Here is a 53,633-nt window from a genome sequence, read left to right on the forward strand (position 1 = left end):
GCGCAGGCGCTCTCGGATCTCGGCGGGGTCGATAATCCGTTGATCACGGTGATCGGCGGCTTCGGTATCCGGCTCGGCGCCTACCTGCAGACCCGCATCTTCGAGCTGGCCGTGCACAGCCTCGACATCGCCCGAGCCACCGGTATCGCGGCCGTGCTGCCCCGAGAGGTTCTGGAGGCGGCGACGTCGTTGGCCGCGGCCATTGCGGTGGAGCAAGGTGACGGCGAGACGGTGCTGCTTGCTTTGACCGGGCGTTCTGAACTGCCGGTTCCGTTCACCGTCACCTAAAGCGTGTCGAACAACTCTGGTGAGTGTTCGACACGCTTTAGTTGTCGGACCCTTGGTGTTGCATGGGTAATGGCGATGAGATCCGCCCGCCTAGCGGGTCTGCATTGTCGTCCGCTCACTAGCACGAGGAGAGAATCATGGCGATTGAAGTAACCCCCGCAGTGACCCCGCATCTGGTTGTTGACGACGCCGCAGCCGCGATCGACTTCTACGTCAAGGCGTTCGGTGCCACCGAGTTGGGCCGCGTGCCCGGCCCGGACGGCAAGCTCGTCCATGCCGCGGTCAACATCAACGGCTCCACGGTGATGCTGAACGACGACTTCCCCGAGTTCAGCGGCGGTAAGTCGATGACACCGAAGTCCCTCGGTGGCACCCCGGTGACCATCCACCTGACCGTCACCGACGTCGACACCAAGTTCGCCAAGGCGGTCGAGGCCGGTGCCGAGGTGGTCGCCGAATTGGACGACCAGTTCTGGGGCGACCGCTACGGCGTGGTGCGCGATCCGTTCGGGCACCAGTGGTCGTTGGGTCAGCCGGTCCGCGAGGTCAGTCCGGAGGAGATCGAGAAGGCGATGAAGTCAGCGCAGTAGTTGTGAACCAGTCGCGAGGATCCGGTCCGGCGGCCAGCCGGACCACCTCGCGTCGGTTGCGCGCCTGAAGTTTCGCCAACACGGCGGGTGCCGCAGATCGAAAACCTCATCTCACATTTCGCGAACGGTCAACGTCTACAAGGTATGACACCACTCAGAGCGACCGCAGACGTGCTGAACGGCATGTACGCCGCGGAGCGCGAATATCTCGCCGCCGGCGGACCAGGGGCCGCGAACTTCGAGATTCTCGCACCGTACTTCGCCGCCGACGTCGTCCTGCACCAGGCAGATGCGCTGCCCTACGGAGGAACGTGGCGAGGCCACGATGGCATGGAGCGGTTCTTCGCAGCCATGAGTCAGGTGTGGGCGCAATTCGAGATGGTCGAGCAGGAGTTCCTCTCGACGTCCGCGACCGCGGTAGTACTCACTCGGGTCCATGCCCGCGCCCGGGCAACCGGCCGTGAACTCGACTTCCCGATCCTGCAGACCATCCGCGTGGTCGACGCACGTATCGCCGAGGTGTGGCCGTTCTACTGGGACACCGCAGCGATCGTCGCGGCAACCAGCTAACGACGCAGTCCGGCCAGCAGGCGCTGGTGCATCGGCTGTGCCGGTGCGGTCGCGGCGGCCGCCAGCATGGCGTCCACGGTGGTGAACTTGTCCCGCGGCCGGTCGTCGCCACCGCGGGCGATCTCTGCGGCGTCGATTGCCTGCCAGCCCGCGGCGTCAACGACCGCGGGCTGGCGGCCTCGGACCAGCTTTTCCAGAGCGGCCGGCTTGTGCACCGGATCGGCGAGGTTGCCCGCGTTGTAGTCGTCGACCAGCCGGTGCACGGTCTCGGCCGCGCACGACTTGTTGGTCCCGATGAACCCGGTGGGCCCGCGCTTGATCCAGCCCGCCACATAACTGCCCGACGCGCCGCGCACCCGGCCACCGTCGTTGGGTACGACGCCGGCATCCTCGTCGAAGGGAAGATCGGCAATCGCCTTGCCGCGGTATCCAATTGACGTCAGCACCAGGCCCGCGTCGAGCGTCCGCACCTGATCGGTGCCAGTCACGCCGAACTCCACCCCGCTCACGCGGGTATCGCCCAACACGCGCTGCGGCGTGAGCTGGTAGGCCAACCGGATACGCGGCCGGGTGATCGGGGCGGACGCGTCACCGAGCTTGGACAGGATCTCAAGTTTGTTGCGGGTGAGCGGATCAGTGTTGGTGGCGAGGTCGCGCTGCACCAGGTCGTGGTCAGCCGCGTCGAGCACGACGTCGCACGAAGAGGTCAGCCCGATCAGTTCGGGCAGCGTGAACGCCGAGGCGGCGGGCCCGCGCCGGGCTGCGATCACCACTTCCTGCACCTGCGACGCCCGCAGAGCCGCGAGGGCGTGGTCGGAGATATCGGTGCGCGCCAAGGCATCCGGGGCGGTGGTAAGCACTCGGGCGACGTCCAGCGCGACATTGCCGTTGCCGATGATGACCACCCGTTCGTGGCTCAGATCCACTGGCAGCGAGGTGAATTCAGGGTGCCCGTTGATCCAGGCCACCATCTCGGTTGCGGTGCCGGTACCGGGCAGGCCCATCCCGTCGATGTCGAGGCGCCGGTCGTTGGGCGCGCCGACGGCATAGATCACCGCATGGTGGTGCTCCGCGAGATCGGCATGCGTCAGGTGTTTGCCGATCTCGACGTTGAGGAAAAACTTGAATCCCCGCTGCTTGCCGATCGTGTCGAACAGCTTGGTCACCTGCTTGGTGCTCTGGTGATCCGGCGCGACACCGGCGCGCACCAGCCCGTACGGCGTCGGCAGCTTCTCGAACACATTCACGTGCACGCCACGTTGGGTGAGCAATTCGTCCGCGGCATACATCGCGGCGGGTCCCGAGCCGACGATCGCAACGGTCAGCGGACCTCCCCGCGTGACCTTGGGTGCCTCCAACACCGGCGCCAGCTTGGACGTCGGCGGCAACTTGCCCTCCCGCTTCGGGTAGAACGAGGCGTTCAGCTCGATGAACGGCAGCTGATTGGGCTCCAGCTTGGTATCCGCGGCAATCGCGCCGACCGGGCATGCGCTGACGCAGGCACCGCAGTCAACACACGCGTCGGGATCGATGTAGAGCATCTCGGCCGTGGCGAAGCCCGGCTCATCGGGTGACGGGTGAATGCAGTTCACCGGGCACGCGTAGACACAGGACCCGTCGCTACAACACGACTGGGTGATTACATGAGGCACAGTGGGGCTTCCGGGTTATGCGACCGAGACGAGGTGCTCGCGCTGCGGCTCGCTGCGGTAGCGGCTCGGCGGCCCGTCGATCTTGCACATCTTCCAGATCAGCTTGGCCAGCGGGTTCATCAGACCCGTGTCGTAACACAGCATCCGAACATCGCCGAACATGTCCCGAAGCATCTTGCGGGACTCGGGCGAGCGGAAGAACAGTTCCTTGCGCACCGAGCGCGGGATGTCGAATTCCTTCCAGAACGTGCGCGGCGGCACGATGATCGCCGAGCACAGGATGCGCATGGTCAGCGGCACGAAGAGCGACAGGATCCAACGCTGGCGGCGACGCAGATTCGGCACCCGCTTGTGCAGGTACTGGTGCGCGAACGAGATGTGCCGGGCCTCTTCGGCGACGTGGATCGCCATGACGCGCTCCATGATGGGATGCAGGGCCTTGCCCTCACGCAGCACGTTCTTCTGCGTGTGGTCGATCGGCTCCTCGCCGGCGAGCACGCCGAAGAAGAACGGGATCGGCAGCGGACCGGCGGCCAGCGGGATCAGCGGCTGCACCCACTTGAGCAACCGCGGCATGCCCGGTACGTCCTTGCCGATGCGGTTCACCATCTCCTGGAACATCAGGGTGTGGTTGCACTCCTCGACCGACTCGTGCAGGCAGTACCGGTATTCCGGGGAACCGTTGGGAACCCAGAACGAGTACTCCATCAGGCCGCGGATCAGGATGTTCTCGAAGTGCAGGCCGACCTTGGCCACGTTGGCCTGCCGCCACATGCCGATCTCGATCTGCTTGTCCTGTGGCAGCGCCTGATACCAGGGATGACCGCCCATCGGGTCTGTCGCCGGCAGGATCCAGCGGGGATCGTTGGGAGTTACGGCGAACTCCGGCGAATCCCACTCGATGTCCTTGTACGGATTGAAGTTGCGCCGCACCGACCCCTCGGACAGTGTGGTGAGCATGTCAACGTACTGGGCGTCGTCGCTGACATCCATATTGCGACGCCAACGCCGGACCATCTTGGTTCGAGCCATGTTGCAGACCTCTCCCTCTCGTCTGAGGTTTACATCTACCCGCTTCTTGTACAACGGTACCGCAGGTATCGAGTAAAAGTCCATGCCAGATTTAAAGAGTTTGCTGAGAATGGGCCTGACGTGGTCGAACTGAAGACGGAAGCTGAGATCGACGCCATGGCTGCGGCAGGCGCCGTGGTCGCCGAAGCATTGCAGGCCGTGGTCGCCCACGCCGCGCCGGGTCGAACCACCGCCGATCTCGACCGCGTCGCCGCCGAAGTTCTTTCCGCCCACGATGCCACGTCCCCCTTCCTGAACTATCACCCACGGTGGGCATCGAGCCCGTTCCCAGCGGTGCTGTGCGTCAGCGTCAACGACGCCGTCGTGCACGGCATCCCCAACGGACAGGTGTTAGCCGACGGCGACCTGGTGTCCGTGGACTTCGGAGCCATCCTGCGCGGTTGGTGCGGTGACTCCGCCCGCAGCTTCGTCGTCGGGACACCCCGACCCGCCGACACCGCGCTGATCGAGGCGGCCGACGCCGCCCTGGCCGCCGGTATCGCCGAGGTACGCCCGGGCAACACACTCGGCGACATCGGACATGCGATCGCATCGGTGGCCCGCGCGGCCGGATTCGGCCAGCTCGCCGATCACGGCGGCCACGGCATCGGCCGCACCATGCACGAGGCACCGCACGTGCCCAATGAGGGCCGGCGCGGCAAAGGTATGAGGCTAAAGCCCGGGCTGGTGATCGCCATCGAGCCCATGCTCATCGCCGACGGCACCGAGGACTACGTCCACGACCCCGACGGCTGGACACTGCGCACCGCCACCGGCGCCCGTGCCGCGCACAGCGAGCACACGGTGGCGGTCACCGCCGACGGGCCGAGAATCCTGACGCTTTAGGCTTGTGGGCATGGCTGAACTCACCATTCCTGCCGACCTCAAGCCCCATGACGGCCGCTTCGGGTGCGGCCCGTCCAAGGTGCGCCCGGAACAGCTGGCCGCGCTCGCCGCCGCCGGTGACCTGTTCGGCACCTCGCACCGGCAGGCTCCGGTGAAGAACCTGGTCGGCCGGGTCCGCGATGGGCTGCGCCAGTTGTTCGACCTGCCCGACGGCTATGAGGTCATCCTCGGCAACGGCGGGTCGACCGCGTTTTGGGATGCCGCGGCCTTCGGCCTGATCGACAAGCGCTCACTGCACCTGACCTACGGCGAGTTCAGCTCGAAGTTCGCCTCCGCCGTCGCCAAGAACCCGTTCATCGGCGACCCGATCGTGGTCAAGTCCGACCCGGGCACCGCCCCGGCACCGCAGGCCGACCCCTCGGTCGACGCGATCGCCTGGGCCCAGAACGAAACGTCGACCGGCGTCTCGGTGCCGGTCCAACGGCCCGACGGCGCCGGTGACGCGCTGGTCCTCATCGACGCCACGTCGGCGGCCGGCGGCCTGCCGGTCGACATCACCGATGTCGACGCGTATTACTTTGCGCCGCAAAAGAATTTCGCCGGAGACGGCGGGCTGTGGCTGGCCGTCATGAGCCCCGCGGCACTGGCCCGCATCGAGGCGATCGCGGCGTCGGACCGGTGGGTGCCCGACTTCCTGTCGCTGCCGATCGCCGTCGAGAACAGCCTCAAGAACCAGACGTACAACACGCCGGCGATCGCCACCCTGGTGCTGCTCGCCGAGCAGGTCGACTGGCTGCTGGGTAATGGCGGCCTGGACTGGGCGGTCAAGCGCACGGCCGACTCGTCGCAGCGGCTGTACTCGTGGGCCGAGGCGGCGTCTTTCGCCACCCCGTTCGTCACCGATCCGGCGTTGCGCTCGCAGGTGGTGGGCACCGTCGACTTCAGCGACGCGGTCGACGCCGCGGCCGTGGCCAAGGTGTTGCGGGCCAACGGCATCGTCGACACCGAGCCCTACCGCAAGCTTGGCCGCAACCAATTGCGGGTCGGCATGTTCCCGGCGGTGGAACCCGACGACGTGAGCGCCCTGACCGCGTGCGTCGACTGGGTCTTGGAGCATCTCTGAGTGAACCTCTAGGCAGCGCCCGCGTGTCAGCACGGTAACGAGCTGATCACGCAGTAGGGTTCGCGCAGGAGGTCGGTATGCGAGAACTCAGGGTCGTTGGACTGGACGTCGACGGCAAACGCATCATCTGTGAAGCCGACGACTCCCCGACGGAGATGTTCAGTTTGCGTGTCGACGACCGCTTGCGCGCCGCCGTGCGCGGCGACAAAGTCGCCTCGAATCAGACCCAGATCGATGTAGAGGTTCCAAGCGTGCTGCGTCCCAAGGAAATTCAAGCAAAGATCCGTGCCGGCGCATCGGTCGAGCAGTTGGCCGCATCAGCAGGCGTTCCGGTCGAACGGGTGGAGCGGTTCGCTCACCCGGTCCTGCTGGAACGGTCGCGTGCGGCCGAGCTGGCAACCGCCGCCCATCCGGTGCTCGCCGACGGGCCTGCCGTGCTGACGCTGCTGGAGATGGTGATGACGGCCCTGGTGGCCCGCGGCCTGGATCCGGACACCGTCGCCTGGGACGCCTGGCGCAACGAGGACAGCCGCTGGACGGTCCAGCTGACCTGGAAGGCGGGCAGATCGGACATTCAGGCGCATTTCCGGTACACCCCCGGAGCGCACGGCGGTACCGTCACCGCCTCCGATGACGCCGCGCAGCAGCTGATCAACCCGGACTTCGGCCGTCCACTGCGCCCGGTCGCAGCCGTGCCGCAGCTGGAGTTCGAAAGTCCCGAGCTGCCGCCGATGGCGACGCCTGAGCCGGCGATGGCGGACCCGGACACCGCCCCGGCGCCCAAGCGCAGCCGCAAGGCCAAGCCCGCGGTCCCGGCCTGGGAGGACGTCCTGCTGGGCGTGCGCTCCTCGGGAACTCAGCGGTAAACGCTTGACCTGAAGCACTATTGAGGTCATAGCGTCGGCACGCATGATCTCCCTTGGCCCGATCGGGCTCGCGAGCAGCAATCCCTACACCGACGATGCGGCCGTGGTAGCCGATGAAGCCCGCCAGGCCGAGGATCTCGGCTACGCCACGCTGTGGCGTTCGGGCAACCTGCCGATGCTTGCCGCCGCCTTGCGCGCCACCACCTCGATACCCGTGGCCACCGGCATCATCCCGGTGGCGCGGGTGCCCGCTGCCGACGTGATTGCGACCCACGCCGAGCTGCAACGCGAGCATCCCGGCCGGTTCATCGCCGGCCTCGGCGGCGCCCACGGACCCACGCCGCTGGCCACCCTCAACAGCTATCTCGACGAACTCGACGCCGCCGGCATCGACTCGCGGATACTGGCCGCGCTCGGCCCGAACATGCTGGCACTCGCGCGGAACCGGGCCGGCGGCGCCTATCCGTATCTGGTCACGCCGTCGTATGTGGCCGCGGCCCGCGCGACGCTGGGCCCAGACCGAGTGCTGGCCGTGCTCCTGATGGTCATCCCGGTCACCGATCGGGAGGCGGCGCGAACCGCGGCGGCGGGGCCGCTGGAGTTTCTGGCCTCTCAAGGCGGCTATCGCCGCAACCTGGTGCGGCAGGGCTTCACCGAGACCGATATCGACACAGTCAGCGACGAATTGCTGGACGGGATCGCAGCGTGGGGCGCGCCGGAACGCATCGTCGAGCGCGTCGCCGCATACCGCTCGGCGGGCGCCGATCAGGTGGTGCTGCGGATCTTGGGCGTGGACGACATCGCCGTCTGGCGGGCCCGGCTGGCACGCACGCTGCTGGGTTAGTTGAAAGCTACTGACCGAGCGCCACAACCAACAGCACCACCCAGCCGCAAGCCACCCCGACCCCGGCACCCAGAACGAACCAGCGCCAGACCGGCCGGTTCCGCCACCCCCATACCGTCGGCGCCAACCCGCCGACGGCCACCAGGTTCAACCCGACCGCCAACAGCGGGTGCACGCGGAGCAGGCCCACGCCGAGCACGACGATCGCGGCGGCCAGCACCACTGCCACGAATCCGGCGACCGTCAGGCCTGTCCCCCACGGCGTCGATTCGTCGGTCACCGTGTCAATTTAACGTGAACTCAGTGCGCCAGCCTGGATCGCTCGTAGAACGCGAGGGCGGCGGCAGTGGCGACGTTGAGTGAATCGGTGCCACGCGACATCGGGATCCGCACGCGCACATCGCTGGCCCGCATCGTGTGTTCGGTCAGCCCCGGGCCCTCTGCCCCCACGAGGATCGCCAGCGGATGTTCCCCGAGCTGCGCCATCGCGTCGGACAGCGTGGCCGCGGTCGGATCCGGCGTCATGGCTAGTAGCCGAAATCCCTTGTCACGCAACATCGCAAGGTCTTGCGGCCAGGCCCCCGCCCGGGCGAACGGGACCAGCAGCGCGTGGCCCATGGAGACCCGAACGGCCCGACGGTACAGCGGATCGGCGCACCCCGCCCCGAACACCACGGCGTCCACCCCGAGTCCGGCGGCATTGCGGAAGATCGAACCCAGGTTCTCGTGGTCGTTCACGCCCTCGAGCACCGCCACGGTGCGTGCACCCGTCACCACCTCGTCCACCGTCAACTCCGGCGGGCGGGACGCCGACGCGAGCACGCCACGGTTGAGATGGAAGCCGACCGCGGCGGCCATCACGTCCGCGCTCGCCCGGTAGAACGGCACGTCGACACCGTCGAGGTCAGCGGCCAGTTCGCCGAGCCGTCGATCGGTTCCCAGGAGCGCGCGGGGGACGAACCGGGAGGCCAGCATGCGCTGGGCGACGAGTACGCCCTCGGCTATCACCAGACCCTTGCCGGTCGGCAGATCAGGTCGACGGTCGACGCTGTTGAGGTCCCGGAAATCGTCGATCCGCGAATCCGCGGGATTTTCGATGTCGATGACGTGCAGAGGGCTCACGCGCCTTCGTCGACCATGGCTGACATGAGATCGGCTGCCGCCATCAAGGTTTGGCGCTGGTCGGGTTCCAGCCGGGCCAACTCTTTGAGGAGCCATTCCTGGCTGGCGCGACGCTCGGCCTCCACCAGGCTGATGCCCGCCGCCGAAGCGGACACGACGATCTGACGTCCGTCCACCGGATGCGCCTCACGGGCCACCAGGCCCTGCTCGGCGAGCGACGACAGCACCCGCGTCATCGACGGCGGGCGGACCCGCTCACGTACAGCCAACGCGCCCGGCGTCATCGCGCCTTCTTTCGCCAGCGTCGACAGCGCCGAAAGCTGGGTAAGGGACACCGCGGATTCCGAATGCCGGACCCGCAATTGACGGGCGAACCGGACAACGGCCAGTGCCAGGTCGCTCGCCAGCCGAGCCTCCGGATCTTTCACAACGCAAATAGTACTGAGCCTCGACTGTTAAATGGACTTAAGCAGGACCATTGTACGTTCTGCCTGTCGGCTAGGTTGGTGGGCGATGACCGGTGACGCGAACGGCTCCGCGGACTCGGCGGCCCCCGAGCCACCGCCACTGCCTGCCGCACTGCTGGAGCCGTGGCCGGTGATCCTGGTGATCGCGGCCGGCTGGCTGATTGCGACCGTGCTGACTTTCACCGTGGATGGCCTGCACAGCTGGCGGCCCTATGCGGTGGCCGGCCTGGCCGTTGGAGTGCTTGGCACATCGATCTTCCTGTGGCAACGTCGTGCGGTGCGTCGCGGATCTCGCGGTGCGCAAAGCGGATTGACCTGAGGAGACGTTATGGCCGCGCCATTGCTGCAGGCACAGATCGACATCGACGCACCCGTCGACAAGGTGTGGGCACTGGTCTCGGATCTGCGCAGGATGCCGGAGTGGAGCCCGCAGTGCCGGCTGATGAAGACGCTGGGCCCGCTGCGCCCCGGCGCGCGCACGATCAACCTGAACCGCCGCAATTTCATGTTCTGGCCCACCACGTCCAGGATCACCGAGGTCATCCCGCAGCAGAAGCTGGCCTTCCGGGTGGATGCCAACAACACCATCTGGAGCTATGAGCTGGAGCCGACCGAGACCGGCACCCGGGTTACCGAGAGCCGCCACGCGGAGAACGGCACCACCGCGGTTTCCAACGCGCTCGTCAACGCCTTCATGGGCGGAGTGCCCAGCTTCGAGGATGAGCTGGTCGAAGGGATGAACGCGTCACTCGCCCGCATCAAGGCCGCCGCCGAGCGATAGGCCCGACCCGCCGCTAGTCGGCGAGGTCGAGGACGCCGTCGTCGTACGGCTCGAACTGCGGTGAGCCCGTTCCGGGCGGTTGCGGGGTGTCGGAGTGAGCACCGCAGCCGTAGTCGGCTTCGACCACGTGACCGTCGGCGGACAGCTCGTTGGCGCACACCCCGAACATCGAGCCGAGTGCACCACCGAGCGGAAGATAGAAACCACAGTCGCGGCACGCGCGCTTGGTGGAGCGGGCCATCGCCGAGGCGGGACCGAACTCGCTGTCGTGCCACCGCTGCGCGGCACCGGCGCGGCCCCACTCGCTGAGGACCTGGCGGCGACCGAAGCCGAGCTCCAACGCGGTGTCGTCGATAAGCGGGTCGCCGGTGGCCACGTAACCCGGCACCAGCCGCGGATCCTCCGGCGGCGGAGCGAGCAGGTCACCTGGACCGAGGTCGCCCGGCTGGACCCGGTCCTGCCACGGCACCCACTTGGGTGCGAGCAGCGCCGTCGGGCCGGGAATCAGGACTAGTTCGCTGATGGTGGCCTGATCGGCGCCGGGATAGGCGGCCACCACGACTGCCCACTGCCAGCCGCGATATCCGGGCAGGTTCGCGAGGAAGCGGTGTGTCGCCGAACTCGGGTCCTCCGACGTCGCACCGAGGTACTCGCCCACGGTGTCCTCACCGCTGAACTCCGTCAGCGCCGCGCGCGCCTGTTCCACGGCACCCATCAGCACCGACTCCAGGGGCCGCGGGTCATCCGCCAAACCGGTTGCCGGACCGGTCGGAGGGGCCTGCTCAGCAGATTCGGTCACGCTTTCCATCGCCTACATAGTGCCTGATCGGGGCAACCGGGGGCCACACCGGTCGCCTGTGCGCCGTGCCGGCGGCGGATAAGAGAGAATCGAGACGTGACCTACTACCCGCCGCGGCCGCCAGCCGATCGTGGTGCGGAACATCCCGGAATGGCCAACTACCCCAGCGATGAAACACACCGCCCGCCGCGCAGGGAACGCGGGCCGTCCGGCACCAGCTCCAACCGCTGGCTGCCGCCGCTGGATGACAAGCCGACTGCCGAACACCGCACGGAGCCACCGCGCGCCGCCGACACCGCGGCCGGCGAGAAGGTCACCGTTACGCGCGCCGCAGCGGCCCGCAGCCGCGAAATGGGTTACCGCATGTACGGTTTGGTTCACCGAGCGGCCACCGCCGACGGCGCCGACAAATCCGGACTGACCGCGCTGACCTGGCCGGTGGTGGCGAACTTCGCCGTCGACGCCGCGATGGCCGTAGCCCTCGCCAACACCCTGTTCTTCGCTGCCGCCAGCGGGGAATCCAAGAGCAAAGTCGCGCTGTACCTGTTGATCACCATCGCACCGTTCGCCGTCATCGCGCCGCTGATCGGGCCCGCGTTGGACCGGTTACAGCACGGTCGCCGGGTGGCGCTGGCCGCTTCGTTCGCGTTGCGCACCGTGCTGATCGTGGTGCTGATCGCCAACTACGACGGCGTCACAGGCAGCTATCCATCCTGGGTGCTCTACCCGTGCGCGCTCGGCATGATGGTGCTGTCCAAATCGTTCTCGGTGCTGCGCAGCGCGGTCACCCCGCGCGTGCTGCCCCCGTCGATCGACCTGGTGCGGGTCAACTCCCGGCTCACCACATTCGGCCTGCTCGGCGGCACCATCGTCGGCGGCGGCATCGCAGCAGGCGCCGAATACCTTTTCAACCTCGCCCACCTGCCCGGAGCGCTGTACGTGGTGGTCGCCGTCAGCGTCGCCGGTGCGGTGTTGGCGATGCGAATACCGAAGTGGGTCGAGGTCACCGAGGGTGAAGTGCCCACGACGCTGAGCTACCACGGTGGCTCGGGCGAACTGCGCCGTCACCCCGGCAAACCCAAGGCCGAACGTCAACCGCTGGGCCGCAACACCATCACCGCGCTGTGGGGCAACTGCACGATCAAGGTGATGGTCGGCTTCCTGTTCCTCTACCCCGCGTTCGTCGCCAAAGCTCACGATGCCAGCGGCTGGGAGCAGCTGCTGATCCTCGGGTTGATCGGGGCGGCCGCCGGCGTCGGCAACTTCGCCGGAAACATCGCCGCCGCCCGGCTCAAACTCGGCCATCCCGCCCAGCTGGTGGTGCGTGCCGCCGTCGCGGTCACCGCCGTCGCGCTGGCCACCGCACTGACCGGCAACCTGCTGGTGGCCGCCGGTGCCACCCTGGTGACCTCGGCCGCCAGCGCCATCGCCAAGGCCTCGCTGGACGCGTCCCTGCAGGACGACCTGCCCGAGGCGTCGCGCGCCTCGGCGTTCGGCCGCTCGGAGTCGGTGTTGCAGCTGGCTTGGGTGGCCGGCGGCGCGACCGGCGTGCTGATCTACACCGACCTCTCAGTCGGATTCACTACGATCACCGCCGTGCTGATACTCGGCCTGGCCCAGACCATCGTGAGCTACCGCGGCGAATCGCTGATCCCCGGCTTGGGCGGTAACCGCCCGGTGCTGGCGGCCCCGCAGTGAGGCGGACACTGGCGATCCTGGCGGTCGTCGTCGTGCTGGCCATCGCCGGAACCGCGGTCGGGCTGTGGCGGCTGAGCAGCGGGCACGGCGAGCAGCTGCCCCAGATCAGCGCGTACTCGCACGGGCATCTGACCCGCGTCGGGCCGTTCCGGTACTGCCCGGTGCTCGACCTGAACAACTGCCAGGAGCCGCGGGAGTCGGGCGAGCTGCCGGTCACCGAGGACAATCCCGTTCAGGTCTCGGTGCCGTCAGCGATCGCCCGCGCGCCGTGGCGGCTGCTGCGGGTGTACGAAAATCCGGTCGACACAACGGTTTCGGTGTACCGGCCCGAGACCACCCTGGCGGTGACGGTCCCGACCGTCGATCCGCAGCGTGGCCGGTTGACGGGTTTGGCTGTCCAGTTGCTGACGCTGGTCGTCGACCAGGACGGCGAGGAGTTCGCGCTGCCGCACGCCGAATGGTCGATCAGCACCGTGTGGCCGTGAGCAGCCGGCCCTAGGCGGAATGCCCGGCGGGCACCCGTTCGCCCTGCGGCGTCGGCCCCGGCGGTGTACCGTCGCCGAACGGCCTGCCGCCCAAGGATTCCCGGCCGTGCGGAGTCAGCCAGTCGGCCAGCTCCGGCCCCTTGGGCACGATCTGCGTCGGGTTGATGTCCTTGTGCACGATGTAGTAGTGCTGCTTGATCTGCACGAAGTCGATGGTGTCTCCGAAACCGGGGGTCTGGAACAGATCCCGGGCGTAGGCCCACAGCACGTCCATCTCGGCGAGCTTGGACCGGTTGCACTTGAAATGGCCGTGGTAGACGGGGTCGAACCGGGCCAGCGTCGTGAACAGCCGCACATCGGCCTCGGTGATGGTGTCGCCCACGAGGTAGCGCTGGGTGGCCAGCCGCTCTTCGAGCCAATCGAGTGCGGTGAACAACCGGTCATACGCGGTGTCGTAGGCCTCTTGTGAGCCCGCGAAACCGCACCGGTACACGCCGTTGTTGACCTCGGTGTAAATGCGCTTGGCGACGGCGTCGATCTCCTCGCGCAGCGGCTCCGGATACAGCGCAGGGGCGCCCTCGCGGTGGTAGGCGGTCCACTCGGTGGAGAAATCCAGCGTCATCTGGGCGAAGTCGTTGGTCACCACCTCACCGGAGGCCACCTCGACGATCGCGGGGACCGTGATGCCCTTCGGATAGTCCGGGAACCGCTTGAAGTAGGCGTCCTGCAACCGCGGGATCTTCAGCACGGGGTCCAGGCCGTCGGGATCGAGATCGAACGTCCAGCTGCGCTCGTCGTGCGTCGGGCCGCAAAACCCAATGGACAGCACACTTTCCAGGCCGAGCAGCCGGCGCACGATGATCGTTCGGTTGGCCCACGGACAGGCCCGCGCCACGATCAGCCGGTACCTCCCCGGCTCGACCGGATAGTCACCGTCACCCCCGTGAGCAGTGATGCGGGTGCTGATGTAGTTGGTGTCGCGGTTGAATTCGCCTGCGCCGGCGACGTAGGAGCCCTGGGCCATACCTACATCTTGCTCCAGCGGGACGCGTCAGGCGTCGAGCTCCTGCGCGACGGCCTTGACCACCTCGGACACCCGGCGGGCGACCTTGCGGTCGGGGTAACGACCCTTACGCAGCTCCGGCTGCACCGCGCTCTCCAGCAGCGTGATCATGTCCTCGACCATGCCGTGCAGTTCGTCGGGCGTGTGCTTGTGCTCGGGACGCTCGGCTTCACGCCGGGTGCGGCTCAGGCTCGGCGGCGGGTCAATGAGCTTGACGCTCAACGCCTGCGGACCGCGGCGGCCTGCGGCAACGCCGAACTCGACCCGTTGGCCGGCCTTGAGCCCTTCGACACCCGACGGCAGGGCCGAGGACCGGACGTAGACGTCCTCGCCCTCTTCCTGCGACAAAAAGCCGAAGCCCTTTTCGGCGTCGTACCACTTAACCTTGCCGGTCGGCACTGGTCCTCACCCGCTCGTCATGATTCGCTCGAACATGGACACACAAAGCACGCGCCCCGGTTGCGCCGGGACGCGATGTGGTGATCCTACTCGTGCTGTATTGCTCCTCGCGTCCGCGCGCCCACCCCAAGGCCTTCACCTTGATTACTCGGTAGGCTTGAGCCACCGCTGAAGGAGAGATGCGCGCGATATGCGAGTGATACTGAATATCATCTGGTTGATTTTCGGCGGCCTGTGGTTGGCCCTCGGATACCTGCTGGCCGCGCTGATCTGCTTCGTCCTGATCATCACCATCCCGTTCGGGTTCGCGTCGCTGCGTATCGCGGCCTACGCCCTGTGGCCGTTCGGGCGCACAGTCGTCGACAAGCCCGGGCCCCGGCCCGGTGCGCTCGTCGGCAACATCATCTGGGTGATCCTGTTCGGTATCTGGCTGGCGATCGGCCATGTGGTCAGCGCGGTGGCCATGGCGATCACGATCATCGGGATCCCACTGGCGCTGGCCGATCTCAAGATGATCCCGATTTCCCTGATGCCGCTCGGCAAGGACATCGTCCCGGTGGACAGGGCGCGCGCGGTGGCCACCTCACAGGCGCCCGTATGACAGTGACCCCACTCGGGTTGCCCACGGTGGCCACTCCCCGCGACGACGCTTCCCCGGCTCCGGTGGACGGCCCGCTGATCGACACCTACGGCCGGGTCGCGAAAGACCTGCGGGTGTCGCTGACCGACAAGTGCAATCTGCGCTGCACCTACTGCATGCCCGCCGAGGGGCTCGACTGGCTGCCCGGCGACGCGCTGCTGAGCACAGCAGAATTGGCCCGGCTGTTGCGCATCGCCGTCACCCGGTTGGGTGTGACGAGCGTCCGGTTCACCGGCGGCGAGCCGTTGGTCACCCGCCATCTCGAAGAAGTCGTGGCTGCGGCCGCCGCACTGTCGCCCCGACCCGAGATCACGTTGACCACCAACGGCATCGGGCTGGCGCGCCGCGCTGCCGGCCTCAAAGAAGCTGGGCTCGACCGCATCAACGTGTCCCTGGACAGCGTCGACGCGGCACACTTCGCGCGCATCACGCGCCGCGACCGCCTGGCCGACGTGCTGGCCGGGCTGGCCGGCGCCAAGGCCGCCGGGTTGGACCCGGTGAAGGTCAACGCGGTGCTGGATCCGGTGTCCGGGCTCGATGACGCGGTCGAACTGTTGCGGTACTGCCTGGATCACGGATATCAGCTCCGCATCATCGAGCAGATGCCGTTGGACGCGGGCCACAACTGGCGGCGCAGCGATGTGATCGACGCCGACCGGATACTGCAAACCCTGCGCCGCCACTTCGACCTGCAGCCAGATCCGAGGCCGCGGGGCTCTGCGCCGGCCGAGGTGTGGCAGGTGGACAACGGGCGGGGCACCGTGGGAGTCATCGCGTCGGTGTCGCATGCGTTCTGTTCGGCCTGCGACCGCACCCGCCTGACCGCTGACGGCCAGATCCGCAGCTGCCTCTTCTCCAGCGAGGAGACCGATCTGCGCCGCCTGTTGCGCAGCGGAGCTGACGATGCCGGGATCGAGGCGGCGTGGCGCGCGGCGATGTGGGCAAAGCCCGCCGGCCACGGCATCAACGATCCGAGTTTCGTCCAGCCCGTGCGGCCGATGAGTGCGATCGGCGGGTAGATGGAGACAGCGACGACAGTGCGGGTCGACATCCGGTATTTCGCTGCCGCAGCCGCGGCAGCCGGAGTTGAGACCGAAACGTTAGACATCGCGACGGGAACGACGATCGCAGCGCTCATCGAGCAGCTCGGCCGCCGCAATCCGGAGCTCGCGCGAGTATTAAAGCGCTGCTCGTACCTGTGCGACGGGGTGGCGGTCCGCGATACCGCCAAGAGTGTTTTAACGTCGTTGACGCTCGATGTGTTACCCCCGTTCGCCGGAGGATAACGTGATATGCGTCACATAACGAAATGGTCACGAGCTGGCTACAGCGCGGTGGAGCGGCCGCACGACCTGCAAGAACGCGCGAGCAACCTGCACCTTTAAAGGTCTTTTATTTTTTGCCACAGGCGAAAACGCCCGAAGTCGCAAAAGATGACGGGATAGCGGGGACCGGTTACCGTTCATTTCCAAGCCAATCGACCCTAATCGGCTGGCCCACCTCCTCCGATCGCGCCGAGCTCCATCCATCGGGCGGGGGTTACGACGAACCACAAGGATGGAGGCGGGGGACCCACCGGTCCACCGATTTATCAGGACCAGGAGCCGCTTGCGGCCCCTTGGGGTGAAGCCGGCATCGTTTCGACGCCGCCGGCCGGGTGACCTCTCCTACCCGAACCCGACAGCTGACCTCGTGGGCGCATACGAGAGGACCTTCACGCTTATGAGTGGACGGCACCGCAAGCCTGCCTCATCATCATCAGCAAAAAACGTCGCCAAGATCGCCTTCACCGGAGCTGTGCTCGGTGGTGGCAGCCTCGCCATGGCCGGTCAGGCAATGGCAGCGACCGACGGCGAATGGGATCAGGTAGCCCGCTGCGAGTCCGGTGGCAACTGGGCCATCAACACCGGCAACGGTTACCACGGCGGATTGCAGTTCTCCCCCAGCACGTGGTCCGGTCACGGCGGCGGCGAGTACGCACCCGCGGCCTACATGGCCACCAAGGAAGAGCAGATCGCAGTCGCCGAGCGCGTCCTGGCCAGCCAGGGCAAGGGCGCATGGCCCACCTGCGGCCGTGGTCTCTCCGGGTCCACTCCACGCAACGTCATCAATGAGCCTGCGCCGCAACCCCTGGACGCACCCGCCGTCAATGGCCAGCTGCCGCCACCGCCCGCCCCGTTCGCCCCACCGCCTCCGCCGGTGAATCCCCCGGTCGACATGCTGGCCGCCCCGGCCCCGATGCCCGCGGCTCCGCCGCCGCCCCCGCTGCCTGCACCCCTGCCGCCCGCCCCGGCGCCTGAGGCACTCCCGCCGGCCCCGGCTCCCGCACCTGAGGCGCTGCCCCCGGCTCCGTTGCCCGCACCCCTGCCGCCCGCCCCCGCCCCTGAGGCACTCCCGCCGGCCCCGGCTCCTGTGGCACCCGCTCCGATGGACGCGCCTCCGCCTCCGCCGCCGGCTCCCGAGGCCCAGATCATCGACGCCGCGCTGCAGGTTCCGCCCGCTCCGCTGGATGCCCCACTTCCTGCGGCACCCATCCCGGCGCCGCCGGCTGATGCACCCCCGCCGCCTCCTCCGCCTCCGGTCGAGCCCGCACCGCCGGCTCCGCCGGTCGACCCGGCCGCCATTGCGGCGCCCGCACCCGCGGACTGGGACCAGGTTGAGCCGCCTGCCGACCAGCCGCAGACCTGGGCCCTGCACGCCGGCGCCCCGCTGCCGCTGGATCCGGTGTTGCCGCCGGCTCCGGCACCAGCCCCGCCCGCGCCTGCCGCCGGCCCGGCCCCCGTCGCCGCACCGGCGTCGGATCCGCTGGCCCCGCTCAACGGCGTGCCCGCGGTTCCGGCCAACGGCGTGCCCGCGGCCCCGCTCAACGGCGTGCCCGCGGTTCCGGCCGAGGGCGTCCCGCACCTGGCCAGCCCGGAGAACCTGCCGCCGGGCACCACCGACAGCCCCGCTCAGGTTCCAGGTCAAGGCCCGAACGTGACCTACCTGCGGGAGATCTGGCACGCCATTCAGACTCAGGACATCAGCGGCAAAGATGCTCTGCTGGCGCTGACCCAGCGTCCGCTGACCTCGGCCCCTCCCGGTGGCCAGGCCCCGAACCTTCCGGTCGGCGCGCCGGTGGATCCCGCCGCTCCGGCTGCGCCCGTCGCCGCCCCGCTGGATCCGGCCGCGCCGGTTCCGGCTCCGGCGCCAGTGGGAGCACCCGCCCCGGTCGCGCCGCCGGCCTGAGTGCGCTCAGGCGGAGCCGACCCATTCGTCGGTGCCGTCGGCGAAGTGCTGGTGTTTCCACACCGGTAGTCGCTCTTTGACGGTGTCGACGAGACGGGCACAGGTTTCGAACGCCGCCCTGCGATGGTCCGCTGCCACAGCGGCCACCAGGGCGGCGTCTCCTATTTGCAGGGCACCGATGCGGTGGCTGACCGCGATGGCCCGGACACCGGTACTGGTCGCTGCGACCTCGGCCGCTACGTCTTCCAGAGTCCGCTGCGCGGTCGGATGCCCGGAGTACTCAAGCCTGGTGACCGAACGGCCGCCATCGTGATCGCGGACCACACCGGCGAACCCCACGACAGCTCCAGCGCCTTCATGCGCCACGAGCGCCTCGTATTCGGTCAACGAGATCGGCTGATCGGTCAGCTCGACGCGGACGACAACAGCGCTCATCGGTACTGTCTCCTCTTCGCGCAAGCGCTCATCGGCTGTGATCCCGGCCGGCGAGCTGATCCAACGCATGCTCCAGCACATCGGCGAGCACGCGCAGCCCGTCCTTCACGCCACCGGGTGAGCCAGGCAGGTTGACGATGAGGGTGCGCCCGGAAACCCCGCACACGCCACGGGAGAGCACCGAGGTGGGCACCTTGGGCAATCCGGATCGGCGGATCGCATCGGCCAGCCCGGGAATCTGATAGTCCAGCACGGACAGGGTCGCTTCCGGCGTGACGTCGGTCGGCGAGATTCCGGTGCCGCCGGAGGTGACGATGAGGTCGACGTGCTCGGCAAGCGCCGAGCGCAGCGCGTCACCAACGGCGCTGCCGTCCGGAACCACCATCTGCTCGGTGACGTCATACCCACGGTTGGCCAGCCAGCCGACGATGAGCGGGCCGGTCCGATCGTCGTAAACCCCGGCCGCCGCCCGGGTGGAGGCGATAACGACCCGGGCTGAACGCGTCACTGCGTTGGTCTTTCCCACAAACCCGTTTTACCGCCTTCTTTACGCACGACGCGGATGTCGTCGATACGTGCGGCGGGGTCGACGGCCTTGATCATGTCGTAGAGCGTCAATGCGGCCACGCTGACGGCGGTCAGCGCTTCCATCTCCACGCCGGTCCGATCGGTGCTGCGCACGGTGGCGGTGATCGCGACCGCGGCGTCGCGCACATCGAAGTCCACGTCGACACCGGTGAGTGCCAACTGGTGGCACAGCGGTATCAGGTCAGGCGTGCGCTTGGCGGCCAGGATGCCCGCCACCCGCGCCGTCGCCAACGCGTCGCCCTTGGGCAGGCCGCCGGAGGCGATGAGAGCCACCACGTCAGGACGGGTCAGCAGCGTGCCTGCAGCCACCGCGGTGCGTTTGGTGACGTCCTTCGCCGTGACGTCGACCATGTGGGCGGCGCCGGACTCGTCGAGGTGCGATAGTCCCACCGTTACCTGTTGACGACGGTGATCGGCTGGATGAACGGCAGCTCATCGGCTGGCAACGGAAAGGTGAGGTCACCGAACGGGGACAGCGCGCCGGTGCGGTCGGTCGCGAGCTCGCTCACGGCGTGGTCGTCACCGTCGGAGAGAACCGGCCAGCCATTGTCGACGTACTGTTTCTTCTTCTTGTCAGCCACGCTCAACATTGTGGCAGGCTCCTTCCCCGGTCGCGAGGGCGGCGGGCAGGAGCGAAGCGACCGCGGGATGTAGATAGCCGGGCTGCTTTACGCTGGTCAGGATATGACCGCCGCACAGACACCAGGGATTCCTTTGGGCGCCTGGTTGGCCGACCTCTCCGACGAGGGACTCATCCGGCTGTTCCAACTGCGGCCCGACCTGAGCCAGCCGCCGCCCGGCACCATCGCGGCGCTGGCCGCCCGTGCCACATCGCGCCAGTCGGTCAAGGCCGCCACCGACGCGTTGGACTTCCTGCGGCTGGCGGTTCTCGACGCGCTGTTGGTGTTGCACGCCGATACCGGTGCCGTTGCGGCAACCGAGGTCACCGCACTCCTGGGCGACCGCGTCGACGACACCGCCGTACTCGCGGCACTCGATGATCTGCGTGATCGTGCGCTGGTCTGGGGCGAATCGGTGGTTCGGGTCGCCCCCGAGGTCGCATCGGGGCTGCCGTGGGTTCCCGGCCAGGCGGCGGTGGAGGTGTCGGGGCGGAGCGCCGACGAGATCGCCGCGTTGCTCGAAGGACTCGACGAGGCGCAGGGCGACCTGCTCGGACGGTTGTTGGAAGGCTCGCCGGTGGGCCGCACCCGCGACGCCGCACCGGACACCCCACGCGATCGGCCGGTGCAGCGGCTCCTGGAGGCCGGGCTGCTCCGCCAGATCGACAACGAGACCGTGATCCTGCCGCGGCTGGTCGGACAAGCGCTGCGCGGTGAGGTGCCGGGCCCGGTGGAGCTGACCGCACCCGAATTGAAGGTGACCACCACAACGGTCACCGACGTCGACGCAGTGGCGGCCGGCGCAGCGATCGACCTGTTGCGCGAAGTCGAGCTGGTGCTCGAAACCCTGGGCGGCTCACCGGTTGCCGAGCTGCGCAACGGCGGGCTCGGGGTGCGTGAAGTCAAGCGGCTGGCCAAGACCACGGGCATTGACGAACCCCGGCTCGGACTGCTGTTGGAACTCGCCGCGGCGGCCGGGCTGATCGCCGCGGGGATGCCGGAACCGGATCCGGGCGAGGGCACAGGACCGTACTGGGCACCGACGGTGGCTGCCGACCGCTTCGTCGAATCGCCGACCGCGGTGCGCTGGCAGCTGCTGGCGTCGACCTGGCTGGACCTGCCCGCCCGGCCCGCGCTCATCGGCATCCGCGGACCGGATGGGAAACCGTTTGCGGCGCTTTCGGATTCGCTGTACTCCACGGCGGCCCCGCTGGATCGCAGACTCTTGCTGACGGTGCTGGCCGAACTTGCACCCGGTTCCGGTGTGGACGCCGCCGAGGCGTCCCGGGCGATGATCTGGCACCGACCGCGTTGGGCGGCGCGCTTACAGCCCGGCACGGTCGGTGACCTGCTGACCGAGGCACATGCCCTGGGGATGGCGGGCCGCGGCGCGATCAGTACGCCCGCCCGCGGTCTGCTGGCCGACGACCCGGCCGAGGATGTGCTGGCGGCGATGTCGAAAGCCCTGCCCAAACCGCTGGATCATTTCCTGCTGCAAGCCGACCTCACAGTCGTCGTGCCCGGGCCGCTGGAGCGGGATCTCGCCGAGGAGTTGGCTGCGGTGGCCACCGTGGAATCGGCAGGCGCGGCGATGGTGTACCGGATCAGCGAAACCTCGGTACGTCGGGCGCTCGATTCCGGACTCACCGCCAGCGAGTTGCACGGCTTCTTCGAGAAACATTCGAAAACCCCTGTACCGCAAGGTCTTACCTATCTGATCGATGATGTCGCGCGCCGGCACGGCCAGTTGCGGGTCGGCATGGCGGCGTCGTTCGTGCGGTGTGAGGATCCGGCGCTGCTCGCCCAGGCCGTCGCCTCCCCCGGCGCAGCCAGGTTGGAGTTGCGGCTGTTGGCGCCGACCGTCGCGGTATCGCAAGCCGGGATCGCCGACGTGCTCGCCGTGCTGCGCGACGCCGGGTTCGCTCCCGCTGCCGAGGACTCGACCGGCACCGTCGTCGACATCAGTGCGCGCGGCGCCCGCGTCGTCGCGCCGACACGGCGCCGGGTGTACCGGCCGGGTACGCCACCGACCGCGCAGACGCTGGGCGCGATCGTCGCGGTGTTGCGGAAGGTGGCGGGCGGGCCGTTCGCCAATGTCCGCCTCGACCCTGCGGTGGCCATCACCCAGTTGCAGGAGGCGGCGATCGGGCAGACCTCGGTGGTGATCGGCTACGTCGACCCCGCCGGCGTCGCGACCCAGCGGGTGGTCTCGCCGATCAACGTTCGCGGCGGCCAGCTGACCGCCTACGATCCGGCGGCCGGCCGGGTTCGGGAGTTCGCCATCCACCGCGTCACCTCAGTGGTGTCTGCTGATTCCTAGCTTCGGCGAGCGTGCGTGTCTGCCGGGGGCCACGCCGCCAAAGACCAGCAGTTTGCGCACCCTCGCACCCACCGATCGGGTGGCCTTGTCGGTCGAACCGGAATAATGGACAGAATGACTGACGGCCCCCTGATTGTGCAGTCCGATAAGACGGTGCTGCTCGAAGTCGACCACGAGCTGTCGGGTGCCGCACGTGCGGCGATCGCGCCGTTCGCCGAGCTGGAACGTGCGCCCGAGCATGTGCACACCTACCGCATCACGCCGCTGGCGTTGTGGAATGCCCGCGCGGCGGGCCACGACGCCGAACAGGTCGTGGACGCGCTGGTGTCGTTCTCCCGCTACCCGGTGCCCCAACCGCTGCTGGTCGACATCGTCGACACCATGGGCCGCTACGGCCGCCTGCAGCTGGTCAAGCACCCTGCGCACGGGTTGACGCTGATCAGCCTGGACCGCGCGGTGCTCGCCGAGGTGCTGCGGAACAAGAAGATCGCCCCGATGCTGGGTGCGCGCATCGACGACGACACCGTGATCGTGCACGCCAGCGAGCGCGGCCGGGTCAAGCAGATGCTGCTCAAGATCGGCTGGCCTGCCGAGGACCTGGCAGGCTACGTCGACGGCGAAGCGCATCCGATCTCGCTGGCCGAGGACGGCTGGGTACTGCGGGACTACCAGCAGATGGCGACCGATTCGTTCTGGGCCGGCGGCTCCGGTGTGGTGGTGCTCCCCTGCGGCGCCGGCAAGACGCTGGTCGGGGCGGCGGCCATGGCCAAGGCCGGCGCGACGACGCTGATCCTTGTCACCAACACCGTGGCCGGCAGGCAGTGGAAACGCGAGCTGATCGCCCGCACTTCGCTCACCGAGGAGGAGATCGGCGAGTACTCGGGCGAGAAGAAGGAGATCCGGCCCGTCACCATCGCGACGTACCAGGTGATCACCCGCCGCACCAAGGGCGAGTACAAGAACCTGGAGATCTTCGACAGCCGCGACTGGGGTCTGATCATCTACGACGAGGTGCACCTGCTGCCGGCGCCGGTGTTCCGGATGACCGCCGACCTCCAGTCCCGGCGACGGCTGGGCCTGACCGCGACGCTGATCCGCGAGGACGGCCGCGAGGGCGACGTGTTCTCGTTGATCGGACCCAAGCGCTACGACGCGCCGTGGAAGGACATCGAAGCCCAGGGCTGGATCGCCCCCGCCGAATGCATCGAGGTGCGGGTGACGATGACCGACAACGAGCGCATGCTCTACGCCACCGCCGAACCCGAGGACCGCTACAAGCTGTGCTCGACGGTGCACACCAAGATCGCGGTGGTGCGCTCGATCCTGGAGCGTCATCCGGGTGAACAGACCCTGGTGATCGGCGCCTATCTCGACCAGCTCGAGGAACTCGGGGAGGAACTGAACGCCCCGGTGATCCAGGGGTCGACGAAGAATGCCGAACGCGAGGCACTGTTCGACGCCTTCCGACGCGGTGAGATCACCACACTGGTGGTGTCGAAGGTGGCCAACTTCTCCATCGACCTCCCGGAAGCCTCTGTGGCCGTGCAGGTTTCGGGCACCTTCGGGTCACGCCAGGAAGAGGCCCAGCGGCTCGGACGGCTGCTGCGGCCCAAGGCAAGTGGTGGCGGTGCGGTGTTCTACTCGGTGGTCTCCCGGGACTCGCTCGACGCGGAGTACGCCGCACACCGGCAACGGTTCCTTGCTGAGCAGGGCTACGGCTACATCATCAAAGACGCCGACGACCTGCTGGGGCCTGCGATCTGAGCGTGCGCAGCCACCGCCCCTACGCGTGCGTTGAGATTGCGCTGAGGGGGCGGATTCTGCGGATCAGCGACCCTCACGACAATCTCAACCGCCAAGTCCGTCCCTCACGTATGCGGCCCCATGGTTTTGACGACCGTCAGCAACACCACCGAGTCTTCGAGCGCCTTGAGTGTGTGGCGTTCGCGCGGAACCACGATGTGGTCGCCGGGCGATCCCTCCCAGCCGTTGGTCGAGTTGGCCAACCGCACCCTGCCCTCGATCACCTGCAGCGTGGCCTCGCCCGGGCTCTCGTGCTCGTCCAGACCGTTCCCTTTGGCCAGCGCTATCAGGGTCTGACGCAGGGCGTGCTCATGGCCTCCGTACACGGTGTGCGCGCTGCGTCCGCTGTTGGCCGTGCGGGCTGAGGCCAACTGCTGACGCGCAAGCGCGGTAAGCGAGATCTTCTCCATAACTTGGATCGTGCCACTTCGGGCCGTCGATTTTCCGGCAGCTCAGCGCATTGTTATGAACGACGTCAGCGCCCGTCACCGCGCTCGTAACGCAGTGGCGGTTGGAGGCGAGTGTTTCCACCGTGGCGTTACGAGAGCGGATCGGCAGGAGGGTCCCGCGCTAGCTGCAGCTCACCTTGATGGTGAACGGTTTGGTGATCATCCCGGCCATCGGGTTTTTCAAGTCGGCACCTTGCGCCTCACCGGAAATGGTGAAGGTATCCCCGTCCACCGTCACCTCGGCCGAGCCCGTCTTGACGCCCATCATGTCGCTGACGCCCAGGGCATTCCCGTCGACCACCAGGGCCACCGACTCGACCCTCGGCGTGGCCTCATCGGACATCACGACCGCGACTGTCTGCTGCGGGCCGGCCGCACCGCTGCCGATGCTGATCTTGCCGCCCTGCCTGACGCAGGAGACCGAGGCCGGGTCCAGACCCGCCAGGTCGCCGCCGTCGACGGTGACCTGGGCGCCTCCACCGGTGCTGACGTTGGCATCCTCGGCGGCCGCAGCGGGGGTTGCCGGCGCCTCCGGGGCGGTGCTGCTGCCTTTGTCGTCGGAGCAACCGACCAGCACGCCAGCGCCGGCCGTCAGTCCGACCAAAGCCACGACAATTCGATTCATCGATCTTCCCTTTCATTTGAGCGTCGCCGCCATAGCAGCGCGGTGGAGCAGTCAATGCGGACCCAAATCGCAACCGGTCCCGAGTTATTCGGCTCAGGATGAAAGTGAACGTAAAGCGCTGGCCATCGGGTGACTGAGGTAACGCGCTACCCCAGTTTTGCCAGCGCTGTTACCCCAGCACACAGTGTCGGGATCGGATTCGGATTGGGGTAGCCGATTACCCCACTTCGATGTTCACGAAAGCGTCAATCTCGTTTCTATGGCCACCGATCCGCCCAGGACCGAATACCTGCAGCGCTTGCCGTTGCCGTATGCGACCGCGCTTCGACTGCGCGATGCGGGGATCGCCGACGAAGTGATCGCGGAGCGTGTCGGGGTGGACCTGGACACCTTGCCGACGTTCATGCGAGTCGCCGAAGCCAAACTTGCAGCGGCATCCGGCCAACCACAGAGCTAAAGCGTGAGCCCTGTACCAGCTAAAATCATGCCGATGATCCGCCGGTGGCCCCTGGTCGGGCGCTCCGAGGAACTTGCGGTGATCGCCGATGCCACTCGGGTGACCACCGAGCGCGCGCGCGGGATCGTGCTGTCAGGCAGTGCTGGTGTCGGCAAGACGCGGTTGGCGCGCGAAGCCGTCGCCGGCTGTGGTCCGCGGAATGCACGCCGGCACTGGATCGTCGGCACCGCATCGGCCCGCAGCGTCCCGCTGGGGGCTTTCGCCGACATCGCCAGCGACTTCGGCCCCGACCCGCTACGGCGGGTCCGTGAGGTGATCGACGGACTAGTCGGCGATCGCCACAATGGCGAGGTGGTCATCGGTGTGGACGATGCCCATCTACTGGATGACCTGTCGGCGTTCACCGTTCATCAGCTCGTCATTCGCCGACTGGCCACCGTCATAATGACGATCCGCTCGGGAGAATCGCCGCCAGACACCATCACTGGCGTGTGGAAAGACCAACATTTGGAACGCCTTGAACTGCAACCACTCTCGCTTGTAGAGACCACAATTCTGATCGAGAAGGTGCTGGACGGCCCGGTGCAATCTCTGTGTGCACGGCAACTTTGGCAGTACACCCAAGGCAACGCCCTGTATCTGCGTCACCTTCTCGAAAACGAGGTGCACGCCGGCCGGATGGCACGGCATTCAGGGATGTGGCTCTGGGACGGCCATCCCGCGCTCTCACCGACGCTCACCGAGATCCTCGAGGCGCGGATCGCCCAGATACCCACCGCGATCCGAGGTGTGCTTGACGCGCTCGCGGTCACCGAGCCGTTGGATACCGATGTTCTGGCTGCGATCACCGATCCGGACGCTCTCCCCGAGGCCGAAGCACTCGGCTTGGTAAACGTTGACTCCCGTGTCCGGCCCCCGATGGTGCGGCTGGCACACCCCATGCTCGGAGAGATCCGCCGCACCGATTCCTTTCGGCTCAGGCGACTTCGCGGGCAGATCGCCGCCGAGCTGGCTCGAAAAGGCGATACCGATCCGCGAGACCTGGTGCGCCGCGCGGTGCTCGCGATGGAATCAGATCTCGCACCCGATCCGGAGCTCTTACTCGCCGCCGCGTCGGCGGCGATGCAACTGCTGGACCAGCGGCTCGCAGCGACCCTGGCAGAGCGGGCCGTAGCAGCCGGCGGTGGCTACGAGGCGCGGATGGCCCAGGCGATGGCGAACTTCTGGCTGGAGCGGCCAACCGAGGTGGAGTCGATACTCGGAGAACTCGCCGGCCAAACAACCGGGCCGGCCAGAACACAAGTCGCGATCATGCGTGCCACGAATTTCGCCGCGGAGCTGGGTAAACCGGCCAGTGCGGAACAGGAGCTCAACAATGCGCTTGTCGCCGACGACGATGTCGCGCAGCCGATCGAAACCGCCCTCCTTGCGCTGATCGACCTGGTGCGCGGTCACTCCAGGGCTGCGGTCGAAGTGGCCGTCACCGCCCACGCCGGCTCTCCTGGTAGCGACGTCGCGAAAATGCTACTGATCTGGGTTTTGGTCACCGGGTACGGCGATCTCGGGCAAATCGACGAGATCGATCCGGCTGCGGATCGCGGGTATCGCCTCGCTGAGAGGTCAGAGGAGGTATCGCACGCGAGGTTCCAAGTGGCGTTCCTGCAGGCGAACGCGTACCGACGCGCGGGCGCGATAACGACATCGGACGCCACCATCGCTCGCATTCGGCGCGAAACTCTCGATATTCCGTTTGAGGGCTCGTGGCACAGCGTGCTTGTTGGCATGTCTGCAATGAGCCGAGGTGCTCTGGATGACGCGCGGCGTTCATTGCGGGAATCCGTTGCATACCTGGGTACCGGCGACAGCGGGCGCATGGTGAAGTCATTCGGGCGGACGTGGTTGACGACTGTGACCGCCATGGCCGGACGAGCGACCGACGCACGCCGTGAATTCGATGCCATTGAGTGGTGGGCCCAAGACTCCGATGCCTGCATCTTTGACCCGGAAAGATCCATCGCGGAGGCTTGGACGTGCGCCGCCGAAGGCGCTGTATCACAGGCAATCTCGATCGTGCGTGACGCGGCGGCGAAGGAATCTGAACTCGGCCGCCCCGCATGGGAGGTCGTACTTCTGCAAACGGCGACCCAGTTCGGCGACCACACCACCGCCGCGAGGCTGGCGGAGTTGGCCGATCGTGTGCAGGGCCCCCGCGCACCCGCCGCCACCGCCCATGCCGCCGCGCTGGCAGCAGGCAACGGCGATCGACTGGTCGAAGCATCAGCTCAATATGAGGCGTTCGGCGATCGCCTCGCCGCCGCCGACGCGGCCGCCCAGGCTGTCATCGCCTACGCGAATGCCGGATTGCGCGGCGCGGCACTGACCGCCTCGGCCATGGCTCAGCGGCTGGCAACCGAATGCCAAGGGGCTCAGACCCCAGCGCTCCGGGCCGGGACGACGCCACAACCATTCACCGCCCGGCAGCACGAGATAATTTCGCTTGCCGCACAAGGACTTTCAAACAAGAATATTGCGGAACGGCTCACCATGTCGATCCGCTCCGTCGAAGGCCATCTCTTTCGCGCCTCCCAACGCGTCGCAGCCAACAGCCGCGAACAACTGATCTCCATCCTGCACGGTTCCTGAACCGCCTCGCAGCTAGCTCAGCGCAGGAATGACCTTCTGCTCGAACAGTTCGATACCCGAGCGGTCGTAGGCAGCTTCCGGGAAATACATGATCGCGTAGTCACATCCGAGGTCGCGCATCCGTTGCAGCTTTTCGACCACTTGTTCCGGCGTGCCGGAAGCAGATTCAGGTGCGTTGATGGTCGAGAGCATGGCGTCGACGGCAGCCTCGCCGGCCACTGGAACCTGACGCTCCCGGATCCGCGCGACGCGGTCTTTCACGTCGCTTTCTGTGTCACCGATCACGGCGTTGAAGTTGGCCGACCGCACGATCGCGTCGTAGTCGGTGCCAACCTCCGCACAGTGCCCGGCCAGCACCTGGGACTTGTGCGCGAAACCCTCCGGCTCGGAGGTGAAGTTGGTGTAGTGCGCGTACTTGGCCGCGATGCGCAGGGTCACCTTCTCGCCTCCGCCGGCGATCCAGAGTGGAATGCCATTGTCCTGCAGCGGTTTCGGCGCGACGATCGCATCGTCCACCTGGTAATGCTTACCGGCGAGGCTGACGCGGCCGTCGCGCCAGGCGTCGCGCATGATCTGCACGCCCTCGTCGAGCCGGCCCAGCCGCACGCCGGCCGACGGGAAACCGTATCCGTAGGCCCGCCACTCGTGCTCGTACCAACCGCCACCGATGCCCATCTGCACGCGGCCCCCGGAGATGATGTCGGCGGTGGCCGCCACCTTCGCCAGATAGACCGGGTTGCGGTAAGACATCGCCGTACACATCTGCCCGAGCTTGATCCGCGACGTCGTCGCCGCATACGCCGACATCAGCGACCACGCCTCATGGGTGGCCTCATCGGTGGGCACCGGCACAGTGTGGAAATGGTCGTACACCCACAACGAGTCCCAGGCACCCGTGTCGGCATAGGCGGCGAGGTCACGCATCACCGGCCAGTGGTTTTCAGTGGGGATGTCAACGAGATCGAGTCGCCAACCCTGCGGGATGAAGAGTCCGAAGCGCATGGCTCTCGACTCTACGACGGGTCAGTCGGTGGTGTGGACGATCAACACGTCAGCCTTGGCCCTGGTCGCCACAGCACCGGGTACCGAGAACAACCGCCCGAGGACCGCGTTCAGTCCGGCGTTGCCAACCACCAGCAGATCTGCGTTGACCTTCTCGGCAAGGTCGACCAGCGCATGTACCGGAGCATCCTCGATCGAGCGTTCCTCGATGTCCGTCGCACCGGCCGCCGTGGCGCGCTCGCGGGCATCACGCAACATCTCGTATATCGGCGCGTTACCCCGCACCCGATAGCCCTCATCCCTGAGCGCGTCGGCCGCGCGCAGATCATCCTTGTGCTGGGCGTATCCCGTCGCAATGACCAGCTTCGCGTTCGACTCGGCGGCAACCCTGCCGGCGCGTTCGACCGCACGCAGTGACGACTCTGAGCCGTCGGTCCCGACCAACACGGTCTGATAGGCCGCCATTTAGCCTCCCGGCATCGTCTGCATGGACACGGTGACAGTAACCCGCCAGTGCAACTCGTCGGTCGAAATCGTGCGAGCTGACTACCCTGGCCCGCATGGCCCTTTCCAAGGAAGAACGCGAACAGTTTCTGGCCGAGCCGCACATCGCCGCGCTTGCGGTGAGCGCCGGCGACAAGCGCGGACCGCTGACGGTCCCCATCTGGTACCAGTACAGCCCGGGCGGTGAACCGTGGGTGATCACCGGCAACGGCTCACGCAAGCACCGCCTCATCGAGGCAGCCGGAGAGTTCACGCTGATGGCCGAGCGGCTGGAGCCGACGGTGCGTTACGTCGCCGTCGACGGACCGGTCAGCCGCATCGAGCCGAGCACCGACGAACAACTCGTCGAGATGACCAAGCGCTACCTGGCGCCGGAGAAGGTGGACGCCTACCTGGAATTCGCGCGGCGCGAGCACGGTGCCAGCGTCGCCGTCTTCCTCAAGCCGCAGCATTGGTTGTCGGCCGATCTGGGGGCGATCTGACCTCATGACCTCCCGGCAACGCTTGTTCCGGGTGTTCTACCGGCTCGGGTTCACGCCGTGGGACGGACACCCGCTCGCGCGCAGCATGACCGACCTGGTGGAGGGCGCCTCGTTGGCACCCGGTGCCGCACTCGACCTCGGATGCGGCACCGGGGACAACGCGGTGTACCTTGCCGAGCACGGCTGGCGGGTCACCGGTGTCGACTACGTCGACAAGCCACTGGTCAAGGCCCGCGCCAAGGCCGGCGACCTGCCCGTCACGTTCGTCAAAGCCGATGTGACACAGCTCAGTTCAGCGGGCATCGGCGCCGGTTTCGATTTGATCGTCGACAGCGGCTGCCTGCACGGGATGAGCCCGGACGACCGCGACGGATATGTCCGCGAGGTGGCTGCGGTGGCCGCCCCGGAGGCGCGGCTGCTGATCGTGGCGTTCGTCCCGGGGGGATCTTTAGGCGTGCCCGGGATATCCGAAGCCGAAGTCGAGCGTCGCTTTTCGACAGACTGGACCCTGCTGAGCTCCGGCAGCGAGCCCGCGATGGACCACAACGGCAAGAACCCGGCGCGGTACTACTTGTTCAGTCGCGTGTCTTAGGGCTCGGCCCGGCCACCAAGGTGCTTGGCCAGGAACCGATCTGCCCGATGGTAGAAGTCGAGGCGATTCTCGGGCTTGGCGAAACCGTGGCCCTCGTTCTCGTACATCACGTACTCGTGATCGATGCCGTGTTCGGTCATGGCGGCGACGATCTGCTCGGACTCCGCACGTTTGACCCTCGGATCGTTCTCCCCCTGGGCGATCAGCATGGGGATTCTGATGGCTTCCACTCGTGAAAGCGGCGACCGTGACCACAGGAAGTCGGGATCCTCGCCAACTCGCTTGTGCCACAGCGCGATCATCGGCTTCCAGTATTCGGGGAACGACTCGATGAGAGTATTCAGATTCGAAGGGCCGACCATCGAGATCGCGCACGCGAACACGTCCGGCGTGAACGTCGCGCCGACGAGCGCCGCATACCCACCGTAGGAACCGCCGTAGATCGCCACCCGCTCGCGGTCGATGACTCCCTGCCCCGCCAGGTAGTCCACGGCATCCAGAAGGTCGTCGTGCATCTTGGCGGCCCACTCACGGTTGCCTGCGTTGAGGAAATCCTTGCCGTACCCGCTGGAGCCGCGGAAATTCACCTGAATGCACAGGTAGCCGCGGTTGGCCAGCCACTGCGCCTCGGGGTCAAGGCCCCACCCGACGCGTACCCATGGGCCGCCGTGTACGTCCAAGACAGCGGGAAGATCGGTGCGTTCCACATCCGGCGGGAACGACAGGTAGCCGTGGATCGTGAGACCGTCCCGTGCGGTGAAGCTGAACGGTTCCATCGGCACCAACGGGTAGTCGTTGAGCTCCGGAAGGTGATCGAACAGGAATGTCGCGGTCTGCGACGCCCGGTCCCAGATGTAGAACTTCACCGGCCCCGCATCGTGATCGAACGCGACGAGCCACATGGTGTCATCGTCGCTACGTTCGCTGATCACCAGCTCCCCCGGGTGGAGCCGTTGAAGCGCTTCGATGTCGTCCCGGATCGAGTCGTCGAAGATCCGGTACTCCTGCCGCTCGGCGTACACCGTCACGCCTTGGATTTCACGGGTGTCCGGATGCATGATGACCCTGCTGATGTCATAGGTCGGATCCTCGGCGATCACCTCGGTGGCGCCGGTTTCGATGTGCATCTTGACGATTCGCGACGTGTTCGAGCCGACCGACGTCTGCAGATACATCGCCGTGCCGTCCTTGGTGAAGCCGACGGGACCCGTCGACTCGGCGTCTTCTGGCGACACTTCCAGCAGTGACCGCCACTCCGATGCCTCGTCGTCGCGCACCAGAATCACCATGCCGCCGTCGGCGGTCGGGGTCACCGCACCGCGCACCAACAGGTCGTCATCGACCACCCAGCCGAGGTAGCCGGGGTTCTCGAGGATCTTGCGCAGCTCGCCGGTCGTCAGGTCGAGGTGATACACATCGTGCAGCTGCGGGTTGTCCTTGTTGATGGCGATGAGCACGTCATTCGGAAATCGCTTCTGGTGCGCGATGAGTCGGCACTGCACGCCGTCCATGGGCGTGAGGTCGCGCTCGGCTCCGGTCTGCAAGTCGACGTCGTACAACCGGAAGTTCTCACTGCCGTCCTTGTCGCGGACGTACATGAGGTGGCGGTTGTCGTGGGCCCACAGATACCCCTGTATCCCGCGTTCCGTGTCACGGGTGACCGGCTGCTCGTTGCCCGCGCCGATATCACCGACGAATACGTTCAGCACGCCGTCAAGCGGTGCGAGGTAAGACAACCGCGTGCCGTCGGGCGAGATCTGTGCCGCTGCCCGCTCCGGGTGACCCAACAGCACGTCGAGCGGAATGAGCTTTGTCTCTGCCATTGTGGCCCCCGGTCATCGTGGCAATGCGATCAATAATGAACGTACCGTGGCAACATGACCGAACTTTCCGATGACGTCGTCAAGTTCCTGTCCGAAGGCACTCGCACCGCTGTGATGGGTTGGGTCGCCGCCGACGGCCGGCCGTTGGCCGCACCGGTGTGGTTTTTCGTCGACGACGGCGAACTCGTGTTCAACACAGGCAAGAACACCGCCAAGGGCCGGGCACTCGCCCGCGACCCCCGCGTCGTGTTGTGCATCCACGACGACGATCCGCCGTATTCATTCGTGCAGATCCAGGGTGTGGCCAGGATCAGCGAGGACCCCGGCGAGTTGCTCGCCACCGCGACCCGCAGCGGCGGCCGTTACATGGGCGCGGACCGTGCCGAGGAGTTCGGCAGACGCAACGGTGTGCCGGGGGAACTGGTGGTCCGGGTCAGGCCGACCAAGGTGCAAGCCGCATTTGACCTGGCGGAGTGAGGTGGCGGCGTGACTGAAATTTCCGCATTCGCCGAAATGCTGTCCCGCGATCACGGGCTTTGTGTGCTGAGCACGTTGCGCCGCGACGGCGGCATCCAGTCCTCGGTCGTGAACGCCGGTGTGATGGCACACCCGCGAACCGCGACGCCCGTCGTCGCGCTCGTGGCCATCGGGGGCGCGCGCAAGCTGCAGCACCTCCGCGCCGACCCCCGAGCCACCGTCGTCGCCCGCGCCGGCTGGCAGTGGGTGACGGTTGAGGGGACCGCCGAGATCATCGGCCCCGATGACTCCGACGTCGACGCCGAGACCCTGCGGGTGTTGTTGCGCAACATCTTTCAAGCCGCCGGCGGCACCCACGACGACTGGGACACCTACGACCGGGTGATGCGCGAGGAGCGTCGCGCCGCGGTGCTGATCACGCCCACCCGGGTGTACTCGAACCCGGGGTGACCCCACACACGCAAAAGCCCCCGACTTACACCGGGGGCTTTTGACGTTTGGTGCTTAGGACTCCAGCGACGCCGGCGGCAGGAAGCGGTCGCCGTAGCGGGCGGCCAGCTCCTTGGCCCGGGCCACGAAGGCCTCTTTGCCGACACCGAGCTCGCCCTGGTAGCCGACGATGAACTGCGCCGAACCACCGGTGTACGGCGGGAAGCCGATACCCATGATCGAGCCGATGTTCGCGTCAGCGGTCGACGTGAGCACGCCCTCGTCGAGGCACTTCTGGGTTTCCAGCGCTTCGGCGAACAGCATGCGGTCGATCATGTCCTGCAGCGGCGGGGTCGAGGAGCCCGACTTGAACGTCTCCCGCAGCCCAGGCCACAGGCCCACGCGCTTGCCGTCGACGTACTCGTAGAACCCGGCGCCCTTCAGACGTGAGGGCCGACCGATCTCGATCATCTTCTCGACCACGGCCTCGGCCGGGTGCGGCTCGTAAACCGCCCCAGCATCTTCCACGCCCTTACGGGTTGCCGCGGTGATCTTGTGCATGAGCTCCAGGTTGAGCTCGTCGGACAGCTGCAGCGGCGCGGCCGGGTAGCCGGCCTGCGCACCGGCCTGCTCGATGCTGGCGGGCTCGACGCCCTCGCCCAACATGGCCAGCGCCTCGTTGACGAAGGTCCCGATCACGCGCGAGGTGAAGAAGCCGCGGCTGTCGTTGACGACGATCGGGGTCTTCTTGATCGCCAGGGTGTAGTCGAACACCCGCGCCAGGGCCTCGTCAGAGGTCTTCTCGCCCTTGATGATCTCCACCAGCGGCATCTTGTCGACCGGGGAGAAGAAGTGGATCCCGATGAAGTCCTCCTGGCGCTTCACGCCGGTCGCCAGACCGGTGATCGGCAGCGTGGAGGTGTTCGACCCGAGCAGCGCGTTCGGCTCGACGATGTCCTCGATCTCCTGGAACACCTTGTGCTTGAGTTCCTGGCTTTCGAACACGGCCTCGATCACGAAGTCGACGCCCTTGAAGTCGGCGGCATCGGCGGTCGGGGTGATCCTTGCCAGAAGCGCGTCGGACTTCTCCTGCGTGGTCTTGCCACGCTTGAGCGCCTTTGCTTCAAGGCCTTCCGAGTACGCCTTGCCCTTCTGCGCGGCCTCGATGGTGACATCCTTGAGCACCACGTCGAAACCGGCCTTGGCCGAGACGTAGGCGATGCCGGCGCCCATCATGCCTGCGCCGAGCACGCCGATCTTGCGGATCTCCTGCTTGGCGATGCCCTCGGGCCGCGACGCGCCGCCGTTGATGGCCTGCAGGTCCAAGAAGAACGCCTGAATCATGTTCTTGGCGGTCTGGCCGGTGACGAGCTGGGTGAAGTAGCGGCTTTCGATGCGGGTGGCGGTGTCGAAGTCGACCTGCGCACCCTCGACGGCCGCGTCCAGGATGGCGCGCGGAGCGGGCATCGGAGCACCCTTGAGCTGCTTACGCAGCAGGGCTGGGAACGACGGCAGGATTGCCGCCAGCGCCGGATGCGACGGGGTTCCGCCGGGCATCTTGTAGCCCTTGACATCCCACGGCTGGGTGTGGCTTTCGGGGTTGTCCTTGATCCATGCCTTGGCGGCCGGGATCAGCTCGTCCACGTTCGGTACGACCCGGTCCACAAGCCCGATTTCAGCGGCCTTGGTCGGGTTGAACCGGGTGCCCTGGCTCAGCACCTCCATGAACGCCTTCTGGATGCCGAACATGCGCACCGTGCGGGCGACGCCGCCGCCGCCGGGCAGCAGGCCGAGGGTGACCTCGGGCAGACCGATCTGGCTGCCCTTGACGTCCGCGGCGATGCGGTGATGACACGCCAGCGCGATTTCCAGGCCACCGCCCAGTGCGGCGCCGTTGATGGCCGCGACGACGGGCTTGCCGAGGGTCTCCAGCTTGCGCAGGTCGGCCTTGATGAACTCGACCTCGGCGAACGCGTCCGCAGCGTTGTCGGGGCCGACATTCATCATGCCCTTGAGGTCACCGCCGGCGAAGAAGGTCTTCTTCGCGCTGGTGATGACGACACCGGTGATCGAATCCTGCTCTGCCACAAGCTTTTCCACGGCATTATGCATGGATTCCTTGTAGTGCTCGTTCATCACGTTGGCCGAGCCGGTCGGGTCGTCCAGCGTCAGGGTGACGATGCCGTCGGCATCCTTGTCCCACTGAATGGTGTTCTGTGCCATTGCCTTAAACCCTCTCGATGATGGTGGCCACACCCATGCCGCCGCCGATGCACAGCGTGACAAGGGCACGACGGGCGCCGCGGCGCTCGAGCTCGTCGACCATGGTTCCGGTGATCATGGCGCCGGTGGCGCCCAGCGGGTGGCCCATCGCGATGGCGCCACCGTTGACGTTGAGCTTCTCGTCGGGAATGTTGAGGTCCTTCTGGAACTTCAGCACCACCGAGGCGAACGCCTCGTTCAGCTCGAACAGGTCGATGTCGTCGACCGTCAGGCCGGCGCGGTCCAGCACCTTCTGGGTGGCCGGGGTCGGGCCGGTCAGCATGATGACCGGATCGGCGCCGCTGGTGGCGGTGGCCACGATGCGCGCCCGCGGGGTCAGCCCCTGGGACTTGCCCGCCGCTTCGCTACCGATCATCAGCAGGCCGGCGCCGTCGACGATGCCCGAGCTGTTACCGCCGGTGTGAACATGGTTGATCTTCTCGACGTAGTGGTACTTCTGCAGCGCCACGTCGTCGAAGCCGCCCATCGCACCGATGCCGTCGAACGCGGTCTTGAGCTTGCCCAAGCTCTCCACCGTCGAGCCGGGACGCATGTGCTCGTCGTTGTCCAGGATGACCAGACCGTTCTGATCCTTGACCGGGACCACCGACTTGGCGAAGTAGCCACCCGACCATGCCGCGGCGGCGCGCTCCTGCGAGCGTGCCGCGTAGGCGTCGACATCCTCGCGGGAGAAGCCCTCGATGGTGGCGATCAGGTCGGCGCCGATGCCCTGCGGCACGAAACCGATGCGGTAGTTGGTCTCCGGGTCAGACGCCCAGGCGCCGCCGTCGGAACCCATCGGGACGCGGCTCATCGACTCCACACCGCCCGCCAGCACCAGGTCGTCCCAGCCGGACCGCACCTTCTGCGCGGCCAGGTTGACTGCTTCCAGGCCCGAGGCGCAGAAGCGGTTGAGCTGGAACCCGCCGGTGGTCTCGGGCAGCTTGGCCACCAGGGCGGCGGTCCGGGCGATGTCGCCGCCCTGGTCGCCGACCGGTGAGACGACGCCCAGGATGACGTCGCTGATCAGCGTTTCGTCGAGATTAGGGAAGCGGATCCGCATTTCGTTGATCAGGCCAACGACCAGGTTGACGGGCTTGACCTCGTTGAGCGAGCCGTTGCGCTGTTTGCCGCGCGGGGTACGGATCGCCTCGTAGATGAAGGCTTCTTCGGACATGTTTCTGCTCCAGGTCCTGTTCAGGTTTGGTGGTGGGTCCGCCCATCATGCGGGCAGGCCCCTTACCGGAGAGTAACAGGACCGTCGATCAACCTGTTGGTCGGGAGATTGGCGAGCGGCTTCTGCAGCTTCGCGCGCGGTTGTGGGTGGGTTGGCACATTGCCGCCTTGGGGAACCGGTCACCAACGTGCTCGGCCGGCCCCAAGGGGTGGGCTTCGCGTGCGTCGCGCTGTGGCGGAAAAACGGCCCGAAAATCGCCATAGCGCTACGTACGTGCATGTGCTGTCGAGTGCCAACCGGATCGCCAAAGCGGGGACCTCACGCCAGTAACGCTGTGGCGGAAATCTGGCAGGTTCCCCGCCGCTGCGTTACTGGCGCCGCCGGCTACGCCGACTTGGGCTCAGCGATTTCGCTCAACGTCGGGTAGTCGATGTAGCCGACCGGGCCTGGCGCGTAGAACGTCGAGGCGTCGGGCTCGTTGAGTTCGGCTCCGAGCACCAAGCGGTCGATGAGGTCCGGGTTGGCCAGGTAGGCTCGGCCCACCGCGGCTGCACTGATCGCGCCCCATTGCGCGTAGCTCTCCAGCTGACCGAAGTCGGTGCCGATGTCACGGCCGGAGTTCAGCACGAACGTCGAAGACCACAGCGCGCGGATCACCCCGAAGACGCTGGCGGCAGGGTCGATGAGAACGTGCAAATAGGCGATGTCCCGCGGCGCGATGCGGTTCAGCAGCGCCTCGTAGGTGCTCACGGCGTCCTGTTCACGCATGTCCCCGGCCGGGTTTTCGGGTGAGATGCGCAGCCCGACCCGCCCGGCGCCGATCTCGGCGACGACGGCTTCGACGACCTCTGCGGTCAAGCGAGCCCGATTCTCCGGCGACCCGCCGTAGGCATCGGTGCGCTGATTGACCACATCGGACTGGAACTGGTGCAGCAAGTAGCCGTTGGCGGCGTGGATCTCCACCCCGTCCATCCCTGCGTCGATGGCCCGACGCGCGGCGGCACGGAACTGCTCGACGATCCCCGGCAGCTCGTCAGTGCGCAGTGGGCGCGGTGTCTCCAGCGCCATCTTGCCGGCGGGCGTGTGCGTGAGCAGATCGGCCGCGATCGCCGACGGGGCGACCGATTCGACCCCGCTGATCTCGGGATGCGCCATCCGGCCGACGTGCCACAGCTGCATGAACATCTTGCCGCCGGCTGCGTGCACAGCGTCGGCGATCTCGGCCCACCCGTCCTGATGGCGCTGGGTGTAGATGCCCGGGGTGTTCATGTAGGCGCCATTGGCCGTCTCGGCGACGGCAGTGGCCTCGCTGATGATGATTCCCGCGGCTGCGCGCTCGGAGTAATACTGCGCGGCCAACGACGAGGGGGTGCCGTCGGCGTCGGCGCGCGACCGTGTCAGAGGCGCCATGAACAGACGGTTCGTCGCGGCGGTGTCACCCACCTGGATGGGCTTCAGCAGTGCGGCGTCGGTGTTCAGTCGGAAAGTCTGGAGAGTCACGTTCGCACTAAGCGCCCGGAGCGTTCGGTTCATTCCCTGCGTCCAGCTCGCCGAGCGTGCGTCCAGATCGCGTATTCGCCGATTTCGCGATCTCACTGCGCTCTCGACGCGGACCCACGCCTACCCTCGACGTCCATGACTGTCAGAAGGCTGCAGCCCTACGCCGTCACGGTGTTCGCGGAGATGTCTGCACTGGCCACGCGCCTTGGCGCCGTGAATCTCGGGCAGGGTTTCCCCGACGAGGACGGCCCGGCCGCAATGCTCAAAGTGGCGCAGAACTCCATCGCCGAGGGCGTGAACCAGTACCCGCCGGGGCTGGGCATCGCGGAACTGCGACAAGCGATCGCGGGCCAACGCAAACGCCACTACGGCATCGACTACGACCCCGACACCGAGGTGTTGGTGACGGTCGGGGCCACCGAGGCGATCGCCGCGTCGCTCATCGGTCTGGTCGAACCGGGCTCCGAGGTTCTGGTGATCGAGCCGTTCTACGACTCCTACTCGCCCGTGATCGCGATGGCCGGGTGCGTCCGCCGCTCCGTTCCGCTGGTACCCGACGGCCGCGGATTCGCGATCGATTTGCAAGGACTCCGTGAGGCTGTCAATCCACAGACGAAGGCGCTGATCCTCAACTCCCCGCACAATCCGACCGGTGCGGTGGCCTCCGATGCGGAACTGCAGGCGATCGCCGCGCTAGCCGTCGAGCACGACCTGCTGGTGATCACCGACGAGGTCTACGAACAACTGATCTTCGACGGCTACCGGCACCTGCCGCTGGCTCGCTACCCGGGCATGGCCGGACGCACCGTCACCATCTCCAGTGCGGCCAAGATGTTCAACGTCACGGGCTGGAAGATCGGCTGGGCCTGCGGGGCGCCCGAACTGATCGCCGGGGTTCGGGCCGCCAAGCAGTACGTGACCTATGTCGGCGGGGCTCCGTTCCAGCCTGCGGTGGCGCATGCGCTGAACAACGAGGACGGCTGGGTGGGCGATCTACGGGAGACGTTCCAGGCCAGGCGCGATCGGCTCGGCTCGGCACTTGCCGACCTCGGGTTCGAGGTGCACGACAGCCACGGCACCTACTTCCTGTGCGCCGATCCGCGGCCGCTCGGGTACGACCACAGTGCCGCGTTCTGCGCCGAGCTCCCCCACAAGGCTGGGGTGGCGGCGATCCCGATGTCGGCTTTCTGCGATGCCGACGCCTCACATGCCGACCTGTGGAATCACTTGGTGCGCTTTACCTTCTGCAAGCGAGACGACACCCTCGACGAAGCGATTCGACGACTTGAGGTGCTGAAGTCGCGTTGACACGCAACACTGCGCGATCTCATCGCAGGTCGGCGGCCACAGCCCAAAGCGCTTCGAGATCAGCGGGTTCGGTGCGGATCGGGCTCAACGCCACCTCGGTGGCCCCGGCATCGAGGTAAAGCTGCAGCTGCTTGCGCACCTGTGCCGCAGATCCCACGGCAGCCAGCTCGGTCACGCTCGAGACCTGTTCGCGGGCAATGACCTTCTGATAGGACGGGATGGTTTCGTAGAACGCCAGCCGGTGCGCGGCAATCTCCCGCGCTGCGGTGAGGTCGTCGGACACCAGGGCGGGCACCATGGCGACGATGCGCGGCTGCCGCCGGCCTGCTGAGGCGGCGGCCTCGTTGATCGTCGGCACGATGAATTCGCCCACAGTGCGCGGACCGGCCAGGTACGGCATTGTGCCGTCGGCGAGTTCGCCGGTCACCTGCAAAGCTTTGGGGCCCATCGCCGCTACGTACACCGGGACGGGGGTACCGCCGGCCACGTGCACCGGCCATTCGGGTGCGGCGGTGAATTCGCTGCCGCGGTAGTTGACCTCGCCGTCGTCGAAGATGGCTCGCAGCACCTGCAGATGCTCACGCAGCCGGCCCACCGGGTTTGGCCACACGGTGCCAAACGCACGGTGTTCCGGGGCGTGTGACCCCAGACCGAGGCCCAGGCTGAAGTTGCCGTGCGCGGCGGCTTGCGCGGTCTGCGCCGCCGACGCGATCAGCAGCGGGTGGCGCGGATTGATCGGCACCACCGACGTGCCGACACCCAGACCGGGCACCGCAGCCCCGATCAGTCCAGCCAGCGCGATCGCGTCGACGTCGAATTGCTGAGCCAGCCAGATCTGGCGAACTCCGGCGTCAAATGCGCGGCGTGCCTGGGAAATTGCGTCGTCCACGGCGTTCGTCGCGGTTGGATTGAGGGTGAGGACTACTCCGGTCGGCATACCCGCACCAACCAGCCGGGTCCGACGAACTATTCCGCGATGCCCATGACACGTTGCCGCAACCGCTCGGTGGCGACATCGAGCACGATCTTCTTGGCGCGCTTGATCAGAAATTCGGGTATGGGCATCACGAGGTCGACGGTGATGTCGAAGCGCACACGGGTCTTGTCGATTTCGGGCGTGAGGTTGTACTCGACATGCTGTCCCCGCTGCTGCAGGTTGGGTTCGGCGTCCCAGACCATCCAGTGCTCGCCCCAGTGGTATTCGAGTAACTCCTTGTCGGTGATACCCAGCAACCGCATCGTCGCCTTCACACGGTGTGGCCGGCCGTCTGGATAGCGGTCGATGACCTCGACGTGCCGGTGTACCGACGACCACGTGGGCAGTGCTTCGACATCGGCGAGCACCTTCATGATCGCCTCCGGCGGAGCGTCGAAAACCACTTCTCTGGACGCTTGAACGGCCATGCCGGCAAATGTAGAGGGCTGGCCGCCGGCAATCAGCGCTTTGGCGTGATCAGGTGGATCGGCGGGCGACGATGACCGGTATCCGAGCGGAATGGACCACCTCGGAGCTCACCGAGCCAAGCAGCATCCCGGTGAACCCACCTCGCCCGCGACTGCCGACGACCACCAGCTGCGCGGATTCCGCCTGTGCCAGCAATTGCCGCGCCGGCCGGTCCCTCATGAGCACGCGGCGCACCGCGACATCCGGGTACCGCTCCGCCCATCCCGCCAGCTGTTCGGAGAGTATGCGGTCTTCGCGAGGTTTGAGGTCTGCCCATTCGACGTCGGGGAACTCATCGTCGAGGTCGTTCCACGTGTGCACCACAACGAGTTCCACACGGCGGCGCGACGCTTCATCGAACGCGATCTCGGTGGCCAACTCGGAAGCCGGTGAGCCGTCGAGACCGACGACCACAGGCGCGGTCGGCGAGATGCCACCCTCGGTCTGGTGGACGACCGCGACCGGGCCGTGCGCATGTAAGACCAGGCTGGAACTCACCGATCCGAGAAGGCGCCTGCTCCATTTTCCGAGGCCGCGGGATCCGACGACAACCAACTCGGCTGTACGCGAACAATCGATCAGGGCGCCGACTGCGTGCCCCGAGGCCAACTTTTCGGAGATGGTCAGCGGCCCTGTCGTTTCCTGCACGACCCGACGGGCGGCTTGGAGCACTTGCTTGCCGTATTGCTCCTGCAACCGCCAATAGTCCTCCGACAACGGGACATCCAGCCATACACCTGAGAACGCCGCGCCCTGTGCGTAGACGATCGTGATCGGAACACGCCGAAGTGCGGCATCGTGTGCGGCCCAACGGATCGCGGCGTCGGATGCGGATGATCCGTCGACACCGACGACGATGCCATGCCGGGCATCATGTTCAGTCACGCGAACCTCCATCGGCCGGTGCCCGGCACACCATGACGGGAATCGCACTGTGGTGCAACATGTTCAGGGTGGTCGAGCCGAGCAAGATCCCGGCCAGCGCATTGCGGCCGCGGGTTCCGACGACCACCAACTCTGCTTCGTCGGCGTGGCGCATCAGTGCTTTGCCGGGCGAGACCGGTTCGACGAAGCACGTCGCGGCGACGCCGGGATGACGCTGGTTCTGCGTGTCGACGGCCTCGGTCAACTCCGCGAGTTCCGCGGCTTCCAATCCTGCCCAGTCGATCATGAACGGCATGGTCACGCCTGTCTCCGCGGGTACGACGAACGACAGCGACCGCACCGCCCGGAGCGGCGACCCGAGCCGGTCGGCCAGGTCGAACGCCGCTGCCAGCGCGGTTTCCGCGGCCGGGCTGTCGTCGACACCGACGACGATCGGACCCGCACCAGGCGCAACCCGGTCACCGCGGAACGCGACCACCGGGCACGCCGCATGGGTTGCCACCGCCAGGGAGGTCGAGCCCAGCAGCAGTGCCGCGGTCGGGGTAACCGTCTTGCCGCCGAGGACGACGAGGCGCGCCTGCGCACTGGCCGCGATGAGCGCTTCGTCGGCGGGTTCGTTCGATGAGGCCGTGGTGATCGTCAACCCGGCGCGGTCGGCACTCACCGCGTCGGCTGCGGCCTTGAGAAAGATCTCGGCGCTATCGCGCTGATAGGCCATCATCGCCGCGACCATCGCCCCGGCGGATTGCGTCAGGTTGCGCCCGATCATCGGCAACGCATGCAGGATCTGCAGTGGCGCGCCGAACCTTTCGGCGACCGCGCCCGCCCAGCGAGCCGCCCTGAGCGCGCTGTCACTGCCGTCGATTCCAACTACAACCGATCCCGTCGAGGAAGCCATAACCCCATGCTCGTCGCACTTGGAGATCCCGGCAATGGTCGCAGGCCGTACTACCAGCCGATGTCGTCGATGTCAGTGCTGGCCTGTGGCGGCGTACCCGGGGTTGCGGCGGGGGTACGGGAGAAGCGCGGTGCGGGTGCGGCCTGGTCGACGCCCGCGATGTCGACGAGCGTCGACCGGGCCCGCAGATGTTCGTTCTCGGCGGCCTCGCCCCAAGTGAGCACAGGCGTCACGCACGCGTCGGTGCCGGCGAAGATCTCTGTCCACTCGTCGCGGGTCTTCGTCTTGAACCGCTCGGTGAACACCTTTCGCATTTCGTCGTAGCGGGCCAACTCGAACTGCCCGGGAATCTCGTCGGCGCCCAGGCCCAGCCCTGCCACCAACTGCGCGAAGAACTGCGGCTCGATCGCACCGACGGCCATGTACTTGCCGTCGGAGGTTTCATAGGTGCGGTAATACGGCGCGCCGCCGTCGAGTAGGAAAGACTCCCGCTGATCCTGCAACGCTCCGGTGGTCCGCATGGTCCACATCATCTGCGCCAGCATGCTCACGCCGTCGACCATCGCGGCGTCGATCACCTGGCCCCTACCGGACTTTTCCCGCTCGTACAGCGCGGTGACGATACCGATCACCACGAGCATCGACCCGCCACCGAAATCGGCGACCAGGTTCAGCGGCGCTACCGGAGGACGGTCCCGATAACCGATCGCGCTCAGCGCGCCCGTCTGTGAGAGGTAGTTGATGTCGTGGCCGGCGGTGGTGGCCAGCGGGCCGTCCTGACCCCAGCCGGTGATACGCGCGAAGATCAGTCGCGGATTGACCGCCTCGCACTGCTCTGGTCCGATGCCCAGCCGTTCGCAGGTGCCGGGACGGAAGCAGTCCAGCAGCACGTCGGCCTTGGCGACGAGCCCGAGCAGTTTGCCCGGTTCGGCCTTCACGTCGAGGTCGACGATGCGCTTGCCGCGGTGCAGCAGGTCGACGTTCTCGGCCGGCATGGTCAGCCCACCCGGACGGCGTACCCGGACCACGTCGGCACCCAAGTCGGACAGCATCATCGCGGCGTGCGGGCCTGGGCCGATGCCACCGAGTTCGACGACTCTCACCCCGGTCAGGGGTCCGGTGTTGCTCATGGGGGCACACTAGTCCGATGACCGAAAACGGCTACACGGTCGGTGACTACCTGTTGGACCGCCTTGCCGAACTCGGGGTGACCGAGATCTTTGGCGTCCCCGGCGACTACCAGCTGGAATTCCTCGACCACATCCTGGCCCATCCGACGCTCCGCTGGATCGGCGGCGCCAACGAGCTCAACGCCGGCTACGCGGCCGACGGCTACGGCCGGTTGCGGGGCATGGCCGCCCTGGTAACCACGTTCGGCGTCGGCGAGTTGTCCGCGGCCAACGCGATCGCGGGCAGTTTCGCCGAACACGTTCCGGTGGTGCACATCGTCGGTGCACCGTCGAAGGACTCCCAGGCCTCACGGCGCATCGTGCACCACACCCTCGGGGACGGCGACTTCGAGCACTTCCTCCGGATGAGCCGCGAAATCACCTGTGCTCAATCGAATTTAGCGCCCGCGACAGCTACCCGTGAGATCGACCGGGTGCTCTCGGAGGTGCGTGAACAAAAGCGGCCGGGCTATCTGATGATCGCCACCGACGTAGCCCGCTTCCCCACCGAACCGCCCACCGCGCCGCTGCCCCGCTACACCGGCGGCACCAGCCCGCGGGCACTGTCGCTGTTCTCCGAGGCGGCCACGCGGCTCATCGCCGATCACCGGTTGACGGTGCTCGCAGACTTCCTGGTGCACCGCTTGGGCTGTGTCGACGAGCTCAATGCTCTGCTGACCGCGGACACCGTTCCGCATGCCACCCTCATGTGGGGCAAGAGCCTGGTGGACGAGAGCTCGCCCAACTTCCTCGGCATCTATGCCGGTGCGGCCAGCGAGAATTCAGTGCGTGAGGTGATCGAGGACGCGCCGGTTCTGGTGACCGCGGGAGTGCTGTTCACCGATATGGTCAGCGGATTCTTCAGCCAGCGCATCGACCCGGCCCGCACCATCGACATCGGCGTCAACCAGAGCGTGGTCGCCGGGCAGGTATACGCACCGCTGGACATGGCTGCCGCCCTCGAGGCGGTCACCGCGATCTTGACCGCACGCGGAGTGACGTCACCGGCACTGCCTCCGCTGCCTGCACCGGAACGTGCCGAACCACCTGCCCGCGATTCGGCCCTCACCCAGAAAACTCTGTGGGACAGGGTTTCCGAGGCGTTGACGCCGGGCAACGTAGTGCTGGCCGACCAGGGCACGTCGTTCTACGGGATGGCCGGGCACCGGCTGGCTTCCGGTGTGACGTTCATCGGCCAGCCGCTGTGGGGCTCGATCGGCTACACGTTGCCCGCCGCACTCGGGGCCGGGCTGGCCGACCGCGGTCGCCGCACCGTGCTGTTGATCGGTGACGGCGCCGCACAGCTGACCGTGCAGGAGCTGGGCGCCTTCGGCCGCGAAGGGCTGGCCCCGGTTGTGGTCGTGGTCAACAACGACGGCTACACCGTGGAACGCGCCATTCACGGCGTGACAGCCGAATACAACGACATCTCCGGATGGCGCTGGACCGAACTGCCCGGTGCATTGGGTGTGCCGGACGCGATGACCTTCCGGGTCAGTACCTACGGCGAGCTCGACGACGCACTGGCCGCCGCGACGGTCGCGCAGGACCGCATGGTGCTGATCGAGGCGCTGCTGGGCCGCATGGACATTCCGCCGCTGCTGACCGAGTTGGCACAGTCAGCGGCAGCTGCCAACGCCGGCTAACCCTTCTTGACCTTCAGCACCTGCTTGCGCAGGCCATCCGTGGCGGTCTCCATGCCGCCCTTCATGGTCCGCTTGAGGATGAAGCCGGGCAGCGGAACTGACAGGTCGATTGTGAGGTCGAATTTGACCTTCGTCTTGTCGCCGTCGGGAGTCAGTGTGTAGCTGGCGTCCTGCGCCTTGAGCTGGCCTGCACTGACCAGCGTCCAGCTGACCTTGTTGTCGCTCCAGGTGTATTCGATTACCTGCTCATCGGTGAGGCCCGCGGCCTTGACCGTCATCTTCACCTGGCGCGGCCTGCCGTCGTCGTAGGTGTCGAGGATCTCGGCGCGCTGGTACTGCGGCGACCAGCTGGGCGTCGCCTCGACATCGGCGATCACGTCGATGATCTCCTGCGGAGTCGCTTCGATGACTACTTCCCGGGAATCGCTGGTTGCCATGGGGCGAGATTACTCGGGCTAGGCTCGGCGTCATGAGCGATGCCGTCGATCCCGCGGCGCGGCCGAGCGGAGCCGGCTGCGTGGAATGCGACGCGCAGGATGGCTGGTGGGTACACCTGCGCCGGTGCGCGGCCTGCGGACACATCGGCTGCTGCGACGACTCGCCTGGGCGTCACGCCTCCGCGCACTGGCGCGAGTCGGGTCATCCGATCATTCGCTCGTTTGAACCGGGCGAGGATTGGTTCTGGAACTTCGACACCAACTCCTACTACGCCGGGCCCGAGCTGGCGCCGCCACAACACCATCCGAGAGACCAGCCGGTGCCCGGCCCGCGGGGGCGGGTACCCGCCGACTGGGCCGCACAATTGCGCCGCCGCTAGCGGTCGGCCAGCGCCGCTTGGGCGGCGTTGTAGCCGGGAATGAACGTGATGCCAGGACCGCCGTGACAGCCGGCGCTACCCAGATACAAGCCGCGTACGGGAATCGGTTGGTCGACATAGCCTTTGGGCCCGGGTCGGTTCGGCCCCATCTGCGCGGGATGGATGAGCCCGTGGCAGTAATCGCCGCCGGGGGCGCCGAACATGGTAGCCATGTGCCGCGGGGTGAAGGTGGTGTGCCGGATGATGCGTCGCTCGAAATCCGGTGCGATCCTGCTGATCTTCTCGATGACGCGCCTGCCCATCTCCGCTTTCATCTCACCGTAGCCCGACGCATATTCCTCGACCGGGAACCACAGTGAGAAGGCCGACGCGGCGTGCTTGCCCTCCGGCGCGAGTGTCGCATCATGCGCCGAGGGAATCTGGAATGCGATGGCGGGATCGGCGGGGACGATGCCGCGTCTGGAGTCCTGCCACTGCTGCTGCAGATCCTCCGGCGTGCTGAAAATGCCGATGGCAGCCTGCATTTCCGGATCATTGAGCAGTTCGTAGGGCGCCTTGAAGGTTGGTGCCCCGTCCAGGGCGAAGTGCATCTGCAGGTAACTGCCGCGATGGTCGATGCGGCCGAACCGGTCCCGGAGCTCGGCCGGCAGCACCTCGGCGTCGATGAGCTCGGTGACCGTGAGATCGGGCGCGACCGCCGACACCACGATGGGCGCCGTGACCGTCACGCCGTCGGCCAGTCGCACCCCCGTCACGCCGCCGTCCTCGACCAGGATCCGCTCGACTGCGCTGCGCAGCCGCAGCTCGCCGCCACTGCCGACCAGGAGTTGGTGCAGATGGTCTGTGAGTGCGCCGATCCCGCCCGCCAGCTTCTTCATCAGCACGGCGTTCTCGTCGGGTACGGCCAGCCCGAACGCGAGTGCGGCTGCGCTACCGGGTGTTTCGGGGCCCAGGTAGGTGGTGTTGACCGCCAGGAAGGCCAGCATCCCGCGCAGTGCACCGTGCTTCTCGCGGTCGGGTAGGTAGCGATCCAGCAGATCGCTGACCGAGCCGAACAGAAGATCACTGATCGCTGCGCGCTCGGCTTCGGTTGTGGCACAGGCATACATCTCGTCGATCGAGCGAGGCGGTCGGTTGGCGTCGAACCGGCCGAGCGCACGGGTGGGCGCCTGGCTCCACGCGATCAGCCCGGCCATGCCGGTGACCGCGTCGGCGCCGTGCACCTCGCCGAGGTGGGTGAGCATCTTCATCGGGTCGGAGTAGTACACCACCGGAGGGTCACCGATGCCGCGCAACGAGACCGACATGACTTCAAGGTCGATGGTCGGCAGATCGTCGAGGCCGAGTTCCCGGCTGACCACCGCTGAGGTCGGAAACTGCAGTGACCCGGCGATCTCGAACCGGTAGCCCTCGAACAGTTCGACGGTCGAGGCCATCCCGCCGGCGTATCGCTTGGCCTCCAAGCACAGAGTGCGTAGACCGGCACGTTGCAGCAATGCGGCGGCGGTCAGGCCGTTGTGGCCGGCCCCGATGACGATCGCGTCGTAATCCGCCATCGGCTGAGGCTGGCACGCACTCAATGTTTTGTCAATGATGACAAAAGATTGGACAACCGTTGGTCAGCGCACACCGGAACGCAGCAATTCCAACGCAGTCCGGCACAAGCGCGCCAGTTCCGGCAACGACCGCTCGCCTGCCGCGTTGCCGATCATCCACACCTCCATGGCGCCGAACACCGACGCCGCCACACAGCGGGCCGTCACCGCGATACGCAACCGGTCATCGCCCGCGGGCACCGACGGCTCACGCCGCGCGAGATGGTCCGCGACAGCCTCTGCGAAATCAGTCTCGACCTGGCGAATGTGGCGCACGATCCGACCGGGGTCGAGGTCGGAAGCGCGCATCGCAGCGATCTTGGTTACGGCGTCGACGTCGTACGGAAACGCCAGGATCGCCGACTGAACGGAGTCGAGGATCGATTCGCCGGGCGGTCGTTCGGCGAGCGCCGCGCGGAACCAGTGCAGCCCGGCGTCGTAGTCGGCGAACAGCAGATCGTGCTTCGAGGCGAAGTGCCGGTAGAAGGTGCGCAGCGACACCCCGGCGTCCGTGGCGATCTGTTCAGCCGAGGTGTCCTCCACGCCCTGGGCGAGAAAGCGCACGAGCGCGGCCTGCCGCAGCGCCTCGCGAGTGCGCTCACTGCGCGCGGTTTGCGCCGGCCTGGCCATGCGGCCCAAGGTACCGCACGGAGAATGGCGCAGAAATGTCAACATTGACAAAACATCGGCCAGCGGGTGTGCTCACGCAATGGTGTCTCTCATCGTTCACGCCGTACTGGGCATCGCCGTCGTTGCACTCGTGGTCCGCTTGAATCCGCGGATCTTCTCCCGTCCGCCGGGACCGCAGTTCTCCAAGATGGAGCTGGCGTTCTACGCCGTCGGGATCGCCTCGATCCCGCTGTGCTGGTACTTCAACTCACAATTTGTGGCGCAGTACGCCGTGGCGGGCGGCAACCCGATCTGGGGTCCGGGCAGTTGGACCGAGTTCATCCAACTGGGCTACACCAACCCCGCGGCAAGCTCGGCCAGCGCCGACTACACGATCGCGAATGTCATTCTGCTACCGCTGTTCACGATCGCCGACGGGCTACGCCGGGGTATCCGGCATCCATGGCTGTTCTTCGTGTCGAGCCTGTTCACCAGCTTCGCGTTCGCGTTCGCCTTCTACTTCGCGACCATCGAACGGCAACGCCGTCACTCGCAAGCAGGGTTGCCGGTCGGCTGAGCCTCAGCCTCGAGGCTCCAACAGCGCGATGGAGGCGTCGACCGCCTCCTCGGTGATGTCGCTCATCCGGCCGCCGCTCTCGACGGTGATGGCGGTGAGTTCGCGTAGACCGCCGAGCAGCATGATGACGCGCTGACGGGACACCTCGACGCCTGCGGCGTGGAATTCGTCGGTGTCGCTGATCGCCTGAACCATGGCGATGAAGTTCTCCATCGCATCGCGCTGCAAGGCGCGCGCCGCCGTTCCTAGCGACGGCACATCGCGGATCCAGCTGAGCATCAACTCGGGCCGGGATTCGCCGGAGGCGATCCATGCCTCGACCGCTTGACGGACCTGACCGCGCCACGGCTCATGCGGGTCGACTGCCGCCGAGATCTGCCGTACCTGTTCGGCGTTGGCCGCCGTCAGCAGGGCAACAAAACACTCTTCACGGCTGACGAAATGTTCGTAGAAGGTCCGCCGGGACGTGCGAGCTCGTCGCACGATGTCGGCGACCGTCGTCTTGTGATAGCCGTCCTCGACGATGGACGCCTCCAGCGCGTCGAGCAGACGCGACCGGAAGGCGCTCTTGTCGGCCTCAACAGCCGCAGCGGCACTGTTCATCTCGGGCTGCCCTGGTACGTGTCAGCCCACCGGGGTCAACGGGCTCAGCACGTCCCGCACGAACTGGGCGATGTTCACCGAAGGATTGCCGTCGGGGAAGCTCACGGTGGCCAGAATGTTGCCACCCGCGTCGGCGAAGTTCTGGTCGGCGCGGCCCTGATGCGTCGACGAGGTCACCAGGATGATGCCCGAGGTGCCGGCCTTCTTGGCCAGCGGGACCGAGAACTGGGCGTTCTGGACGGTGCTGTTGGCTCTGTTCTCGACGATGATCCGGTTGGCCGGAAAGCCGAGCAGGAGAAGCATGTTCCGCATCGCCCCGGCCTCAGTCTGGCCGTTCTGCGGATTGCCGCCGGTGACGATGATGGGCGACTGCGGGAACGTTTGGGCGATCACCAACCCGGTGAGCACGCGGTGGTACAGGATCGTGCGCATCGAACCGTCGGGCTTGAGTCCGTAACCCAGGATCACGATGGCCGGCTTGGAGAAGTCTTTGGTGGCGACCGGCGGTGCGGCGTGGGCGGCCGTCGGAGCGATTGCGCTACACGCGAGGGCCATGGCAAGGACGGCTGCTCCTAGTACCCGACGCATGATCTCACCCCCGAACGACTGTGACACTTGTGATTGTCGTTGTCGATGAGGGCGATGTTACGGAGTTGACCAATGTGACGTCGGGGTTGCGCCGGCGGGGACGCGCCCTCGGCGGCATGCATCAGGTCAGGTAGCCGTCTCGGACACCCTGCCGGCCAGCGAGCCAGAGCTGTGCGAGCAGGTATCGACCCTCCGTGGTTGTCCGGTCCCTCGGGTCGGTCACCACGGTGAGCGTAGGCGCGCGGCGGCGCGATCTTCCTCAGCACCTGCCTGTCGCCGCGATCGCATACCTCACGCTCCGTTCGCCGTCCGCATGCTCCGCGGCGAAGTCGCCCACCACGCAGTGCACCTTTGTGGTGGAGATCCGGCGCTCTGCTCGCTTCCCGATCTCGAAGCCGGCTGGACCACCAGTCCCGGGCGCTGCCAATGGGACTGGACCTATACCGGCCGGAACTGGTGCTCGTGCTGGATGTGCCACTGGCCCAAGCGCCGTTACCCTCGCCGATCCGACAGGGGTGCGCGCCGCGTCGAACTTCAAGGAGTCGCCCGCTCGTGGAACGGCAGGGATATGGACGCGGGAGACGTGTGAGGTAGCTGCCCAAGGGCGAACGTTTGTCATCCCTCGTTGGTAGCGTCGACCCTCATGGCGCCGGACGTTCGAAGATCACCGCCGTGAAGAACCAGGCCGCCGACTTCCTGGCTCCGCAGTGATCAGGCGGAAGCACGCTGAGCGCCAATGTCTTCGACGAAGTGCCGCACTGAGCTGGTCCGAGGGGGCATGACGGTGGCCTACATGGCGGGACAGCTGCTCTTCTTCGGGGTCGTCGCGGCGTTGATCGGTGGAGTGATCTGGGCGGTATTGGTGATGCGCAAGCCGCGCCCGCCGTTTAAAGACGTCGAAGACTTTGACGACGACCACGGCGCATGCTGACCTGCTTCTCCCCGACGCAGATGCCCGTACAGCACACGCGTCACTCAAGAACGTCACAGGGGCGAGACGTGCACAGTGCTGATGAGGGGAACGGTTGATGGTTGAGTATGTGGTCGCCCAAGGTGTTGGCGCGTCATGGATCGGGCCTGCGGTCCGGGCGGCCCTGTTCACAGTCGTAGGTGTGGCGTTGATCGTGATCGGTGTTCGCCGCCGCATCGACCGCACTCGCTGGAACCGTGACGATGACCGTCGCCTGCTCCGTTCGGCCGGGCCGGCGGCCTCCGACGAAAATCACGCACCGGCCCCGCGGTCCGGCGGAACCTGGCTCATCATCGCCGGTGCGGTGCTGGGGATCATCGGGCTCCTACACATCCTGGACCTCGTCGCGACCCTCCACGTGTCCGGCCTGATCTGACTGCGTCGCGGTGGTCTGGGGGTTACGCCGCGCGGCGACACCACGATCCCGGCTTCACGCTGCGGACGTACGCACACTCGAGCCACGACGGGCAAGAAAGAAGCGCCCCAGAAACGCGAAAAACCACCCGCTACCAGGTGGTTTTCTTGTGGCCAGGGCCGGGATCGAACCGGCGACCTTCCGCTTTTCAGGCGGACGCTCGTACCAACTGAGCTACCTGGCCGGAAGGCCTCGGCTCTTGCGAACCGAAATGCCTCGCCGTAATGGCGACCCTGACGGGACTCGAACCCGCGACCTCCGCCGTGACAGGGCGGCGCGCTAACCAACTGCGCCACAGGGCCTTGCTTGTGCGGCTCTCAACATACGCCGCGCGTACCCCCTACGGGATTCGAACCCGCGCTACCGCCTTGAAAGGGCGGCGTCCTAGGCCGCTAGACGAAGGGGGCCAGCCGAATCGCTCCGGAGGTACTCACAACGCTGTGTCGTTGGGAGCTTCGATAGCTTAGGGTACAAAGGCCGAAATCCTCAAACCCAATGGTCGCAGGCCCTATGCCGGTGGCCGCGCACAGCGTCACCGCCACCAAGTATTCTGTTTCACCGCGCCCCTATAGCTCAGTTGGTAGAGCTACGGACTTTTAATCCGCAGGTCCTAGGTTCGAGTCCTAGTGGGGGCACCGTTACTGCGCGCCAACCGGCCGCGCCCCGTTATCGTGTGTGCGGGGGTTTTGGTTAGTTGAACGAAGGAGTCACGATGTTCTCCCGGCGCCTGACTACACGGACCATCGCCACCGCGCTCAGTGCATGCGCCCTGAGTGCCGCCATGACCGTGAGTATCGCGCCCGCGCACGCCTCCCCCGAGGACGACCGGTTCTTCGCGATCGTGAAGGAACTGGGCATCCCCACGAAGTCGCCGGAGGAGGCCGCCACCGTCGGGCGTGGGGTCTGCGACGCCGTCGACAAAGGCAAGATCGAACCCGCGCGGACAGTGCGGGGCATCATGAACCAGTTGAGGTCTCAGGCTGGCATCGACAAGGGGCAGGCCGCCAACCTGGTCTGGGGCGCGGTCAGCGTCTACTGCCCGCAGTACAGCTCCATCGTCGGGCGTTAGCCGCCCGGAGTGGCCGGGATCCGGATTTCCGGCGGCGATCCCAACGCCCCCAGCGCGTTGTCGATGCCGGTGCGGGCGGCATCGAACAGGTCGCTGGCGAACTCCGGCACGAATTCCACGCGCGGATCCCAAATACCTTGGAGTACAAGACTTCCCACGACCGGATCGAGATAGGGACTCCCGGCCTGGGGCAGGTACACCGGACGCGCCGACGCGGTAACCGCGCTCAAAGCGATAGCCCCGGCGCCCAACACCGTGGCAACACCAATACCGATTGACCGAGTAGTGCGGAGAACGGCCCCCCGGCGAATTTTCATTCG

61 protein-coding genes, 4 tRNA genes and 1 riboswitch (1 of these 66 only partly in view) are annotated in these 53,633 nt (G+C 66.8%); of the genes, 31 read left to right on the forward strand and 34 right to left on the reverse strand.

Annotated elements, in window-relative coordinates; translation table 11 throughout:
* The 3 genes from ABQF30_RS23080 to ABQF30_RS23090 form a co-directional block, all read left to right on the forward strand.
* A protein-coding gene (locus tag ABQF30_RS23080; RefSeq protein WP_448468350.1) for a maleylpyruvate isomerase N-terminal domain-containing protein crosses the window boundary here: on the forward strand, positions 1 to 288 show its 3' portion. Its footprint begins 321 nt before the window's first position; only the last 288 of its 609 coding nucleotides appear in the window; its start codon lies off the left edge, out of view; its stop codon occupies positions 286 to 288.
* Between the two features lie 137 nt (positions 289 to 425).
* A complete protein-coding gene (locus tag ABQF30_RS23085; RefSeq protein ID WP_448468141.1) occupies positions 426 to 878 on the forward strand; it encodes a VOC family protein in 453 nt (150 codons plus the stop codon).
* Between the two features lie 144 nt (positions 879 to 1,022).
* Positions 1,023 to 1,448 (forward strand): nuclear transport factor 2 family protein, encoded by a 426-nt coding sequence (locus tag ABQF30_RS23090; RefSeq protein ID WP_448468143.1) that lies wholly within the window; start codon positions 1,023 to 1,025, stop codon positions 1,446 to 1,448.
* Here the strand turns inward: ABQF30_RS23090 and ABQF30_RS23095 are convergent.
* Positions 1,445 to 3,100, reverse strand: a complete 1,656-nt coding sequence (locus ABQF30_RS23095) for an FAD-dependent oxidoreductase (RefSeq protein ID WP_448468145.1) — start codon at positions 3,098 to 3,100, stop codon at positions 1,445 to 1,447. The genes ABQF30_RS23090 and ABQF30_RS23095 overlap by 4 nt on opposite strands.
* Positions 3,101 to 3,115: 15 nt before the next feature.
* Positions 3,116 to 4,132: an AurF N-oxygenase family protein gene (locus tag ABQF30_RS23100; protein WP_448468147.1), complete on the reverse strand. Its 1,017-nt coding sequence runs from the start codon at positions 4,130 to 4,132 to the stop codon at positions 3,116 to 3,118.
* A gap of 120 nt (positions 4,133 to 4,252) precedes the next feature.
* Between ABQF30_RS23100 and map the strand changes: the two genes are divergently transcribed.
* From map to ABQF30_RS23120, 4 genes are all read left to right on the forward strand, one after another.
* On the forward strand, positions 4,253 to 5,017 hold the full coding sequence (gene map, locus ABQF30_RS23105) for a type I methionyl aminopeptidase (protein ID WP_448468148.1): 765 nt from the start codon (positions 4,253 to 4,255) through the stop codon (positions 5,015 to 5,017).
* 10 nt (positions 5,018 to 5,027) lie between these two features.
* Positions 5,028 to 6,140 (forward strand): phosphoserine transaminase, encoded by a 1,113-nt coding sequence (gene serC / locus ABQF30_RS23110; RefSeq protein WP_448468150.1) that lies wholly within the window; start codon positions 5,028 to 5,030, stop codon positions 6,138 to 6,140.
* A 77-nt stretch (positions 6,141 to 6,217) separates the two neighbouring features.
* Positions 6,218 to 7,006: a septation protein SepH gene (sepH, locus tag ABQF30_RS23115; RefSeq protein ID WP_448468152.1), complete on the forward strand. Its 789-nt coding sequence runs from the start codon at positions 6,218 to 6,220 to the stop codon at positions 7,004 to 7,006.
* Positions 7,007 to 7,049: 43 nt separating this feature from the next.
* Positions 7,050 to 7,850: a TIGR03620 family F420-dependent LLM class oxidoreductase gene (locus tag ABQF30_RS23120; protein ID WP_448468154.1), complete on the forward strand. Its 801-nt coding sequence runs from the start codon at positions 7,050 to 7,052 to the stop codon at positions 7,848 to 7,850.
* Between the two features lie 7 nt (positions 7,851 to 7,857).
* Here ABQF30_RS23120 and ABQF30_RS23125 read toward each other — a convergent pair whose 3' ends face one another.
* From ABQF30_RS23125 to ABQF30_RS23135, 3 genes are read right to left on the reverse strand one after another with little or no spacing between them, the layout of a single operon-like run.
* Positions 7,858 to 8,130 carry a DUF2537 domain-containing protein gene (locus tag ABQF30_RS23125; protein ID WP_448468156.1) on the reverse strand — a complete coding sequence of 91 codons (273 nt, stop codon included), beginning with the start codon at positions 8,128 to 8,130 and terminating at the stop codon, positions 7,858 to 7,860.
* A gap of 20 nt (positions 8,131 to 8,150) precedes the next feature.
* The gene (locus ABQF30_RS23130) at positions 8,151 to 8,972 is read right to left on the reverse strand and encodes a TrmH family RNA methyltransferase (protein WP_448468158.1); all 822 of its coding nucleotides are present in this window, start codon (positions 8,970 to 8,972) and stop codon (positions 8,151 to 8,153) included.
* Complete coding sequence (locus ABQF30_RS23135) at positions 8,969 to 9,400, reverse strand: Rv0880 family HTH-type transcriptional regulator (RefSeq protein ID WP_448468160.1); 432 nt, start codon at positions 9,398 to 9,400, stop codon at positions 8,969 to 8,971. The genes ABQF30_RS23130 and ABQF30_RS23135 overlap by 4 nt, the downstream gene beginning before the upstream one ends.
* 85 nt (positions 9,401 to 9,485) lie before the next feature.
* Here ABQF30_RS23135 and ABQF30_RS23140 point away from each other — a divergent pair, with 85 nt between their 5' ends.
* Positions 9,486 to 9,758 (forward strand): DUF2530 domain-containing protein, encoded by a 273-nt coding sequence (locus ABQF30_RS23140; protein ID WP_448468162.1) that lies wholly within the window; start codon positions 9,486 to 9,488, stop codon positions 9,756 to 9,758.
* 9 nt (positions 9,759 to 9,767) lie between these two features.
* Positions 9,768 to 10,220: an SRPBCC family protein gene (locus ABQF30_RS23145; RefSeq protein ID WP_448468164.1), complete on the forward strand. Its 453-nt coding sequence runs from the start codon at positions 9,768 to 9,770 to the stop codon at positions 10,218 to 10,220.
* A 13-nt stretch (positions 10,221 to 10,233) separates the two neighbouring features.
* Here ABQF30_RS23145 and ABQF30_RS23150 read toward each other — a convergent pair whose 3' ends face one another.
* Complete coding sequence (locus ABQF30_RS23150) at positions 10,234 to 11,028, reverse strand: DUF3027 domain-containing protein (RefSeq protein ID WP_448468166.1); 795 nt, start codon at positions 11,026 to 11,028, stop codon at positions 10,234 to 10,236.
* 141 nt (positions 11,029 to 11,169) lie between these two features.
* Here ABQF30_RS23150 and ABQF30_RS23155 point away from each other — a divergent pair, with 141 nt between their 5' ends.
* Both ABQF30_RS23155 and ABQF30_RS23160 read left to right on the forward strand, forming a co-directional pair.
* Positions 11,170 to 12,717 carry an MFS transporter gene (locus tag ABQF30_RS23155; protein WP_448468352.1) on the forward strand — a complete coding sequence of 516 codons (1,548 nt, stop codon included), beginning with the start codon at positions 11,170 to 11,172 and terminating at the stop codon, positions 12,715 to 12,717.
* Entirely contained in the window at positions 12,714 to 13,202 is a 489-nt protein-coding gene (locus tag ABQF30_RS23160) for a DUF2771 domain-containing protein (RefSeq protein ID WP_448468168.1), read from the forward strand. Before ABQF30_RS23155 ends, ABQF30_RS23160 begins: the two co-directional genes overlap by 4 nt.
* 10 nt (positions 13,203 to 13,212) lie before the next feature.
* Here the strand turns inward: ABQF30_RS23160 and ABQF30_RS23165 are convergent, their stop codons facing one another.
* Both ABQF30_RS23165 and ABQF30_RS23170 read right to left on the reverse strand, forming a co-directional pair.
* Positions 13,213 to 14,226, reverse strand: coding sequence for a glutathione S-transferase family protein (locus ABQF30_RS23165; RefSeq protein WP_448468170.1), 1,014 nt, complete (start codon positions 14,224 to 14,226; stop codon positions 13,213 to 13,215).
* Positions 14,227 to 14,253: 27 nt separating this feature from the next.
* Entirely contained in the window at positions 14,254 to 14,664 is a 411-nt protein-coding gene (locus ABQF30_RS23170; RefSeq protein WP_448468172.1) for a cold-shock protein, read from the reverse strand.
* A 190-nt stretch (positions 14,665 to 14,854) separates the two neighbouring features.
* Here ABQF30_RS23170 and ABQF30_RS23175 point away from each other — a divergent pair, with 190 nt between their 5' ends.
* The 4 genes from ABQF30_RS23175 to ABQF30_RS23190 all read left to right on the forward strand — a co-directional run bounded on the left by ABQF30_RS23175 (position 14,855) and on the right by ABQF30_RS23190 (position 18,532).
* Positions 14,855 to 15,265, forward strand: a complete 411-nt coding sequence (locus ABQF30_RS23175; protein WP_448468174.1) for a YccF domain-containing protein — start codon at positions 14,855 to 14,857, stop codon at positions 15,263 to 15,265.
* Entirely contained in the window at positions 15,262 to 16,323 is a 1,062-nt protein-coding gene (gene moaA, locus ABQF30_RS23180; protein WP_448468176.1) for a GTP 3',8-cyclase MoaA, read from the forward strand. The genes ABQF30_RS23175 and moaA overlap by 4 nt, the downstream gene beginning before the upstream one ends.
* The gene (locus ABQF30_RS23185) at positions 16,324 to 16,590 is read left to right on the forward strand and encodes a MoaD/ThiS family protein (RefSeq protein WP_448468178.1); all 267 of its coding nucleotides are present in this window, start codon (positions 16,324 to 16,326) and stop codon (positions 16,588 to 16,590) included. It begins immediately after the preceding gene.
* A 246-nt stretch (positions 16,591 to 16,836) separates the two neighbouring features.
* A riboswitch (cyclic di-AMP (ydaO/yuaA leader) is annotated at positions 16,837 to 17,018 on the forward strand.
* An 8-nt stretch (positions 17,019 to 17,026) separates the two neighbouring features.
* On the forward strand, positions 17,027 to 18,532 hold the full coding sequence (locus ABQF30_RS23190; RefSeq protein WP_448468180.1) for a transglycosylase family protein: 1,506 nt from the start codon (positions 17,027 to 17,029) through the stop codon (positions 18,530 to 18,532).
* Positions 18,533 to 18,538: 6 nt separating this feature from the next.
* Here the strand turns inward: ABQF30_RS23190 and ABQF30_RS23195 are convergent, their stop codons facing one another.
* The 4 genes from ABQF30_RS23195 to ABQF30_RS23210 are packed head-to-tail and all read right to left on the reverse strand — an operon-like array spanning position 18,539 to position 20,145.
* Positions 18,539 to 18,967, reverse strand: coding sequence for a molybdenum cofactor biosynthesis protein MoaE (locus ABQF30_RS23195; RefSeq protein WP_448468182.1), 429 nt, complete (start codon positions 18,965 to 18,967; stop codon positions 18,539 to 18,541).
* A 28-nt stretch (positions 18,968 to 18,995) separates the two neighbouring features.
* A complete protein-coding gene (locus tag ABQF30_RS23200) occupies positions 18,996 to 19,475 on the reverse strand; it encodes a MogA/MoaB family molybdenum cofactor biosynthesis protein (protein ID WP_448468184.1) in 480 nt (159 codons plus the stop codon).
* Positions 19,472 to 19,945, reverse strand: coding sequence for a cyclic pyranopterin monophosphate synthase MoaC (moaC, locus tag ABQF30_RS23205; RefSeq protein ID WP_448468186.1), 474 nt, complete (start codon positions 19,943 to 19,945; stop codon positions 19,472 to 19,474). Before moaC ends, ABQF30_RS23200 begins: the two co-directional genes overlap by 4 nt.
* A gap of 2 nt (positions 19,946 to 19,947) precedes the next feature.
* Complete coding sequence (locus ABQF30_RS23210; protein ID WP_448468188.1) at positions 19,948 to 20,145, reverse strand: hypothetical protein; 198 nt, start codon at positions 20,143 to 20,145, stop codon at positions 19,948 to 19,950.
* Between the two features lie 94 nt (positions 20,146 to 20,239).
* Here ABQF30_RS23210 and ABQF30_RS23215 point away from each other — a divergent pair, with 94 nt between their 5' ends.
* Positions 20,240 to 22,495, forward strand: coding sequence for a helicase-associated domain-containing protein (locus tag ABQF30_RS23215; protein ID WP_448468190.1), 2,256 nt, complete (start codon positions 20,240 to 20,242; stop codon positions 22,493 to 22,495).
* A gap of 114 nt (positions 22,496 to 22,609) precedes the next feature.
* Positions 22,610 to 24,259 carry a DNA repair helicase XPB gene (locus ABQF30_RS23220; protein WP_448468192.1) on the forward strand — a complete coding sequence of 550 codons (1,650 nt, stop codon included), beginning with the start codon at positions 22,610 to 22,612 and terminating at the stop codon, positions 24,257 to 24,259.
* 104 nt (positions 24,260 to 24,363) lie between these two features.
* Here ABQF30_RS23220 and ABQF30_RS23225 read toward each other — a convergent pair whose 3' ends face one another.
* Entirely contained in the window at positions 24,364 to 24,708 is a 345-nt protein-coding gene (locus ABQF30_RS23225; RefSeq protein ID WP_448468194.1) for a cupin domain-containing protein, read from the reverse strand.
* A 160-nt stretch (positions 24,709 to 24,868) separates the two neighbouring features.
* Positions 24,869 to 25,372: a lipoprotein LpqH gene (locus ABQF30_RS23230; RefSeq protein ID WP_448468196.1), complete on the reverse strand. Its 504-nt coding sequence runs from the start codon at positions 25,370 to 25,372 to the stop codon at positions 24,869 to 24,871.
* Between the two features lie 259 nt (positions 25,373 to 25,631).
* Here ABQF30_RS23230 and ABQF30_RS23235 point away from each other — a divergent pair, with 259 nt between their 5' ends.
* Together ABQF30_RS23235 and ABQF30_RS23240 are read left to right on the forward strand one after the other, a co-directional pair.
* Positions 25,632 to 25,829, forward strand: a complete 198-nt coding sequence (locus ABQF30_RS23235) for a hypothetical protein (RefSeq protein ID WP_448468198.1) — start codon at positions 25,632 to 25,634, stop codon at positions 25,827 to 25,829.
* Positions 25,830 to 25,862: 33 nt separating this feature from the next.
* Positions 25,863 to 28,472 (forward strand): LuxR C-terminal-related transcriptional regulator, encoded by a 2,610-nt coding sequence (locus tag ABQF30_RS23240; RefSeq protein WP_448468200.1) that lies wholly within the window; start codon positions 25,863 to 25,865, stop codon positions 28,470 to 28,472.
* Positions 28,473 to 28,484: 12 nt separating this feature from the next.
* On the opposite strand, the gene ABQF30_RS23245 is transcribed toward ABQF30_RS23240, so the two are convergent.
* Positions 28,485 to 29,474: an LLM class F420-dependent oxidoreductase gene (locus tag ABQF30_RS23245; RefSeq protein ID WP_448468202.1), complete on the reverse strand. Its 990-nt coding sequence runs from the start codon at positions 29,472 to 29,474 to the stop codon at positions 28,485 to 28,487.
* A 21-nt stretch (positions 29,475 to 29,495) separates the two neighbouring features.
* Entirely contained in the window at positions 29,496 to 29,939 is a 444-nt protein-coding gene (locus ABQF30_RS23250) for a universal stress protein (protein ID WP_448468204.1), read from the reverse strand.
* Positions 29,940 to 30,034: 95 nt separating this feature from the next.
* On the opposite strand from ABQF30_RS23250, the gene ABQF30_RS23255 reads away from it, so the two are divergent.
* Positions 30,035 to 30,460 carry a pyridoxamine 5'-phosphate oxidase family protein gene (locus tag ABQF30_RS23255; RefSeq protein ID WP_448468206.1) on the forward strand — a complete coding sequence of 142 codons (426 nt, stop codon included), beginning with the start codon at positions 30,035 to 30,037 and terminating at the stop codon, positions 30,458 to 30,460.
* Positions 30,461 to 30,464: 4 nt separating this feature from the next.
* Complete coding sequence (locus tag ABQF30_RS23260) at positions 30,465 to 31,052, forward strand: class I SAM-dependent methyltransferase (RefSeq protein WP_448468208.1); 588 nt, start codon at positions 30,465 to 30,467, stop codon at positions 31,050 to 31,052.
* On the opposite strand, the gene ABQF30_RS23265 is transcribed toward ABQF30_RS23260, so the two are convergent.
* Positions 31,049 to 32,875 carry a S9 family peptidase gene (locus ABQF30_RS23265; protein WP_448468210.1) on the reverse strand — a complete coding sequence of 609 codons (1,827 nt, stop codon included), beginning with the start codon at positions 32,873 to 32,875 and terminating at the stop codon, positions 31,049 to 31,051. The genes ABQF30_RS23260 and ABQF30_RS23265 overlap by 4 nt on opposite strands.
* 54 nt (positions 32,876 to 32,929) lie before the next feature.
* Here ABQF30_RS23265 and ABQF30_RS23270 point away from each other — a divergent pair, with 54 nt between their 5' ends.
* Positions 32,930 to 33,352: a PPOX class F420-dependent oxidoreductase gene (locus ABQF30_RS23270; protein ID WP_448468212.1), complete on the forward strand. Its 423-nt coding sequence runs from the start codon at positions 32,930 to 32,932 to the stop codon at positions 33,350 to 33,352.
* 9 nt (positions 33,353 to 33,361) lie between these two features.
* Positions 33,362 to 33,802, forward strand: a complete 441-nt coding sequence (locus ABQF30_RS23275; protein WP_448468214.1) for a TIGR03618 family F420-dependent PPOX class oxidoreductase — start codon at positions 33,362 to 33,364, stop codon at positions 33,800 to 33,802.
* Between the two features lie 54 nt (positions 33,803 to 33,856).
* Here the strand turns inward: ABQF30_RS23275 and ABQF30_RS23280 are convergent, their stop codons facing one another.
* From ABQF30_RS23280 to ABQF30_RS23290, 3 genes are all read right to left on the reverse strand, one after another.
* Positions 33,857 to 36,004: a 3-hydroxyacyl-CoA dehydrogenase NAD-binding domain-containing protein gene (locus ABQF30_RS23280; RefSeq protein WP_448468216.1), complete on the reverse strand. Its 2,148-nt coding sequence runs from the start codon at positions 36,002 to 36,004 to the stop codon at positions 33,857 to 33,859.
* Between the two features lie 4 nt (positions 36,005 to 36,008).
* Positions 36,009 to 37,220: an acetyl-CoA C-acetyltransferase gene (locus ABQF30_RS23285; RefSeq protein ID WP_448468218.1), complete on the reverse strand. Its 1,212-nt coding sequence runs from the start codon at positions 37,218 to 37,220 to the stop codon at positions 36,009 to 36,011.
* Positions 37,221 to 37,604: 384 nt separating this feature from the next.
* Positions 37,605 to 38,753 (reverse strand): alkene reductase, encoded by a 1,149-nt coding sequence (locus ABQF30_RS23290; RefSeq protein WP_448468220.1) that lies wholly within the window; start codon positions 38,751 to 38,753, stop codon positions 37,605 to 37,607.
* 102 nt (positions 38,754 to 38,855) lie between these two features.
* Between ABQF30_RS23290 and ABQF30_RS23295 the strand changes: the two genes are divergently transcribed.
* Positions 38,856 to 40,028: a pyridoxal phosphate-dependent aminotransferase gene (locus ABQF30_RS23295; RefSeq protein ID WP_448468222.1), complete on the forward strand. Its 1,173-nt coding sequence runs from the start codon at positions 38,856 to 38,858 to the stop codon at positions 40,026 to 40,028.
* Between the two features lie 19 nt (positions 40,029 to 40,047).
* Here ABQF30_RS23295 and ABQF30_RS23300 read toward each other — a convergent pair whose 3' ends face one another.
* Genes ABQF30_RS23300 through ABQF30_RS23320 form a run of 5 tightly spaced genes read right to left on the reverse strand, consistent with a single transcriptional unit; the run spans position 40,048 to position 44,385 of the window.
* Positions 40,048 to 40,965: an LLM class F420-dependent oxidoreductase gene (locus tag ABQF30_RS23300; RefSeq protein WP_448468224.1), complete on the reverse strand. Its 918-nt coding sequence runs from the start codon at positions 40,963 to 40,965 to the stop codon at positions 40,048 to 40,050.
* A gap of 29 nt (positions 40,966 to 40,994) precedes the next feature.
* Positions 40,995 to 41,432, reverse strand: a complete 438-nt coding sequence (locus ABQF30_RS23305) for an SRPBCC family protein (RefSeq protein ID WP_448468226.1) — start codon at positions 41,430 to 41,432, stop codon at positions 40,995 to 40,997.
* Between the two features lie 49 nt (positions 41,433 to 41,481).
* Positions 41,482 to 42,357 carry a universal stress protein gene (locus tag ABQF30_RS23310; protein WP_448468228.1) on the reverse strand — a complete coding sequence of 292 codons (876 nt, stop codon included), beginning with the start codon at positions 42,355 to 42,357 and terminating at the stop codon, positions 41,482 to 41,484.
* Positions 42,350 to 43,255, reverse strand: a complete 906-nt coding sequence (locus tag ABQF30_RS23315) for a universal stress protein (RefSeq protein WP_448468230.1) — start codon at positions 43,253 to 43,255, stop codon at positions 42,350 to 42,352. The genes ABQF30_RS23310 and ABQF30_RS23315 overlap by 8 nt, the downstream gene beginning before the upstream one ends.
* Before the next feature lie 50 nt (positions 43,256 to 43,305).
* Positions 43,306 to 44,385 carry a CaiB/BaiF CoA transferase family protein gene (locus tag ABQF30_RS23320; protein ID WP_448468232.1) on the reverse strand — a complete coding sequence of 360 codons (1,080 nt, stop codon included), beginning with the start codon at positions 44,383 to 44,385 and terminating at the stop codon, positions 43,306 to 43,308.
* Positions 44,386 to 44,402: 17 nt separating this feature from the next.
* On the opposite strand from ABQF30_RS23320, the gene ABQF30_RS23325 reads away from it, so the two are divergent.
* Positions 44,403 to 46,070 (forward strand): alpha-keto acid decarboxylase family protein, encoded by a 1,668-nt coding sequence (locus ABQF30_RS23325; RefSeq protein ID WP_448468234.1) that lies wholly within the window; start codon positions 44,403 to 44,405, stop codon positions 46,068 to 46,070.
* On the opposite strand, the gene ABQF30_RS23330 is transcribed toward ABQF30_RS23325, so the two are convergent.
* A complete protein-coding gene (locus ABQF30_RS23330) occupies positions 46,067 to 46,507 on the reverse strand; it encodes an SRPBCC family protein (protein ID WP_448468236.1) in 441 nt (146 codons plus the stop codon). The two genes, ABQF30_RS23325 and ABQF30_RS23330, sit on opposite strands and share 4 nt — an antisense overlap.
* Before the next feature lie 32 nt (positions 46,508 to 46,539).
* Here ABQF30_RS23330 and ABQF30_RS23335 point away from each other — a divergent pair, with 32 nt between their 5' ends.
* Entirely contained in the window at positions 46,540 to 46,887 is a 348-nt protein-coding gene (locus tag ABQF30_RS23335) for a UBP-type zinc finger domain-containing protein (protein ID WP_448468238.1), read from the forward strand.
* Here the strand turns inward: ABQF30_RS23335 and ABQF30_RS23340 are convergent.
* Positions 46,884 to 48,443 carry a phytoene desaturase family protein gene (locus ABQF30_RS23340; protein WP_448468240.1) on the reverse strand — a complete coding sequence of 520 codons (1,560 nt, stop codon included), beginning with the start codon at positions 48,441 to 48,443 and terminating at the stop codon, positions 46,884 to 46,886. The genes ABQF30_RS23335 and ABQF30_RS23340 overlap by 4 nt on opposite strands.
* 63 nt (positions 48,444 to 48,506) lie before the next feature.
* Positions 48,507 to 49,112 carry a TetR/AcrR family transcriptional regulator gene (locus tag ABQF30_RS23345; RefSeq protein ID WP_448468242.1) on the reverse strand — a complete coding sequence of 202 codons (606 nt, stop codon included), beginning with the start codon at positions 49,110 to 49,112 and terminating at the stop codon, positions 48,507 to 48,509.
* A 79-nt stretch (positions 49,113 to 49,191) separates the two neighbouring features.
* Here ABQF30_RS23345 and ABQF30_RS23350 point away from each other — a divergent pair, with 79 nt between their 5' ends.
* Positions 49,192 to 49,668 carry a DUF2834 domain-containing protein gene (locus ABQF30_RS23350; RefSeq protein ID WP_448468244.1) on the forward strand — a complete coding sequence of 159 codons (477 nt, stop codon included), beginning with the start codon at positions 49,192 to 49,194 and terminating at the stop codon, positions 49,666 to 49,668.
* A 3-nt stretch (positions 49,669 to 49,671) separates the two neighbouring features.
* Here ABQF30_RS23350 and ABQF30_RS23355 read toward each other — a convergent pair whose 3' ends face one another.
* Complete coding sequence (locus tag ABQF30_RS23355; RefSeq protein WP_448468246.1) at positions 49,672 to 50,271, reverse strand: TetR/AcrR family transcriptional regulator; 600 nt, start codon at positions 50,269 to 50,271, stop codon at positions 49,672 to 49,674.
* A gap of 21 nt (positions 50,272 to 50,292) precedes the next feature.
* On the reverse strand, positions 50,293 to 50,859 hold the full coding sequence (locus ABQF30_RS23360; protein WP_448468248.1) for a YdcF family protein: 567 nt from the start codon (positions 50,857 to 50,859) through the stop codon (positions 50,293 to 50,295).
* Between the two features lie 736 nt (positions 50,860 to 51,595).
* On the opposite strand from ABQF30_RS23360, the gene ABQF30_RS23365 reads away from it, so the two are divergent.
* Positions 51,596 to 51,790 carry a hypothetical protein gene (locus tag ABQF30_RS23365; protein ID WP_448468250.1) on the forward strand — a complete coding sequence of 65 codons (195 nt, stop codon included), beginning with the start codon at positions 51,596 to 51,598 and terminating at the stop codon, positions 51,788 to 51,790.
* A gap of 97 nt (positions 51,791 to 51,887) precedes the next feature.
* Positions 51,888 to 52,205 carry a hypothetical protein gene (locus ABQF30_RS23370; protein WP_448468252.1) on the forward strand — a complete coding sequence of 106 codons (318 nt, stop codon included), beginning with the start codon at positions 51,888 to 51,890 and terminating at the stop codon, positions 52,203 to 52,205.
* 149 nt (positions 52,206 to 52,354) lie between these two features.
* On the opposite strand, the gene ABQF30_RS23375 is transcribed toward ABQF30_RS23370, so the two are convergent.
* The 3 genes from ABQF30_RS23375 to ABQF30_RS23385 all read right to left on the reverse strand — a co-directional run bounded on the left by ABQF30_RS23375 (position 52,355) and on the right by ABQF30_RS23385 (position 52,651).
* Positions 52,355 to 52,428, reverse strand: a tRNA-Phe gene (locus ABQF30_RS23375).
* Between the two features lie 41 nt (positions 52,429 to 52,469).
* A tRNA-Asp gene (locus ABQF30_RS23380) sits at positions 52,470 to 52,546 on the reverse strand.
* A gap of 32 nt (positions 52,547 to 52,578) precedes the next feature.
* Positions 52,579 to 52,651, reverse strand: a tRNA-Glu gene (locus ABQF30_RS23385).
* A 155-nt stretch (positions 52,652 to 52,806) separates the two neighbouring features.
* Here ABQF30_RS23385 and ABQF30_RS23390 point away from each other — a divergent pair.
* A tRNA-Lys gene (locus tag ABQF30_RS23390) sits at positions 52,807 to 52,879 on the forward strand.
* 77 nt (positions 52,880 to 52,956) lie between these two features.
* A complete protein-coding gene (locus ABQF30_RS23395) occupies positions 52,957 to 53,313 on the forward strand; it encodes a DUF732 domain-containing protein (RefSeq protein WP_448468254.1) in 357 nt (118 codons plus the stop codon).
* Here ABQF30_RS23395 and ABQF30_RS23400 read toward each other — a convergent pair.
* Positions 53,310 to 53,432: a hypothetical protein gene (locus ABQF30_RS23400; RefSeq protein ID WP_448468255.1), complete on the reverse strand. Its 123-nt coding sequence runs from the start codon at positions 53,430 to 53,432 to the stop codon at positions 53,310 to 53,312. The two genes, ABQF30_RS23395 and ABQF30_RS23400, sit on opposite strands and share 4 nt — an antisense overlap.
* Between the last annotated feature and the right edge of the window lie 201 nt (positions 53,433 to 53,633).

This window comes from Mycolicibacterium sp. XJ870, assembly GCF_053483975.1.

Coding starts and splice junctions, on each gene's coding strand:
- ABQF30_RS23085 (WP_448468141.1), top strand. CDS start 426: ATGGCGATTGAAGTAACCCCCGCAGTGACCCCGCATCTGGTTGTTGAC.
- ABQF30_RS23090 (WP_448468143.1), top strand. CDS start 1,023: ATGACACCACTCAGAGCGACCGCAGACGTGCTGAACGGCATGTACGCC.
- ABQF30_RS23100 (WP_448468147.1), bottom strand. CDS start 4,132: ATGGCTCGAACCAAGATGGTCCGGCGTTGGCGTCGCAATATGGATGTC.
- serC (WP_448468150.1), top strand. CDS start 5,028: ATGGCTGAACTCACCATTCCTGCCGACCTCAAGCCCCATGACGGCCGC.
- sepH (WP_448468152.1), top strand. CDS start 6,218: ATGCGAGAACTCAGGGTCGTTGGACTGGACGTCGACGGCAAACGCATC.
- ABQF30_RS23120 (WP_448468154.1), top strand. CDS start 7,050: ATGATCTCCCTTGGCCCGATCGGGCTCGCGAGCAGCAATCCCTACACC.
- ABQF30_RS23140 (WP_448468162.1), top strand. CDS start 9,486: ATGACCGGTGACGCGAACGGCTCCGCGGACTCGGCGGCCCCCGAGCCA.
- ABQF30_RS23145 (WP_448468164.1), top strand. CDS start 9,768: ATGGCCGCGCCATTGCTGCAGGCACAGATCGACATCGACGCACCCGTC.
- ABQF30_RS23150 (WP_448468166.1), bottom strand. CDS start 11,028: ATGGAAAGCGTGACCGAATCTGCTGAGCAGGCCCCTCCGACCGGTCCG.
- ABQF30_RS23155 (WP_448468352.1), top strand. CDS start 11,170: ATGGCCAACTACCCCAGCGATGAAACACACCGCCCGCCGCGCAGGGAA.
- ABQF30_RS23165 (WP_448468170.1), bottom strand. CDS start 14,226: ATGGCCCAGGGCTCCTACGTCGCCGGCGCAGGCGAATTCAACCGCGAC.
- ABQF30_RS23175 (WP_448468174.1), top strand. CDS start 14,855: ATGCGAGTGATACTGAATATCATCTGGTTGATTTTCGGCGGCCTGTGG.
- moaA (WP_448468176.1), top strand. CDS start 15,262: ATGACAGTGACCCCACTCGGGTTGCCCACGGTGGCCACTCCCCGCGAC.
- ABQF30_RS23185 (WP_448468178.1), top strand. CDS start 16,324: ATGGAGACAGCGACGACAGTGCGGGTCGACATCCGGTATTTCGCTGCC.
- ABQF30_RS23190 (WP_448468180.1), top strand. CDS start 17,027: ATGAGTGGACGGCACCGCAAGCCTGCCTCATCATCATCAGCAAAAAAC.
- ABQF30_RS23195 (WP_448468182.1), bottom strand. CDS start 18,967: ATGAGCGCTGTTGTCGTCCGCGTCGAGCTGACCGATCAGCCGATCTCG.
- ABQF30_RS23210 (WP_448468188.1), bottom strand. CDS start 20,145: ATGTTGAGCGTGGCTGACAAGAAGAAGAAACAGTACGTCGACAATGGC.
- ABQF30_RS23215 (WP_448468190.1), top strand. CDS start 20,240: ATGACCGCCGCACAGACACCAGGGATTCCTTTGGGCGCCTGGTTGGCC.
- ABQF30_RS23220 (WP_448468192.1), top strand. CDS start 22,610: ATGACTGACGGCCCCCTGATTGTGCAGTCCGATAAGACGGTGCTGCTC.
- ABQF30_RS23225 (WP_448468194.1), bottom strand. CDS start 24,708: ATGGAGAAGATCTCGCTTACCGCGCTTGCGCGTCAGCAGTTGGCCTCA.
- ABQF30_RS23230 (WP_448468196.1), bottom strand. CDS start 25,372: ATGAATCGAATTGTCGTGGCTTTGGTCGGACTGACGGCCGGCGCTGGC.
- ABQF30_RS23235 (WP_448468198.1), top strand. CDS start 25,632: ATGGCCACCGATCCGCCCAGGACCGAATACCTGCAGCGCTTGCCGTTG.
- ABQF30_RS23240 (WP_448468200.1), top strand. CDS start 25,863: ATGATCCGCCGGTGGCCCCTGGTCGGGCGCTCCGAGGAACTTGCGGTG.
- ABQF30_RS23245 (WP_448468202.1), bottom strand. CDS start 29,474: ATGCGCTTCGGACTCTTCATCCCGCAGGGTTGGCGACTCGATCTCGTT.
- ABQF30_RS23250 (WP_448468204.1), bottom strand. CDS start 29,939: ATGGCGGCCTATCAGACCGTGTTGGTCGGGACCGACGGCTCAGAGTCG.
- ABQF30_RS23255 (WP_448468206.1), top strand. CDS start 30,035: ATGGCCCTTTCCAAGGAAGAACGCGAACAGTTTCTGGCCGAGCCGCAC.
- ABQF30_RS23260 (WP_448468208.1), top strand. CDS start 30,465: ATGACCTCCCGGCAACGCTTGTTCCGGGTGTTCTACCGGCTCGGGTTC.
- ABQF30_RS23265 (WP_448468210.1), bottom strand. CDS start 32,875: ATGGCAGAGACAAAGCTCATTCCGCTCGACGTGCTGTTGGGTCACCCG.
- ABQF30_RS23270 (WP_448468212.1), top strand. CDS start 32,930: ATGACCGAACTTTCCGATGACGTCGTCAAGTTCCTGTCCGAAGGCACT.
- ABQF30_RS23280 (WP_448468216.1), bottom strand. CDS start 36,004: ATGGCACAGAACACCATTCAGTGGGACAAGGATGCCGACGGCATCGTC.
- ABQF30_RS23285 (WP_448468218.1), bottom strand. CDS start 37,220: ATGTCCGAAGAAGCCTTCATCTACGAGGCGATCCGTACCCCGCGCGGC.
- ABQF30_RS23290 (WP_448468220.1), bottom strand. CDS start 38,753: ATGAACCGAACGCTCCGGGCGCTTAGTGCGAACGTGACTCTCCAGACT.
- ABQF30_RS23295 (WP_448468222.1), top strand. CDS start 38,856: ATGACTGTCAGAAGGCTGCAGCCCTACGCCGTCACGGTGTTCGCGGAG.
- ABQF30_RS23300 (WP_448468224.1), bottom strand. CDS start 40,965: ATGCCGACCGGAGTAGTCCTCACCCTCAATCCAACCGCGACGAACGCC.
- ABQF30_RS23305 (WP_448468226.1), bottom strand. CDS start 41,432: ATGGCCGTTCAAGCGTCCAGAGAAGTGGTTTTCGACGCTCCGCCGGAG.
- ABQF30_RS23315 (WP_448468230.1), bottom strand. CDS start 43,255: ATGGCTTCCTCGACGGGATCGGTTGTAGTTGGAATCGACGGCAGTGAC.
- ABQF30_RS23320 (WP_448468232.1), bottom strand. CDS start 44,385: ATGAGCAACACCGGACCCCTGACCGGGGTGAGAGTCGTCGAACTCGGT.
- ABQF30_RS23325 (WP_448468234.1), top strand. CDS start 44,403: ATGACCGAAAACGGCTACACGGTCGGTGACTACCTGTTGGACCGCCTT.
- ABQF30_RS23330 (WP_448468236.1), bottom strand. CDS start 46,507: ATGGCAACCAGCGATTCCCGGGAAGTAGTCATCGAAGCGACTCCGCAG.
- ABQF30_RS23335 (WP_448468238.1), top strand. CDS start 46,540: ATGAGCGATGCCGTCGATCCCGCGGCGCGGCCGAGCGGAGCCGGCTGC.
- ABQF30_RS23340 (WP_448468240.1), bottom strand. CDS start 48,443: ATGGCGGATTACGACGCGATCGTCATCGGGGCCGGCCACAACGGCCTG.
- ABQF30_RS23345 (WP_448468242.1), bottom strand. CDS start 49,112: ATGGCCAGGCCGGCGCAAACCGCGCGCAGTGAGCGCACTCGCGAGGCG.
- ABQF30_RS23350 (WP_448468244.1), top strand. CDS start 49,192: ATGGTGTCTCTCATCGTTCACGCCGTACTGGGCATCGCCGTCGTTGCA.
- ABQF30_RS23355 (WP_448468246.1), bottom strand. CDS start 50,271: ATGAACAGTGCCGCTGCGGCTGTTGAGGCCGACAAGAGCGCCTTCCGG.
- ABQF30_RS23360 (WP_448468248.1), bottom strand. CDS start 50,859: ATGCGTCGGGTACTAGGAGCAGCCGTCCTTGCCATGGCCCTCGCGTGT.
- ABQF30_RS23365 (WP_448468250.1), top strand. CDS start 51,596: ATGTCTTCGACGAAGTGCCGCACTGAGCTGGTCCGAGGGGGCATGACG.
- ABQF30_RS23370 (WP_448468252.1), top strand. CDS start 51,888: ATGGTTGAGTATGTGGTCGCCCAAGGTGTTGGCGCGTCATGGATCGGG.
- ABQF30_RS23395 (WP_448468254.1), top strand. CDS start 52,957: ATGTTCTCCCGGCGCCTGACTACACGGACCATCGCCACCGCGCTCAGT.